Origin of the sequence: Gilliamella sp. B2969 (assembly GCF_026536195.1) — a bacterium.
Lineage (GTDB): Bacteria > Pseudomonadota > Gammaproteobacteria > Enterobacterales > Orbaceae > Gilliamella.
Genome location: NZ_JAFNOP010000013.1, coordinates 1 through 57,671 on the forward strand (window position 1 = coordinate 1; position 57,671 = coordinate 57,671).

The following is a 57,671-nucleotide window of genomic DNA, read 5'->3' on the forward strand; positions in this document are numbered from 1 at the left end:
TTAAAGTTGTTTTACCATGGTCAACGTGGCCGATTGTACCAACGTTAACGTGGGGTTTTGTACGTTCAAATTTTTCTTTAGACATTTATCGTCCCTCAAATGTAATACAAATCGGTGGTGAATCACCACATTAACCAAGTATCATATTTAATATCAATATAATACTAACTTAAAATTAGCTCTGAATGATAACAGATAAAGCCATCGAGTGACAAGCTTTAAAGCAGTCAAATTCGATATTTTTAGAAGTTTAGGAGATTAACAAGAATGGTGCTGATAGGCAGATTTGAACTGCCGACCTCACCCTTACCAAGGGTGCGCTCTACCAACTGAGCTATATCAGCAATTGGAGCGGGCAGCGGGAATCGAACCCGCATCATCAGCTTGGAAGGCTGAGGTAATAGCCATTATACGATGCCCGCATGTTCAAACTCGGCTACCTAAATGCTTCAATTAGCTATTGCTAATATTAGATATGTGGTGGTGGGGGAAGGATTCGAACCTTCGAAGTGTGACACGGCAGATTTACAGTCTGCTCCCTTTGGCCGCTCGGGAACCCCACCCCGAATCTTTATAATTTTGTTTACTTAGGAAAATGGTGCCGGCTGCCGGAATCGAACTGGCGACCTACTGATTACAAGTCAGTTGCTCTACCTACTGAGCTAAGCCGGCCTAAGTGCTGCGCATTATGGACTAGAACATTTAAGCTTGCAAGCAAAAAAATCAAATTTTATTTTGTTTGCTTAAAAAAAAATCAAAAACATAAAAAAAACCTGAAATTTAAGCTATTTCAGGTTTTTATTTAATCAAAAATAATATTTTAAATTATTTCTTCTTAGCGACTTTTTTCTTTGATTCAACTGCTACACCTTTAGCGGCAGTATGCATTGCAACATCCTCGCTGATGTCACCTTTATCTTGATATGGACGTCCATAATAAGTATCAAGTAGAATTTGTTTTAATTCAGCAATTAGAGGATAACGCGGGTTTGCTCCAGTACATTGGTCATCAAAGGCATCCACAGCAAGTTGATCAACTTGCGCTAAAAATGCTTTTTCATCTACACCAAATTCTTTAATAGAAAACGGTATATCAAGCTCTATTCTAAGTTGATCTAGCCAAGCGATCAGTTTTTCAACTTTCTTCTCATCTTTATCACTTGCGGATGTTAATCCTAAATGGTCTGCAATTTCTGCATAACGACTTACCGCTTTAGGATAACCGTATTGGCTAAACGTACCTTGTTTAGTTGGTTTATCGGTTGCATTAAATCGCACTACATTACTAATAAGCATTGCATTAGCAAAACCATGAGGAATATGGAAAGCAGCGCCAATTTTATGCGCCATTGAGTGACAAACACCTAAAAATGCTTGAGCAAAAGCGACACCCGCTAATGTTGCCGCACTATGCACTTTTTCACGCGCAACAGGGTTTTTCGCACCATCTTTATAACTTGCAGGTAAATAAGTTTTTAACAAACTTAATGCTTGTAATGCTTGACCATCAGAAAACTCACTCGCCATGATAGACACATAAGCTTCTAAAGCATGAGTTACTGCATCATAACCACCCGCAGCACAAAGTGATTTTGGCATATTCATTACTAAATTAGCATCAACAATTGCCATGTTAGGCGTAATGGCATAATCGGCTAATGGATATTTTTGACCAGTTGCATCATCTGTTACCACGGCAAATGGTGTTACTTCAGAACCCGTACCCGATGTAGTTGCTACACAAATTAATTTAGCTTTTTTACCCATGTTAGGGAAGTGACAAGTACGTTTACGAATATCCATAAAACGCAACGCTAATTCATCAAATTTTGTTTCTGGGTGTTCATAAAGTACCCACATGATTTTAGCCGCATCCATTGGCGAACCACCACCCAAAGCAATAACAGTATCGGGTTGGAAGTCTGTCATTGATTGTGTTCCTTTACGAACAATACTTAACGTTGGATCAGCTTCAACATCAAAGAAGGTTTCGCAAATTACGCCTTGTGCTTCTAATTGATCAGTAATTTGTTTTGAATAACCGTTATTAAATAAAAATTTATCAGTAACTAAAAAGACGCGTTTTGCTCCTTGCTCAATTATTTCATTTAAAGCAACAGGTAGTGAGCCACGTTTAAAATAGATAGAACTTGGTAATTTATGCCATAACATATTTTCTGCTCTCTTAGCGATGGTTTTCTTGTTAAGTAAGTGTTTCGGTCCAACATTTTCAGATACCGAGTTACCCCCCCAAGAACCACAACCCAATGTTAAAGATGGCGCTAAATCAAAGTTATATAAATCACCAATACCACCATGTGCAGCTGGTTGGTTAATTAAGATACGACACGTTTTCATTTTGCTGCCAAAATAAGCAATTCGCTCACGATTACTATCTTGATCAGTATAAAGAACAGAGGTATGACCCATACCACCCATTTCAACTAATTTTTCGGCTTTTTCGACAGCTTCATTAAAATCTTTTGCTTTGAACATAGCCAATGTTGGTGAAAGTTTTTCATGCGCAAAAGGTTCTGACAAATCAACTTTAGTCACTTCACCGACAAGGACTTTTGCACCTGCCGGGGCTTTAAAGCCAGCCATTTCAGCAATCTTGGTTGCTGGTTGACCAACAATGTTAGCATTTAAAGCACCCTTATCATTTAAAATAATGCCTTGAACGGCTTTAGTTTCTTTAGCATTTAAAACATATGCACCATATTGTGTTAATAAACGTTTAACTTCATCGTACACAGAATCAACAACAACAATCGCTTGTTCAGATGCACAGATCATGCCGTTATCAAACGTTTTAGACATAAGTACAGAGGCAACAGCACGTTTTAAATCAGCCGTTTCATCAATAATAACTGGCGTATTACCTGCCCCAACACCTAGTGCTGGTTTACCTGAGCTGTAAGCCGCTTTAACCATACCTGGACCACCGGTTGCCAAAATAGCAGCAACATCATCGTGATGCATTAATGCATTCGATAATTCAATAGAAGGTTCATCAATCCAGCCAATAATATCTTTCGGCGCACCAGCTTTAATTGCAGCATTTAAGACGATTCGAGCAGCTTCAATAGTTGATTTTTTAGCTCTAGGATGTGGAGAAAAAACAATGGCGTTACGAGTTTTTAAGCTGATTAAAGATTTGAAAATTGCGGTAGAAGTAGGGTTGGTTGTTGGAACGATACCACAAATAATACCTAAAGGTTCAGCTAAGGTTATTGTTCCGTATGGTTCATTTTCTGCAACAACACCACATGTTTTATCATGTCGGTATTTATTTAGAATGTACTCAGCAGCAAATAAATTTTTAATGACTTTATCTTCTACTATTCCCATGCCTGATTCTTCTACAGCTTGTTGAGCTAGTGGGATTCTAGCTGCTGCAGCTGCTGTCGCGGCTGCGACGAAGATTTTGTCGACTTGCTCTTGAGTATAAGTTGAATAAGTTTCCTGTGCTTTTTTAACACGGGCCATTAACTCATTTAACTCATTCATGTTGGTTACTGCCATAGATTTCTCCTTGAAATTAAAAAAATAAATCTGGATCGTTTGGCTTCTTCCTTGAATTTTAAATGCTTCAGCATAACAACTAAACGAAATTGTCGTTATCCTAAATCAGTTTTTTACTTTATACAATAATATTGCACAAAAAATAAATATAGCAGACAAAATGAAAGTGATTAACAGAATAAATAACAACAAATATCGGTTATTTTTTTGATAAAAAACCATTTTTAGACAAAAATGGTCATGAGTTAACAATTAATGTTTAATATTAATAATATAGAGGGGTGTATCGTTATATTTTAGACAATTTATTTAACACATAACTAACTGCAACAAAACCAAAGGTTGCTGTAACGGTTGTAATTGCCCCAAAACCCGATGCACAATCCATTTTTTTCGCGCCGTCGGCATCACTTTTGGTAAAGCAAATTTGACCATTTTTAGCTGGATAAGTGAGTTGTTCGGTTGAGAAAACGCAAGGAATTGAATATTTACCTTTACTGTCTTTATTCAGTTTATAATCGTTTTTTAAGCGTTCGCGTAACTTAGCCGCTAATGGATCTTGAATCGTTTTGGCTAAATCAACGATCCTAATTTGGGTAGGATCTTTTTGACCGCCAGCCCCACCAATCGTTATCACCTTTAACTTCTGGCGTTTACAATATGCCAATACCGCAGCTTTATCACGGACACTATCAATTGCATCAATGATATAATCATAACGTGGTAACTGTTTGCTGCCTAAATAGTCGCTAACATTATCAACATTAATAAAATCATCGATCTCATTAACAATGCATTCAGGATTGATCTGCAAAATTCTATCAGCCATAACCGCTGTTTTGGCTTTGCCGATAGTTGTTGTTAAGGCATGAATTTGACGATTGGTATTGGTGACACAAACATCATCCATATCAATCAATGTAATTTGACCCACACCACTACGCGCTAGTGATTCAGCTACCCAAGAACCTACCCCACCTATGCCTATCACGCAGATATGGGCACGAGCAAAAGAAGCCAATGCAGATTCACCATATAACCGCGCAATTCCGCTAAAACGTTGAAAGTAACTTTCAGAAAATGTGTTACGCATAATCACCATTGTTATATCGAAATTTTGCAATACTAGCAGTGCATAACGATTAACGCAACTAACGCTGCTATTCTTGTCATTGATGTTATCAGTATTAGACTGGTAAATTAACTATTTACGTCCTAATTTCAATATCTCTTGTACCATTTGTTTAGTATGGGTTTGCATATATTTTACTAAATGGTCATTTTTTTCATTAAGTAGAATGAGATAAAAACGATTACGAGCCAAATGGGTTGATTCATCATAAGTACTGACAATTAAATAACCTATACCATTTTTTTCATCAGTTCCTACGGCATAATAAACGTTACCTTCTTGAGTGACTTTCGGATCAGATGAACGTATTGCGATTTGCAATTTAAAGAGTTTTTGAGCATCTTGAGCATTGGCAACGATATCATCCATAATGATGAAATAATCTTCATAATAGGTTGCTGATTTAGGATCTTGCATGTACATAATTGCACGCTTATCATTAGGATTACCTGAACCACTATCACGACTTTGATTATATATATAATAGGTTTTATTGTGGAAATCTAATTTTTTGGGTAAATCATAAGTTGGTAATTTTTGATTAATTACCGTTAACATCGGACCATAATTGCCAGGTTGATAATTACTTTCTAAAGCCCCACAACCAAACAATAATATTGAGATAAAACTGATTATAACTTTTTTCATTTTTGTTTCCTTTATGAGCTAAGTAAAAACACAATAAAATAATAAAATTTTACTACGACTTTACTTACTTGCTGATTTGCTATCCTTTTTTGTTATGGTTTAGAAAATTTGATTAATTCATCTATTAGCTTGGTGGTTTGAATTGGATTTATTGTTTGGTAAAAATCACTATTTTTTGCATCAATGTGCTACATTAAAGCCTCTATTACAACAAAGCCTTTTGCTTGGTCAAATTGTTGAGTATAGATATAGCGCCCATTTATTTTGGAATCAATACTTTCAACATATTTCACATTTTTGTAAGATTTAATTTCCGGATTTTCATTACCTCGTAGTTTTAATTGCGTTAAAAAAACTGTCATCGCATCTTGTTCATTATTGACAACTTCATACATAATAAAAATCCGAGCATTATCTACATCATTACTATAAAGCACGATCTGTCTTTCATTAGATTGCTGTGTTTTTTCTGTTTTATCTGTTTTTATTTTATTAAAATTCACATTGAAAAAATTTTTTGCTCAGATACTTGAATGGATGGCAATGCTTTATCGGAGCGAAGAATAAAAGTTTTATCTGATTGAGGTGCACTTAATACTTGATTAAATGATATGTTTAATACAAAGCATGCTGTAATAATAATTAAAAATCTTTTCATACACACCATTCTATTTGTTTGTTTAACAACCATACCTTTATGCTGATTATAAACTTTTTGAGTCTGTAAACAATTGATTATTCATTATCACTAAACGAAAGCATTTAACGTAAAATTAGCCGTTTTATTAGTTAACTTTATTTTTATACTGAAATGCATGTATTTCCTAAAACTTCTTTATAAAAGTACCATCATTGTTTTTACCAATTTGAAAATTGAAATCTTTCTCCCTATGATGAGCAATTGAACGGATATTATTTGCCATTTTACACCATTCAATCGGCGCTTTAACCTGGCTAAAAAATAAAAGGTTTAATCACATATTCGATATCGGTATGTGGCATAGCCACAACATAGGTTCAGTCAGTAGTACGGTTGAATATAACGATTCTCGTTGCTTAATAGCGAGTAAAAAGGAGTCTTACCCATAGCTTTCTAGTTTTAAAATAGGAAACGTAAAATCAAAAAATTGATCGGCATTGTCGTCGCGTTCATCTAACACAATGAAATTTTCAAAAAATAGTTGGTGGTTAGATTTATCTCCCATCTTATCCTACATATTGTGAAGCAAATTGCCAAACGCAGGCTTTACTGGTTACCACCTAAATTAAATCAACTTATTTTTTATATAGTTAATTTTAGAGAAGAAAAAATAAGGCTAATTGATTTGTTACCAAATAGTATCCATGTGATTGCTCGTCATAGGGGTAACCATAAAAAAGAAGAACAAGAAAATCGCGTTTTAGATTATCAGATAGAAATAATAGACAGAATGTTATGTGATACCTTGTCTTTTTCGATATACAAGGCATCACAAAATAATCGCTTAGTTTTTGAAGGAGTGAATTGGCGCAGGAATACGGCCGCCACGATTAATAAAATCGCATGAACTATATTTATTAACCGGCATAACGGGAGCATGACCAAGTAAACCACCAAATTCGATATTATCGCCAACCTTTAACCCAACAGCAGGAATAATTCTGACAGCAGTCGTTTTATGGTTGATAACACCAATTGCAGCCTCATCAGCAATGATTGCCGAAATAGTTTCGGCAGGCGTGTCGCCTGGAATCGCAATCATATCAAGTCCTACCGAACAAACACACGTCATTGCCTCGAGTTTTTCTAAATTCAGTGCGCCATTATTAACTGCATCTATCATACCAGCATCTTCAGAAACCGGAATAAATGCACCACTTAAACCACCCACATGACCACAAGCCATAACACCGCCTTTTTTAACAGCATCATTAAGCATAGCGAGTGCTGCTGTAGTGCCATGTGTACCAACAACTTCCAATCCCATTTCTTCTAAGATATGAGCAACAGAATCACCAATAGCAGGCGTTGGTGCTAATGATAAATCAACAATCCCAAATTTTACGCCTAAACGCTCAGAAGCTTCTTTACCAACAAGTTGCCCCATGCGGGTAATTTTAAAAGCGGTTTTTTTAATCGTTTCGGCAACGACATCAAAAGATTGGCCTTTTACTTTTTCCAGTGCGCGTTTAACCACACCTGGGCCACTGACGCCAACATTAATAACACAGTCAGCCTCACCAACGCCATGAAAAGCCCCTGCCATAAATGGGTTATCTTCAACCGCATTAGCAAAAACCACTAATTTTGCACAAGCCATACTGCTATTATTTGCAGTTAAACTAGCTGCTTGTTTGATAATTTGCCCCATCTGCTTAACTGCATCCATATTGATACCAGTTTGAGTTGAGCCGACATTAACCGATGAACATACACGTTCTGTTTGAGCTAATGCTTGCGGAATGGAGTTAATTAAAATTTCATCGCCTTTATGGTAACCTTTTTGCACTAAAGCCGAAAATCCACCAATAAAGTTAACCCCAACAGCTTTAGCTGCCGCATCAAGCGTTTTTGCAAACTCAACATAATCTTTATCGTCACTTGCACCTGCAATTAACGATATAGGTGTAACAGAGATGCGTTTATTGATAATAGGAATACCAAATTCTGAAGTGATCTCATCGCCAACTTTAACTAAATTTTTGGCAAGACGAGTAATTTTTTCAAAGATCTTTTGACGCGCTTTTTCACCATCACTATCAATGCAATCTAGTAGGGAAATACCCATGGTTATTGTGCGGATGTCAAGCTTCTCTTCCTCTATCATTTTAATGGTTTCGAGGATCTGTTTTGTTTCCATTAGTATTATCCTTCAGTAATGAGTATCAAATTTAGATTATAGGCGATGCATAGCATCAAAGATTTCTTCACGTTGAATATTGACTTTAACTTTCAGTTTTTCACCCGATTGAATTAATGCCGTTTTTACCTCATCAAAGCTCACTTTGATTTTAGATAAATCTAACAACATAATCATGGTAAAGTATTCATCCATAATAGTTTGGCTTACATCTAAAATATTAATATCCAATTCATAAAGCTTTTGACTAATACCTGCAATAATCCCTGTTTGATCTTTACCTATAACCGTTAAAATGGTTTTCATAACACTCTCCAGCACAATTTTTACACAGTTAAAAAATATTTATAGCGTTGATTATAATAACATCTTCAAAAATTATCGAAATAGGAGTAGATTGTTTTTTTTAGAAATAATAAAGACGATTACAACAAATTGAAAGGGCTGCATTATGGTAAATTTTCAAAAATCAAATAAATTGGATCATGTTTGTTATGATATTAGAGGACCTATTCTCGATCATGCCAAACGCCTAGAAGAAGAAGGGCAAACGATTCTTAAACTCAATATTGGAAATCCCGCCCCATTTGGTTTTAATGCGCCTGATGAACTCCTTGTTGATGTAATTCGTAATCTACCAACTTCGCAAGGATATTGTGATTCCAAAGGTCTTTACTCAGCCCGTAAAGCAGTTATGCAACATTATCAAGCAAGAGGGGTTTCAAATATTGATGTTGAGGATATCTATATTGGTAATGGTGTATCAGAATTAATCGTACAATCGATGCAAGCCTTACTAAATAGTGGCGATGAAGTGCTAGTACCTATGCCAGATTACCCATTATGGACAGCTGCAATTAGTCTATCTGGCGGAAATGCCATTCACTATTTATGCGATGAAGAGGCCAATTGGTCACCTGATTTAGAAGATATCAAACGAAAAATCACGCCAAAAACAAAAGGGATTGTTATCATCAATCCAAATAATCCAACAGGTGCGGTTTATAGCAAAGAAGTATTACTAGAAATTGCCGAAATTGCCCGTCAAAATAATTTGATTATTTTTGCTGACGAAATTTATGACAAAATTTTATATGATGATGCAGTCCATTATTCTATTGCTGCATTAGCCCCTGATTTATTTGTTGTCACCATGAGCGGCTTATCAAAAACTTACCGTGTTGCAGGCTTTAGACAAGGTTGGATGGCACTTTGTGGCCCTAAACAACATGTAAAAGGCTATATTGAAGGCTTAAATATGCTCGCTTCAATGCGACTATGTGCTAATGTACCATTACAACACGCTATTCAAGGTGCGCTTGGCGGCTACCAAAGTATTAATGAATTTATTGTTCCGGGTGGTCGACTTTATGACCAGTGCATGTTGGCATGGCGTTTACTTAATGATATACCCGGTGTTTCGTGTACTAAACCACAAGGCGCTTTATACTTATTTCCAAAACTTGATCAACAAAAATTCAATATCCATAATGATCAAAAATTAGTGTTAGACTTTTTATTGCAAGAAAAAGTATTGTTAGTACAAGGAACTGGATTTAACTGGCATAAACCCGATCATGTTAGAATTGTGGCTTTACCTCATACTGGTCAGCTTGAAGATGCTATTGGACGATTTGCTAAATTCTTATCTAGTTATAAACAATAAACAAAAAATTATCTACTTTAGGATTCTCCCCCCCTCTTTTTGCTGCTTGAGAATTAGAGGGGTTAAACAAAAACACTACAATCATATTTAATTAACTTAAAATCGTTTATTAATAAATTTTAATCGACACAAATTATCACTAACTAAATTTATCTATTACGGTTTAAACTTATTGTCTCAAATCTCGTTACACCAGCTGTACTGATACTTGCTCAACAAGATTATTTAAGAAATGATGCCAATATTCACTGCCAATTTATGCTAACGCCAATAAATCAGCTTGCCGCGAAGACTAACATTCTAATTGTTTGAATTAGTTGCTAAAAGAACATCTAAAATAGCATGATGATATAGGGTAATCACTATCAGCAGATTTTGTTAAAAAAGACGCTAAAGTTGAGTTTTTAACTCAATGTATTATAAAAAAGCGCTATCAAAAGCGCTTTAATCGAAAAATGAATCAAATTTATTTTTTGATTCCAGCAAGTTTTGCACGAATATTTTCTGCACGATCTTTTGACGATGGGTGTGTACTTAAAATTGAAGAACTATCACCTTGAGCAGCTAATTTATCAAATGCAGTAGCAAGTCCTGCTGGATTAATCTTTCTTTTCACTAAGAAATCGAACGAGTAGTCATCTGCAGCGGTTTCTTGTTTTTGTGAAAATTGTGAATTGATAACTTTTGCAGCTAAATCACCTAATTGTGATTGAGAAATTGATGAAACTACACTGTTTCCTGATGCCGCAGCAGCATCACGAGCAATTTCAGTAGTATAAGCCACTTGCATTGCTTTTTTGCTATGACCTAAAGCAACGTGACCTAATTCATGACCGAGTACACCTTCAACTTCATTATCGTTCATCAAGTCCATCAGACCGCTATATACACGCACACAACCATTTGCCATTGCCCACGCATTAACATCTTTAGTTAAATAAACTTTATAATTAACTGGTGTACCCTCAACATTATTACCAAGCGCTTTAGCAATTTTATTGAGTCGTTTAGTATAAGTACTATTAGCCGGTGCAATTTTTGATTGAGCATCCATTTGAGCACAAGCTTCTTGACTTAATTGCTTAACATCATTATCACTTAAAGTTACCGCTTTAAGACCTTTCATCCCCAAATTAACTGCATCATTTGGGTTGATGTTACAACCGACTAAAGACATTGCTGCAACCAAAGGTAGCGTAACTAATAATGTTTTTTGATGTTTCTTCATACTCTTTTTCCTTTCCTTATATTATTAATAATCAACTTTTATCTAATTTTCAGTTAGATTCCAAAAATTTTAAACTAACTTGAGTAATAATCAATAAATAATTGCTTGTTTTATACTAGAAAAAAGAATTACTTGCTTACCTATATCAGGAAGCTTAGACTATTGGGTCATTTTTTTGAGGTATATAATTATGCAATTATCTGATTTTGACTTCACTCTTCCCAAAGAACTTATAGCCAAGCACCCGTCAGAAACAAGAAGTGCATGCCGTCTGTTATCACTTGATGGTGCAACAGGTCAGATAGAACATGGCGTCTTTTCCGATATTATCGATAAAATCAATCCTGGCGATTTACTGGTTTTTAATAATACTCGAGTAATTCCTGCTCGGGTTTATGGTAAAAAAGCCTCTGGTGGTAAAATTGAGATCTTAATTGAACGATTGTTAGATAATCATCGCGCGCTAGCCCACATAAAAGCATCAAAATCACCTAAAGAAGGCGCTGAATTAATATTAGGCGAAGATGCATCGGTTAATGTAATTATGCTCGCTCGGCACGATAGTTTATTTGAACTACAATTTCCTGATGATGTGCTGACAATCTTAAATAAAATTGGCCATATACCATTACCGCCTTATATAGATAGGCCCGATGACAGCCATGATCGTGAAGTTTATCAAACCGTTTACAGTAAAATACCGGGAGCGGTTGCCGCCCCGACTGCCGGATTGCATTTTGATCAACCTTTATTAGAAAAATTAAAACAAAAAGGTATTGAGATGGCTTTTGTAACCTTACATGTTGGTGCCGGCACATTCCAACCCGTCAGAGTAGAAAATATAGAATCACATGTGATGCACGCTGAGTATGCACAAGTCCCGCAATCAGTAGTTGACGCTGTTTTAGCATGCAAAGCAAGAGGCAATAAAGTCATAGCAGTTGGAACAACCTCGGTTAGAGCACTGGAAAGCGCGGCACAAAAAACTGGTAAGATTGCACCATTTTTTAATGACACTCAAATATTTATCTATCCTGGTTATCACTTTAATGTTATCGATAGCTTAATTACTAATTTTCACTTACCTGAATCAACATTAATTATGCTGGTTTCTGCGTTTGCTGGTTATCAAAATACAATGAATGCTTATCAAGAAGCTGTCAAACAACAATATCGTTTTTTTAGTTATGGCGATGCTATGTTCATTACTAAACAAAATCAACAATAACAGTTACGATTATTTCAATCTTTTACCTATTGCCGATTGAATATCAAAATTAGGCAGGTCTTTTTTAACTAAACAAGTTGTCAAAGTTACTTGCCACTCATCTTATCTAAAATATTATTGATACGCTTTAAAGTTGAAGGATGTGAAGCTGGATCTTTTACAGCATGAATAGGCATTTTAGATAACATACCAACTAAACCAATAGGATCAATGTTTTGGTTAACTAATAAGTCAAAAGCATAATTATCTGCCTCTATTTCATGTTGCTGAGCAACAGCTTCTTTTTGGAAGATAACAATTTCATTCACTTTGTCAGCAAGTTCGATGTAAGAAGCTTGTTGAAACGAACTAACAAAATGTTGTAAAGCAATATGAGCCTGTTCATGAGCAATAACTGCTTGTAATTCAGCATCATTTAATAGTTTTATTAAACCACTATTTATGCGAATACAACCATTGGCTGTGGACCATGCATTTGGCTCAGTATCAAGATAGACTTTATAATTTAATTTAATATGATTAATCGTTTGTGGTAATGTTAAGGCGACTCTATTTAATCGTTGGCTCATTTTATGATAACTAGCAGGAATTACTGCTTTTTCATCCATTTCCATACAAGCAAGCTGGCTCATTGCCATAATATCAGAAGGCGATAACCGACTCGCTACATCAGCAGAAATTAATTTTAAGGTACTTTTATTGTGACTTTGACAACCTACCAAACAAAATAGCAATACATAAACGAGCCAAAATAACGACAAAAAACTTTTCACAAACGTCAAAAACCTTCTAAATATTGTCTAATACGGTCAGCCACGCTAAACTAGGCGCCGAAAAATCATAATACAATGACGTATTATATCAATAATTCGCGCCAAACTGTTTATTTGGTCGCAAGAGGTTAACAAAAAAATGAAATTTGAATTAGATAATACCGACGGCTTAGCGCGTCGTGGACGAATGAAGTTCGATCGCCGTGGCGTTGAATATACAGTTGAAACACCAGCATTTATGCCGGTGGGTACTTATGGTACCGTCAAAGGTATGACTCCCGAAGAAGTCGCTGCAACCGGCGCACAAATCCTATTGGGAAATACTTTCCATTTATGGTTAAGACCGGGACAAGCAATTATGCGTAAACATGGTGATTTACATGATTTTATGCAGTGGCCAGGTCCGATTCTAACCGACTCAGGCGGATTTCAAGTATTTAGCCTTGGTGATATCCGTAAAATTAAAGAAGAAGGTGTCTATTTTCGCAATCCAATTAATGGCGATTCTATTTTTCTTTCGCCAGAAATTTCGATGGAAATCCAATATGATCTTGGTTCAGATATTGTCATGATCTTTGATGAATGTGCCCCTTTTCCAGCAGAGTGGGACTATGTCAAAAAATCGATGGAAATGTCTTTACGCTGGGCAAAACGGAGTCGTCAACGCTTTGATGAACTCGGTAATAAAAATGCCTTGTTTGGTATTGTCCAAGGTGGCATCCATCAAGAATTACGAGACATTTCAATTAAAGGATTAACCGAAATTGGTTTTGATGGGTATGCTGTTGGCGGATTAGCTGTTGGCGAGCCAAAAGCCGACATGCATCGAATTTTAGAAGGGACTTGTCCACAATTACCTGCTGATAAACCTCGCTATTTAATGGGTGTGGGTAAACCAGAAGATTTAGTTGAAGGCGTTCGCCGTGGTATTGATATGTTCGATTGCGTCATGCCAACACGTAATGCCCGTAATGGTCATCTATTTGTGACTGATGGTGTGATAAAAATCCGTAATGCTAAATATAAAGATGACACAACACCACTTGATCCACATTGTGATTGTTACACCTGTAAAAATTACACCAAATCTTATCTTCATCATTTAGATAAATGTGGTGAGATTCTAGGCGCTCGTTTAAATACTATTCACAATTTACGCTATTATCAACGCTTAATGGCAGAGATTCGAGAAGCAGTTGCTAACAAACGTTATGAAGAATTTGTTACCGAATTTTATCAACGTATTGGCAAAACACCAGCACCTTTCTCTATATAATTAAGCAAAGCGCATAATTTTTTAATGTAACTATTGACAGTTTATGGTTAGCAAAGTATTATGCGCATCCTAACGGCGAGTAGCGCAGCTTGGTAGCGCAACTGGTTTGGGACCAGTGGGTCGGAGGTTCGAATCCTCTCTCGCCGACCAATTTTAAATAAAAAAGCCTGCTCATTGAGTAGGCTTTTTGCTATCAGCATTTTAAAAATAAAAATTTCTTCTTATATTCTCTTATTTAACACAAACAACTATAAACTTACTCTTGATTAAATCACTGGTACTTATGGAGATAATTTTGGCTCAACCAACTCATTGTTCTTATTTAATTTATTTGATATCAACGTCGCTATATATTATCCAATTTTTTGTAAGGTAATGCGACAGTCGTTAATGGTGGAAAGCTTACTTCACTAAATTCATTATTATTTCCATTTTTTCTTTTTTTTATACTCTTTCGGGCTTTCTAACCAGGATATTGGAAAAGGATAAATAATTAGAAATATACATGCTGATAATAAAAGAGGACCATAATCTTGATTAGAACGAACAATACGTTCAAGTTCACATGCAATTATAATTTGAGCAACTGAAGCAACATAATTAAAAACCAACATGATACGCCTTTGCCATTTCAAACGTTTGTTATAGTGATAATCACTTATTGTATATTTTCGAAAACGATAAGTAATAATAGGCAAAATTGAGAAAAAGTAATACGCAATGTAAATCAATATAATCATCTATGTTATTTTTCTAGTCGTTAATGGTGGAAAGCTCACTTCACTAAATTCATTATTATTTCCATTTTTTTTTCTTTTTTAAATACTCTTTTGGGCTTTCTAACCAGGATATTGAAAAAAAGTTATAAATAATTAGAAATATACATGCTGATAATAAAAGAGGACCATAATCTGGATTAGAACGAACGATACGTTCAAGTTTACATGCAATTATAACTTGAATAAGCAGAGCAATATAATGGAAAACCAACATAATACGCCTTTGCCATTTCAAACGTTTGTTATAGTGATAATCACTTACTGTATATTTTCTAAAACGATAAGCAATAATAATAGGTATAATTGAAATAAAGTAATACGCAATGTAAATCAATATAATCATCTTTGTTATTCCTTTTATTCAATATGGCCATCAAAATATTGCCGATATGTAGTACCATCTAAGCGCGTGCACAGCGAGTAATTAGGTTGATCATCTGCATCAGATTCATTACCTGTAATACGTATTACTATTGCACAACTATCTACAATTTTCTCTATATTATCAATCTGTTCTGGTTTTGAAATATATAGATTTGTCTCACTACTTTCATTGTCTTTAACTAATATATTTTCAGCCTCTTCATAAATTTTATATAATGATATAACATCACTCAATATTTCAGAACCTAACAACCATTTATTCATCTGTCTATAGGCTTGTATCAAATCCTTTCTACCATAATGAAATAATTTGAATTTCGTTGAATTAACACGATTGTATTTATTGATTGCAAAACTTTTATCAATTTTAGGAACTAATTTAAGTTTACCATGTACAGATATACCTATATCAACTAAATCATAAGCCAAAGAACCTGTCTCTTTAGACATTCCTAATCCTTCCGCCGCATCTTGATACGCAGATTTTAAAAAACCATCCTCGCCGGTAACCCCTTCTTGAATACTATTAACACCATGCGCGGCAACATATGTGCCAAGTATACAACCCACACCAGTTGTGCACATTGCAATCCCTGTCATTATCAAGCCTGCACCGCCTAAAACACTTAGTCCCCGATCTAGCCAGTACAGGCTTTGATCCCATAAACTCTTTTCTTCAGATTTTATCGCTTTTGAGCCTTGTTCATAACTCATCGCTCCGCTTTCGACTTGATTTACAATGTGCGTGGCGAAATTATCAATATCATCAATAAAATCTTGTTTTATATTGTCATGGTAAAGGTGTTTTTCACAAACTTCATGCGCACAATCAAGTAAATTTTGAGCGTCAAGACGAATCTTTGTTTTATCCTCATTTGATGCTACTAATGAATTAATTTGTGTGGGAATATCAGTTTGCGCGATTGTTGAGAATGTATTATTAATAGGTTTTGAGTTATTTGTATAATTGGGGGTTGCCACATCAACAAATATCAGACTTTTGGTTGCAATAATTCGATTAACACCTATAGGCCGGCAACCACAAGCAATAATACACCCATCATAAGCAGCTGGCTTGCCATCAATGATTAGTTTATCGGTCGCCTCAATAATTTTCCCAGAACCGTTACACTTAGGACATGAAGCATAATCGCCTAAACATGCTATAGCATCGAGGCGGTTAAAACCTAGAACTGATGACGAAATAACTTTACCACCAGTTGTAGTATCATCACCGATTACAGCAACTTTTTTACTCATTACAATATCTCAACTTAACAAATTCTTAACAATTAACACTATATCATATAAATCAAAAAACAAGCTTAAAAACTTTAATTATCTGTTTTTTATAGCAATAAACTTATTTTAATTTAGCGAAAAAATAACACGATTACTTATTTTTACATAATATCGTGCCCTAGGATGAAGAAGAAATCTTAATCTCAAAAATTAAACATACCCAATTTTTAATAGTTTGATTTATGTCACATTTAGTAATTATTAACGTTAGCCTTATTATTTACTGGTTATTTATTTGAAAACTGTGAAATGAATTTAAATATGGTTATCAATCAAGAGGGAGATTGTTTAAATCTGTTTTCCAATCATTATTATCGATATAATATTCGTAATCTAAAAAATATTTTTTTATCTATTCACTAAAAATGTTATCTGTATCACAAAACAGATAAATTTTAATTAACTTTGATAGCGCTATCACATTTCTATTATTTTTTAATTTTTATTATTTCCCAATATGTTAGTTTGTAAAAAAATACTTAAGGTATCGATTTTAATGGAGGAAAAATGTTAGATAAATGGTTAACTAACCAGACAGTTAATATTGTCGATTCCGTTGATGATTGGAAAGAAGCAATACAACTTTGTGCTAAGCCATTATTAGAAAGTAATGCCATTTCACCTAGTTATATCCAAGCTATTTTTCAACTACACCAATCCATTGGACCTTACTATGTTTTAGCACCAGGTATTGCCATGCCACATGCTAGACCAGAGCAAGGGGTGAATCAATTAGGTCTATCTATGCTATTAGTTAAACAAGGCGTTAATTTTAATTCGCAAGAAAATGATCCCGTCTATTTAATTACTTTATTAGCCGCGAGTGATAGTACCAGTCATATTGAAATGTTAACCCAATTAGCCGCGCTATTTGGCGAATCAAAAGATATGCAGAGAATTTTTCAAGCACAACAACGCGATGAAATTTTGGCTGTAGTTAAACACTATTAACTTTAATAAAAAATAAAAGGATAAACAAAATGAAAATTATGGCAGTTTGCGGTTCAGGCCTTGGTAGTAGTTTTATGGTTGAAATGAATATCAAAAAAGTTCTGAAAAAATTAAATGTTGATGCTGAAGTTACCCATGCGGATCTTGCTTCAGCAACCCCAGATCAAGCAGATTTATTTGTCATGACCAAGGATTTAGCGGCAAGCTCTGGCATTCCAGCGGACAAATTAGTTATTTTAAATAATATTATCGATATCAACGATTTAGAAGCAAAACTCGTTGAACATTTCGCTAAACATTAATGATATTATGAGGACTTGCTATGATACAAGAAATAGTAAAGTTTATTGTTGATATTTTAAAAGTACCTTCAATATTAGTTGGACTTATTGCCATGGTTGGGCTTATTGCTCAGCGCAAATCCTTTGCTGACACCGTCAAAGGTACCATTAAGACCATTTTAGGTTTTTTAGTATTAAGTGGTGGGGCAACCGTACTCATTAGTGCTATTACCCCATTAGGCATGATGTTTGAACAAGCGTTTAAATTACAGGGTATTATTCCAAATAATGAAGCTATTGTTTCAATGGCACTTAACGAGTATGGTGCAGCAACAGCGTTAATTATGGCCTTTGGTATGGTTGCCAATATTATCGTTGCGCGTTTTACTCGTTTAAAATTCATCTTCTTGACCGGTCACCATACTTTTTATATGGCTTGCATGATAAGTATTATATTAACGGTAGCGGGGTTTGAGGGATGGCAATTAGTCTTCACCGGATCATTAGTACTTGGCTTAATTATGGCCTTTTTCCCTGCACTCGCACAACCGCAAATGCGTAAAATAACCGGTAATGATGATGTCGCTTTTGGTCACTTTGGTACATTAGGTTACGTTTTAGCGGGTTGGCTTGGAATGGCAGTTGGTAAAGGATCTCGTTCAACCGAAGAGATGAATCTACCTAAAAATCTAAGTTTTTTACGTGACAGTTCGATTTCAATCTCATTAACCATGATGATTATCTATTTAATTCTTGCTATCTTTGCTGGCTCTAACTACGTCGAAACGACTTTAAGTAAAGGTGATAACTATCTCGTTTATGCCATTATAGAAGCCATTACTTTTGCCGCAGGTGTATTTATCATCCTACAAGGTGTACGCTTAATTCTAGCTGAGATTGTCCCTGCATTTACTGGTTTTTCTGAAAAATTAGTGCCGAATGCTAAACCCGCTTTAGACTGCCCTGTCGTATTTCCTTATGCACCAAATGCAGTATTAATTGGCTTTCTATGTAGTTTTTTAGGTGGATTAGTCGGACTATTTGTACTTGGACAATTAAACTTAGTATTAATTTTACCGGGCGTTGTACCGCATTTCTTCTGTGGGGCAACCGCTGGAGTATTTGGTAATGCAATGGGCGGCCGACGTGGTGCCATGCTTGGTGCATTTGCCAATGGATTATTGGTAACATTCTTACCTGTGATGTTATTACCAGTTTTAGGTTCACTTGGTTTTTCAAATACTACGTTTTCTGATGTTGATTTTTGTGGTGTCGGTATCATCCTCGGTAATATGGCAAAATGGTTTAATAAAGATGTGATAATGGCAATTATTGTAGCTATCTTCGCTTTACTCGTTATTTTCAACTATACGATAAAACCTAAAAATAGCAAAAACGATAAAGCATAACCAATATGCTTTATTTTATTCAAAAGCTATACCAGACTAAACCATAGTCTGGTATTTTTTTATGGGTGCATTATAGACTTACTAATAATTTATCGCTTATAGTTAATCATTATTACCTTACATTCGGCTATGCACAAAGCACCATGATAAGCTTTTTTTACTATCGATAAGCTATATTTGCCTTGAGTGTTTGACGGTTAGAATAATGACACAGACAATATATTTATAAGAAATAAGGAACAAATAATGACTACTAGCCAAGCTGAGAGTATTTTAGTCAATCCCAATATATTACTAAAAACTGCTAATAACAGTTATGCTAAAGATCTATATAATGTCATTGATTTTAATCGAAACTATTTTAGCCAATTCATGGCATGGCCTAAATTTGTGATAAACGAGTTAGATACAGCTCAATTTTTACAAGAGTGCTGGTTAAAACATCAACAAAATCAGAGTAAAACCTATGTCATTATACAAAATGATAGGGCTGTCGGTATATTGTCTTTCAATCAAATCGATGCTAACAATAAAACAGCTTATATTGGATATTGGCTTGATAGTCGAGCTGAAGGAAAAGGTGTTATGACTCAAGCAGTCCAAGCGCTTACCAACTACTATGCATCACAAAAAATTATTAAACGGTTTGTTATTAAATGTGCTGTTAGTAATATAAAAAGCAACGCTGTAGCAAAGCGTTGTGGTTTTAGTTATGAAGGAAGATTAAAACAAGCCGAATACTTAAATGGGATTTATCATGACCAAAATATTTATGGACTGATTTCAACTTATATGTAAAACAACAATGAACATCTGTCAGTAAAACTGAAAACTCAACGATTGTCATTTTTAATAACATAACCGGCAATTGCCGGTGTTGATCAAGTAATAGCCTGTTCGTTTAATATGCACTCATGCAATAATTATTTATTGATGATATAACCACAAATTGCTAACAGCAGTACCACAAATACAGTTGCTATAGCGATGAGGTATTGTGTTTTTGTTCGATATTTTTTCATCTCGCCAAGGGAGAGCTCTCTATTTTTATTCTTGCTATGATAATAATAGTATAATGGTAACCCAAGTAGAGTAAGTACTATTGATGCTATGCCATTAAACGTTTGATAAACCAACATGCCATAAATAACATAAATTGCACCAATGATCGCCATAATCGGAACTATCGGATAAGCAATCACTTTATAAGAACGCGGTATATCTGCATATTTTTTTCGCGCTATAATAACGCCAATAAACGTCAGCAAATAAAAAACCCATATTGAAAACATGGATATCTCGGATAGACGATCTGCATCAAGCAAGATTGAATATAAAAAGGCAAACACCACTAATACCGAGATCGCATTAACTGGTGAACGACTCGCTTCATCAAGTGTACTAAGATAACGAGCGCCAATAATCGTACCTCGTTCAGCCATACTAAAAATAGTACGAGATAATGTCATAATATACCCATTAATCCCACCCAAAATTGATACCATTATACCTACTGCCACTAAATTCCCACCTAAATGACCAAACATTCGTTGTGAGGCAACAGCCGAAGCATCATGGCCAAGGGTGACCATTTCTTGAACTGGAAATATTTTAAACAGTGCTATATTTATACAAGCATAAACAATAACTAAAAATATGATGCCTAAAATAATTGCTTTAGGTAAAACTTTTGCCGGATTATGAATTTCACCAGCAACCGAAGCAACTTGTGCCCATCCATCATAAGCAAACAAGGTCGCCAAAATCGCTACAGCGAAAGGTGCAAAAGTTTCAATACCCTGCCCACTAGCCCCAAATAAGGCAACTTGACCATTGCCCTTCCATAATCCAAATACAGCTAAGAGTAATATTGGGATTAATTTACAAACTGTAGCTAGCGTTTGTAAATACCCAGCCTGTTTAACACCAATTGCATTAATAAATGCAATAAAGCCTAATACGCCAGCGCTCACCGCCATACGATAACTATCATCTATATTAAATAACAAACAAAAAACTGAACTAAAATAACCAACTAACGCACCAACTAAAGAAGGCGCAAATAACACAGTTATCATCCAGCCATAAAGATGAGCAATTTTAGGGCCATAGATTTTTTCTAAATAAACGAGCATGCCACCTGTTTTTGGAAACATAACACCCAATTCACACAGCGTTAATCCCCCACAAATAGAAAAAATACCACCAATTATCCAAGCTAGCAGCGCATAATTATAATCACCAGCTACGGCTAATACGGCTGGTGGTTTCATAAAAGCGCCCGCCCCTAATACCATTCCTACAACTAACGACAATGCAGAAACTAAACCAAGATCTTTTCTTAATTTACTTTCTAGATTATGTTCTGACATAACTGTTCCCTTGAATATAAAAATACATCTACAAAATGGGCTTATATTAGGGATTTATTTATAAAACACAAGAAAGATTAATTTTAAAAAATTGGAAAGGCATAAAAATCAAGGTTATAAAAAAGTTAGCTAAACACTAACTTTTTTATTAATTGGTAAAATGAATATTAGTTTTTCTTTTTCATTTTCATATCAACCACCATACGACCGCGAATTTTACCTGCTTTCATTTCTTCGATCATTTCATTGATATCTTCGAGCGGCCTTTTCTCAACAATAGGCACCACTTTACCTTCAGCACTAAAACGAAATGCTTCCGCCAGATCTTCGCGCGTACCAACAAGCGAACCTAATACTTGTATACCATCTAATACTGTTTTGGGAATGCTTAAGTCCATGGTTTCGGAAGGTAAACCTAACGCAACAACTCGTCCTAATGGACGCACAGAATTAATTGCTTGATTAAAGCCTGTTTTAGTTACTGAAGTCACCACCGCACCATGAACCCCGCCATCAGTATGTTCTTTAATATAAGCGCCCACATCGTCAACCTTTTTCGGATTAACCACTAAATCAGCTCCTAATGTTTTACATAACGCTAACTGACTGTCACTATTGCTAATTGCGACAACTTTGTTATTAAAAACCTTTTTTCCATACTCAATAGCAAGTGTGCCTAACCCACCAATGCCAAACACGGCTAACCATTGACCGGGCTTTGTGTCTGCAACTTTAATACCTTTATAAGTGGTAACGCCGGCACAGGTGACACTGGTGGCTTGAGCAGGATCAAGCCCATCGGGGACTTTAACGGCATAATCAGCTTTAACAATGCATTGTTCTGCCATTCCACCATCGACACTATAACCCGAGTTAAGCGCATGGCGACAAAATGTTTCATTACCCGAAATACAGTATTCACATGTACCACAACCGGCATGAAACCATGCAATACTGACGCGATCGCCTATCTTTAAACTTTTTACATCAGGTGCAATTTTAGTCACAATCCCCACACCCTCATGCCCAATAACCCGCCCCGGTTTTTTACCAAAATCACCCGATGCAACATGAATATCGGTATGACAAAGTCCACAATATTCAACATCGACTAAAGCTTCACCTGCTTCTAAAGGGCGAAGAGAAATATCTTTGATGTCAACTTGCCCATCACACTCTTGTCTAATAACAGCAGCTTTCATTATATTCTCCTTGAAAAGTTTTAAGTTTAAAATGTAATGATTTTCATTTTAAACTAAATTTTTTCTAAAAATTTGATTAATTTCACAAATTTGCAAAAGAATAGGATTATTAAATAATCTTTATAAAAAAATGCCATCAAGCCAAATTAGATTAAAAAATGATAAAATAAAGCCGTTAACGTGAGTAGATGAATAAATGGATAAGTTGATAAAAAAGAGGAACAAAACTGTGTTTATTGTTCCTCTAATTTTAAATTGAGAAAAGTGAATATTAAGCAATATCTTTAGCGATATATTTTTGGCTATTATTTTTCATGGATAAATACAAACCAATTAACGCACCTAAGCCAAACAGCCCTACCACATAAATCGCAGGCGCCATTTTGCTAACAAAATCGCTAAAGAACGATATAAATAAAGGTGTTAATCCTCCGGCAATTGCATAGGCCATATTAAACGAAAATGAAACACCACTATAACGAATTTCAGCAGGAAACACTTTAACCATAAAATAAGCAAACGAGCCAACAATACCAACACCAAAACCAGCTAAAGGATAAGTGATTAATAAAAGATGCGGGTTATCTAATGAAAAATAGAAAATTGAAATTATAGCAACAGCAATAAGACAGCCAATAAATAACACTTTACCCATAGCAAATCTATCCATCATCATGCCATAAAAAGTGCAACTCATGATTAGTCCAATAATAGCGAGTATATTACCTTGCAATGCATCAATAGCAGAAAATCCAAACTGCTTTTGCAATAAAATTGGGGTCATTAACATAATAACCATAATACCTGCCGATAATACCCAAGTAAGTAGCATAGATAAAATAGTTTGAGGTAAATACTGAGTTAATACTGTTATAACTGGAATTTTTTTTGCTAATTCTTGTTGCTTTCGTTTTTGTATTTCTAGAAAAATTGGCGTTTCTTTCAACCAACGACGTAAATACATGGCGATTAAACCAAATATCCCGCCAATAATAAATGGAATCCGCCAACCCCAATCACTCATTTGTTCGGGTGAAATGCTTTTATTCATTACAGTTGAAACCAGTGAACCAAGCAAAATGCCCAAACTTAAACCACTTGTTAATATTCCACAAGCTAAGCCAATTTTATTATTGGGAACATGCTCGGCAACAAACGTCCAAGCACCAGGCACCTCCCCGCCCACAGCAAGACCTTGGCACAGTCGCATAATTAATAACAAAATAGGCGCTAAAATGCCAATATTAGTATAAGTCGGTAAACAACCAATGAATAGTGTAGGTAATGCCATTAAAAGAATGCTTAACGTAAACATCCGTTTGCGACCAAATAAATCGCCAAAATGTGCCATAACAATGCCACCAAATGGACGAATTAAATAGCCTGCCGCAAAAATCCCAAATGTTTGCACTTGACTTAACCATGCTGGCATATCATCCGGAAAAAAAAGATGGCTAATAATAATGGAAAAAAAGACAAATATAATAAAATCATAAAACTCTAATGCACCACCTAGTGCTGATAAAGCCAAAGTTTTATAGTCTTGATTGTTTAAGGTTCGAGTTGGCGTCGCGTTTTGTGCGTATGACATGATTATCCTTGTAAAGTATATTTTACACATAGTCTATTATTGTGTACTAATATACCTCAACACAATTTTTTTGGAAGAAAAATATCAAATAATACGCCAATTTACATTGTATAACGCTTAAAACTAACTTGTGCATATTGCTCTTTTATTGTCCTGATAAAATGATGATAATAAACTGCAATTTATTAAATTATGTATATAATCTAAACTAGCACTAAATGATTAATAAATCGTCGCGAAAAGAAACTACAATCATAAAATCTTTTTAAATGGAGAGTTATAAAATGGGTATAAAACGTATTTCTCGTGGAAAATTCACTCGCATGCAACAGTTATCAAACCAAGATGGCGTTATTGCGGCACTAGCAATCGACCAACGTGGTTCAATGGTAAAAATGATGGAAGCGGCTGTTGGTAAAGATCGTTATAATGTTGAAATGGTCTATGAATTTAAAGAACTTGTTTCACAAGAATTAACAAAATATGTGAGTGCAATTTTGTTAGATGAAGAATATGGCTTTAAAGGTATGGCTAAAAAAAATAAGGATGCGGGATTAATCATTTCTTATGAGAAAACCGGTTATGATGCAAACACGCCTGGCCGTTTACCTGATGTTTTACCTGAAGACTCTCTACAACGATTATTGAAAAAAGGGGCTGATGCAGCAAAAGTATTAGTTTATTATAATCCCGATGATCCTAAAGATATTTTAGAGAAAAAACATGCCTTTCTAGAACGTGTTGGTACAGAAGCCAGAGCTGCCGATATTCCATTATTTGTCGAACCAATTGTCTATGATAATGTCGTGACCGATGATAAAAGCCCTGAGTTTGCCAAAATAAAACCACAAAAAGTGATTAACACCATTAAAGAATTCACTAAAAACCAATATTACATTGATGTACTTAAAGTTGAAGTACCCGTGTTGTTTAAAAATGTAGAAGGATTTAATGATAACAACGTAGTTGTCTATACTCAAAAACAAGCTGCCGATTATTTTAAACAAGCTAGCGATGCGGCAACTCGTCCATTTATCTATTTAAGTGCGGGCGTACCAACAAAAACGTTCCATCAAGAATTAATTTTTGCTGGTGAGAATGGCGCTAAATATAGTGGTATTTTAGGTGGTCGTGCAACATGGTTTGAAGGCGTTGCGGCTTATGCTAAAGACGGTAAAGAGGGTTTAAAACGCTGGTTAGATCAAACTGGTCGTGAAAATGTTGAGCACCTTAACAAAATTTTAAAACAATACGCTACACCTTGGTATGATATCTATGGTGGTAAAGACAGTATTGAAGTAATTGATCTAAAATTAGGTGACTAATGTAAATCAATAAATTAACACTCATCACCTAAACGTGATGAGTGAATTAATGAAAGAACAAAATTGATAGTGATATTCTTCAACCTCTCGTTAAATATCTTCCCTGTTACCAAACTCAGTCAAAATGCCTCATGCTATCGTACTCACTTAGTGATTGATTAAATTGCGCGATCAAAAAATAGATCAACCTGACTCAATTTAGCCATTGCCGTTACATAAGCCAACGTTTTTGGTGGAAAAGATAGATCTTTTACACAGGTTAAATTACGTAATACTGGAAATAGACAAATATCATCTAAAGACAATTGACCATTACACGCTTGTGGTGAAACAATCAAAGGATCTAGTTGTTCAAGCAACTGAGAAACAGCTAAAACCAGTGAACTTGTTTGCGCTAAACATTCATCGAATGATCCCATCTTTTTAGCTTTACTTGCGACAAAACTCTCAATGGCACTTTGTGTAGCAAACTCAGCTAAACCCAGTTTAATATAACGCGGACACTCTAATTTATAATCATACTGCTGTATGTTTTTTATTATCTCGGCAATTTTCGCTGATTTAGGGCCAATCAATATAGGGCTATCACCATAATTATTATCAACATAATCAACAATATCTAAACTTTCAGGCATATAACTACCATCATCTTTTTGTAAAATTGGCACCATTTTTTCACCAATCATACTTTCAGGTGATTTGTTATCATCACTCAAAAATACTTCTAATTTAACTGGTATGTGTTTTAAACCAAAAATCATTCTTGCTCTGGCGCAAAAAGGACAATGTTCATAAATATACAGCTTCATGTTTTTCTCCTCAAACAATCAACTACCCATAAAAATAAGGCTGAACCTAAAAACAATAAAAAAACCATACCGACAGCAAACAACGCTTTCGGATAGCCTATTTTCACAACATTAATAAAAGGATAAGGATATAAATTAGTATAGTATCCTCTGACAAAAATATATATGCCATAAGCTAACATACAGACTAATGAACCCATTATCACTCGAAAATTAATGCGTCGAAATGGTCCCCAAATTAACCAACTCAAAACACCGAGTAACGGTATAACAACATGTAAACTTTCATTGGTGAATTTTAATAAATCATTTGGCGGTTTATGAATAGCGCGTAACATTAAGTTATAAACGATAGAAGTGATTATCACGCCTACTAGCCCATTTAACCGAATAATTTTAAAGCTAAAACGATGGCAACTAGGATTAAAAAATAGCCACAAACAACTCACCGCCAACATCAAATTCGATAACACAGTAAAAAAACTATAATAAAAAATGATTCGACCAACTGGCGTCGCTGGTTGCCAAGGTTGAAGTTGAGCATGCCAATAAAGATAAGTTTCTATACCAATAACAAAAAAAGCATATAGCCCAATAAAAAGAGGTACAGCGCGTTTTAACATACACATCATCACAAAATAAAATATTAATGCAAATATATATCAGATATTATTAAAAATACAAAAGAGAATCATGTGTTAATTGACTTGCTATAATTAAGTTTGCATAAATCGACCTAAAAAACCATTACCCAATAAATATAACAAGGTACTTTCATTTACATGCCATTACTTGGTCTAAACTGCAACGGTCAGCAAGTTGGTATATAATGACGTAAATAAATTGAATATAGAGATGACCATGAATGTCAAATAAAAGTATTGCGACACAAAGTAAAGTGTTAATTGAACAGTTTTTAGATTCATTATGGCTAGAGCGTAATCTAGCAGAAAACACGATAGAATCTTACAAACTCGATTTGTTTGCACTTAGCCACTCATTACAGCAACAAAATGTCACAATGCTAAGCGCGCAGACCATTAATTTACAAAATTTTTTAATGCAGCGCGTGCAAGATGGTTATAAAGCCAGTAGCTCGGCACGTTTATTAAGTGCAACTAAACGTTTTTTTCAATATTTGTATCAAGAAAATTATCGCACCGATGATCCCTCTGCCGTTTTGTCATCGCCCAAATTACCCAAAAAATTACCTAAAGATTTAACCGAATCACAAGTCGATGCGTTGCTTGAATCGCCCAGTACTGATGACCCTATCGAACTACGCGACAAAGCTATGCTAGAAGTGCTTTATGCAACTGGATTACGGGTTAGTGAATTAGTCAATTTAGAAATCAGTGATGTCAGTTTGCGGCAAGGGGTGATAAGGGTAATTGGTAAAGGTAATAAAGAGCGCTTAGTGCCACTGGGGGAAGAAGCCATTTATTGGTTAGAATACTATTTCAAATATGCCCGTAATGATCTTTTAAAATCTGGGCCGATTGACGTGCTGTTCCCTAGCCGATTAGGTAAAAAAATGACTCGACAGACATTCTGGCATCGAATCAAATATTATGCCATACTAACCGGCATTAATATTGAAGCACTCTCACCCCACGTACTGCGACATGCGTTTGCAACACATTTGCTTAACCATGGTGCAGATTTGCGGGTAGTGCAAATGTTGCTGGGTCATAGTAGCTTATCGACAACGCAAATCTATACCCATGTGGCAACAGAAAGATTAAAACAGTTACACAGTAAGCATCATCCTCGAGCATAATGCTTAAAAAATAAGGATAATTGAATGAAAAAATTAGTTTTAGGTTTAGCATTAATTTCAACATCAGTACTGGCAAGTAATGCTGATATTGCCAAAACACTCGGCAAATTAGGTTATACTGAAAAAGACTTAAAAATTGCCGACAGCCCTGTAAAAGGACTAAAAAGTGTTAATACACCTGATGGTATTTTTTATGTTTCTGATGATGGTAAATATTTAACGCAAGGTCCTTTCTATAACTTAGAAGGTAACGAACCGGTTAACATCGCTAATAGTAACAATGTTAAATTAATCAAATCTATTGAGAAAGATGCAATTGTTTATAAAGCACCAAACGAAAAATATGTTATTTCGGTGTTTACTGACTATACTTGTCATTATTGTAAATTACTGCATGAAAATATTGATAAATATTTAGATGCAGGCATTTCAATCCACTATTTTGCGTTCCCACGTGCGGGAGCGGATAGTGAAGTAGGCAAAAACATGCAATCAATCTGGAGTGTTGCCGATCGTAAAGCTGCTTTTGATAATGCCTATAAAGGTAATACGATTTCACCCGCTAGCAGTATGGTACCTTATGTCACTCAACAATTTAATGTTGGTAAGCAACTCGGTATTAGTGGAACCCCAGCTATTGTTTTAGCTGATGGCCAACTGGTGTCAGGTTATGTCCCGGCTGATAAATTGCTTGATATTTTGAATAAAAAATCTGTTAAATAATTAGTCGTTTATCACAACAATCAATATTCGAACTAACCACTATAACAACTTGTGTTAGCGCTTTAGCGCTAACATTTTAAATATGAATAAAAATAGAATAATACATCGACAATTACCACAAACGCTTCCTGAATTCTCGCAAGATATTCCGCCATTATTGCAACGAGTCTATGCCATGCGAGATATCAAATCAATGCAAGAGCTAGACTATTCTACGCGTAATTTGTGCAATTATGATAAGTTAGATGGAACAACCACTGCTGTTGAAATTCTTTATTCTGCAATAAAAAATAATCAACGTATCATCGTTGTTGGCGATTTTGATACCGATGGAGCCACAAGTACCGCATTAACGGTTACTGCACTAAGAAAGATGGGCTGCCAATTTGTTGATTATATCATCCCAGATCGTTTTGAAGATGGCTACGGCTTAAGTGTAGGTGTTGTTGAAAAAGCAATGTCAAGACACGCAGATCTCATTATCACTGTTGATAACGGTATTGCCGCATTAGAAGCCGTAAAATTTGCCAAGCAAGCTAACTTAACAGTGATTATTACCGATCACCATTTATGCCCTGAACAGTTACCTATTGCAGATGCAATAATTAATCCCAATTTACCTAATTGCACTTTTCCATCTAAACATCTTGCTGGCGTCGGTGTTGCATTCTATTTTATGCTGGCATTAAGAGCTAAATTACGCAAAGAAAATTGGTTCCTTAAGAATAATCTAACCGAGTACAATATCGCCAATCTATTAGATTTAGTCGCTTTAGGTACCATTGCTGACGTTGTCAAACTTGACCATAATAATCGAATATTAGTGCACCAAGGCATGAATAGAATACGATCTGGCTATTGTTGTAATGGTATTAAAGCGCTGTTACATATCGCGAAAAAAGAAGCAATTTCCTTCACAGCGATTGATTTAGCCTACTATGTTGCACCAAGACTCAATGCAGCAGGCAGAATGGATAATATGGCACTAGGTGTTGAACTACTACTCTGTGATGATTTTGACTTAGCAGTTCAGCAAGCAACAGATCTTGATATACTCAATACTGATCGCAAGCTAATTGAACAAACAATGCAGAAAGAAGCATTAGCATATATTCAACAGCTTGAAAAACAAGATACATCCATCCCAAATGCTATTGTCGTTTACCACCCACAGTGGCATCAAGGTATTATCGGTATTTTATCGGCACGATTAAAAGATAAATATTATCGCCCGGTTATCTCCTTTGCTTCAACCCAAGATGGGCATTTAAAAGGTTCAGGCAGATCAATTCCAGGTGTTCACTTACGTGATGTACTTGATGAACTGGATCAAAAACACCCGAACTTAATCGTGAGTTTTGGTGGTCATGCAATGGCGGTTGGTTTAACGATTCGTGAACAAGACATCGAGCTATTTAGAGACAGTTTTGAAACGCTATTAAATGACAAATTAAGTGATGAGGTATTACAACCAACAATAGAAACTGATGGTGAGATCGATGGACAAGATTTTAATTATGCAATAGCTTTGCAATTGAAAGAGGGAGGACCTTGGGGTGAGGGGTTTGATGAACCTATTTTTGATGGGGAATTTATTATCCATCAGCAACGCCTATTTGCAGAAAAACACCTTAGATTAGTGTTAGAACCCCAAAATGGTGGTAGTCTGATAGAAGGCATATTATTTAATGCTAATTTGCAACAATGGCCGGATCAATCAATAAAAAAAGTCAAAATTGTTTACCATTTAGTTGTAGATGATTTTCGAGGTAATCAGGCGGCAAAGTTAATGATTCGATATATATGGCCTATCGCATAACGATTTAAAATCGTCTATAATAAACTTTACCTATCGGTGTTGAATCTCATTACCATTCAAAACGACTATAGTGATAAACAATTATTATCATCGATATATTTTATAAAAGTTAAGGATTAAAAATGCGTATTCATATTCTAGGGATTTGTGGCACATTTATGGCAGGAATTGCTTTGATAGCCCGATCACTAGGCCATAAAGTTACTGGTTCAGACAAAAATGTTTACCCACCCATGAGTACTCTCTTACAAAAAGAAAATATAGAGATTATTGAAGGGTACGACCCAGTACAACTCACACCTACACCAGATTTAGTTATTATTGGTAACGCTTTATCAAGGGGTAATCCTTGTATTGAATATATTCTTGATAACAATATCCCTTATATTTCTGCACCACAGTGGCTGCACGATAACGTTTTATGCAACCGTTGGGTCATAGCCGTTGCCGGTACTCATGGTAAAACAACAACAGCAGGTATGGTTAACTGGATTTTAGAAAAGCAAGGTTATAATCAAGGCTTTGTTATTGGTGGTGTACCGGGTAATTTTGATGTATCAGCAAGACTGGGGGAAGGCAACTTTTTTGTTATTGAAGCCGATGAATATGATTGTTCTTTTTTTGATAAACGTTCTAAATTCATGCATTATTGTCCTAAAACCTTGATAATGAATAATTTAGAATTTGATCATGCCGATATCTTTGATGATCTTAGTGCAATTCAAAGACAATTTCATCATTTAGTGCGCTTAGTACCCAGTAAAGGGCTTATCATTTCACCACAAGACGATGTCAACTTAAAACAAGTACTCGCTAAAGGCTGTTGGAGTGAACAAACATTTACTGAATCTGAAAATGGCTGGCTTGCACAACGCATTAATAATGATGCAAGTCATTTTGCGGTTTATTTTAATAATCAAAAAGTCGGTGAAGTGCAATATTCACTTGTTGGCGAACATAATATGCATAATGCATTAATGGCGATTGCAGCTGCGCATAATGTCGGAATTGCACCTGCTGATGCATGCGAGGCATTAAGCACTTTTGTTAACGCTAAAAGACGCTTAGAGCTGTATGGAGAAGTCAATAATATCGAAATATATGATGATTTTGCCCATCATCCAACAGCAATATTGGCTACATTAGAAGCATTACGTAGCAAAATTGGGGCTAATCGTCGAATATTAGCCGTACTTGAGCCGCGATCAAATACCATGAAATTGGGTGTATCAAAAGATGAATTAGCACCTTCACTAGGACGAGCTGACGAAATTTTCATCTTTCAACCTGAACATTTACCTTGGTTAGTTGCAGATGTGGTTGATGCCTGCATCCAGCCTGCACATTGGTCTGGGGATATCGATCTATTAGTTGAGATGATCAGCAAATCAGCTAAACCGACTGATGCAATTTTGATTATGAGCAATGGTGGTTTTAGTGGCATCCATAAAAAAATTCTAGAAAGTTTAGAAAGGCAGCAACTCAAAGATCAGCAAGAAGAACAATTATTGATCTAAAACAGAAATTAGATTAACTCACCATAATAATTTAGCCACATAATGTGGCTATTTTTTAAAGGCAAGACGGAGGCAGTATGCAATACTTGGTCACCTCATCTGAAATGAAACAATTCGATACTTATACAACTTCGGATGTGGGCTTACCCCCATTGGTACTTATGGAACGCGCTGCCCTTGCTGTTATCAAACAACTTAAATCTGGTGAATTTGATTTAAACAAAGTTGCGCTCCTATGTGGTTATGGTAATAATGGCGGAGACGGTATTGCCGTTGCTCGGCTACTCAAATTACAACAAATTGATGTTGTTATCTATTTAGTCGGTAATGCTGATAATGCTTCGACCGAAACATTACAACAAATCAAAATAGCTCAGCACTATCAAATCCCTATCATGATATCGTTACCTGATTCACTTTCATCTTATACAACAGTTGTGGATGCCATTTTTGGTATTGGCCTTAATCGAGATGTTAGTGGTGATTTTTTGCGAGCGATTGAGCTGATTAATCAAAGTCATGGCGATATACTCGCTATTGATATCCCTTCCGGCGTGTGTGCTAACACCGGTAAAATATTAGGTGCTGCGGTAAACGCGAAACAGACAGTAACGTTTGCCTATGCTAAGCTCGGATTATCTTTTTATCCTGGCATTGAACTAGCCGGCAAAATAACCATTGCCGATATTGGCATTTATGCTGACAAACCAGCAGCGCATTATACCTTTGAGCAAGATGATCTGGATAACTTGTTACCTGTGCGAGCAAATGATTCCCATAAAGGCTCTTATGGTAGAGTATTGACCATAGCCGGTTCGCAAAACATGTCCGGTGCCGCTTACTTTTCGGCTAAAGCCGCCTATCGAGCTGGTGCTGGGTTAGTACGTATTTACACACCAAGTTGTAATAGCGGTATTTTATTATCTCAACTCCCCGAAGCATTATTATCGCCTTTTACGCCGAATCAAGTTAATTTTACTGAACTTGAAACAGGGATAAATTGGGCATCAGTAATTGTTATCGGTCCCGGTATGGGGATATCTGATGATACTTATAAGATTTTATCTTATGTTGTTCACCATGCAACCGTACCAATAATTATTGATGCTGACGGGCTTAATGTTTTATCGCAAGATTTGTCATTACTTGAACAGGCAAAATCAACCCTTATTCTTACGCCACATTTAGGTGAAATGGCGAACTTAACAAAGCTACCTATCGATAAGATTAAAAATAATTTAATCGCAACAGCAAAAGCATTTTCGCAACAACACAATGTCATTTGTGTGCTTAAAGATGCTAAGACCGTCGTTGCCCACCCTAACAAACCAACCTATATTAATCAATCAGGCAATAATGGTATGGCAACTGCTGGATCAGGTGATGTGTTAACTGGTATTATAGCAGGACTCATTGCCGGTCACTTACCCGTAGCTCAAGCAGCCCCAGTAAGTGTTTACTTGCATGGTTTGGCTGGTAATAAGGCAGCTGAAAAATTAAATAAATACAGTTTATTAGCTTCTGATATCATCGAAGGTTTAACACATATACTACCCAATTAACCCCGATACAATAGGCTCAAAACTCAATGCATTATGTTTATATTGAGGATCACGCATGAATCAAACAACTGAAATTGTTGCAATGTTATGTCGCAGAATTAAATTGGCAAGAATTGAAAAAAATTTATCTCAACAAGAACTTGCTCAAAAATCTGAACTTGGCATAGCAACAATTAAACGTATAGAAAATGGTGAATCCATTACTTTACATACACTAATAAACGTTCTACGAGGATTAGACGAACTTGATCAACTCAATAATTTACTCGCCTACAATGAACTAATGCATAGCACATCAACCAATCAAGCCAAACGAAAAAGAAAGTTACGTTCAATAAAAAGTGAAAAAGTCGATATGCTGGTTAATAATGACTTTTTACGTTCCAAGGCGAATACCATGCGCTGGAAATATTAACTTTGATCGCTTCAATTCACCAAATGACTAGTCGGCAAATTGAAGGATTAATCTATCTCAGTTAACGGCGAATTAATTACAGTAAACGGTAATTGCCAGCCCGCCTCGTGATGTTTCACGATATTTAGCATTCATGTCTTTACCGGTTTCATACATTGTTTCAATCACCTTATCAAGCGACACTTTGGCAACTGTTGTGCGCCTTAACGCCATTCGAGTCGCATTAATTGCTTTAACAGAGGCAATTGCATTACGCTCAATACACGGCACTTGTACCTGCCCAGCAACCGGATCGCAAGTCAAACCTAAATTATGTTCCATGGCAATCTCAGCGGCCATACAAACTTGCTGTGGATTTCCACCTAAAAGCTCGGCAAGACCAGCAGCAGCCATTGAACAAGCAACACCCACTTCACCTTGGCAACCGACTTCTGCTCCCGATATTGAGGCATTTTTTTGGTAAAGTTGCCCTATTGCTCCGCAAGTTAAAAAGAAACGCATTGAGATTTCAGGCGTAACAGGATTAATAAACTTATCATAATAGGCAAGAACAGCAGGAATAATCCCACATGCACCATTAGTTGGCGCTGTTACCACCCGTCCACCAGCAGCATTCTCTTCACTCACCGCTAAGGCAAACATATTGACCCAATCAATAATCACCATAGGATCGCTAATAATATTATCTTTAGTGGTCGATAATTGACGGTATAGCGAAAACGCACGACGTGGCACTTTAAGTGGACCTGGTAATAGCCCCTCGGTATTCATTCCCCGTTTTATACAATCTAAAATGGTTTGCCCGACATGATGAAAATAGTTTTCAATCTCTTCATAAGAGTGCAGTTCCAGCTCGTTTTTCATCATAATACTGGAAATGGATAACGAATTATCTTCACACGATTTTAATAGCTGCGCAGCAGTCGAGAATGGGTAAGGCAATAAAACTGGATTTTGATCTTGTTGACCAAATTGTGCTTCTTCAACAATTTTGCCACCACCAACAGAGTAATAAGTTTTTTGCAACAGCAAATCATCACCATGATAAGCGCTGAGTGTCATACCATTTTCATGCAATGGTAAAAACTTAGAGTGAAAAATCATACACTCAGCTAGCGGAAAATCAATTTCATAACGATTGTTATAAATCGGTAATCGATTAGTCTGGCTAATTTTTTCAATAAATATCGGGATGTTATCAATATTTACGGTATCGGGTTTTTCACCTGCCAGTCCCATAATAATGGCAATATCGGTTTGATGTCCCTTACCTGTTAATGATAATGAACCATAAACGTCCGCTACAATTCTTGTCACAGACGGCATCAACCCTTTACTTATCAGCTCATCGACAAATGCTTTTCCGGCTCGCATTGGTCCGACTGTATGTGAACTTGACGGCCCAATACCGATTTTAAATATTTCAAATACCGAACTCATATTTTTCCCTTTTCAAAACTCAATGTAACTAAACCACATTGATAGATACTTTATAGATTACTCAATCAAATTAGATAATAAATATCTGTGTTAAACGTTTAACAACCAGCAATTAGGGCAACGCGCCTAATCCTTAAAATGAAAATCAAGATTGATTAAAAACACAACTGATATCAACTCGAAAAATATTGATCCGCCTATTAACCTAAGCGGATTTTTTCTTTAGATGGTCATCATAACGGATAAATTCAAGCTTAAAGCAAATTATAAATAGCTGCTGAAATAGCAATCAATCCCATAATGACAATAAACACATTGCTTAATTTGCCACGATACTTAGCTAATGCCGGTAATTTGTGAATTGCATACATTGGCATTAAAAACAGAAGTATTGCTAAAATTGGTCCTCCCAATGATTCAATTAAACCTAAAATACTTGGATTGAGTGTTGCTATTCCCCAAGCAGTGATAAACATAAAACCAATGGCAATTTTATCTAATTTTGCTGGTGAAATTGTTTTATCACAGCTACGTAGTAATTTATTCACCACCCCATTAAAGCCCTCTTTACCCCCTAAATAGTGCCCTAAAAATGATTTAGCCATTGCAATAAACGCAATTGGAGGACCAATATACTCAATCACAGGTGAATTAAATCGGTTTGCCAAATAAGATAATGTCGAAATATTTTGTGCTTTTGCATCCAATAACTCAGCAGGGGTCAAACATAGTGCACAACTAAACACAAAAAACATGACAGTAACGACCATCATTATATTACTTGCTGCAATAATTCTAGAGCATTTTTGTTCAGCATAAACATCGCCATACTCTTTGCGTTTAGCAACAGCTAAAGAAGAGATAATTGGAGAGTGATTAAATGCAAACACCATAACCGGAATAACCAACCACAGCGTCATTAAAATACTTTGACTTCCTTCACTGCCAGCACTGGTGAGTGAAACGTTGGAAAAAATCTCACCATTCCATTCCGGAATTAGAAATAACGCTAAAATCATCAGTACAGCAATAAACGGAAACACCAAAATCGACATCACTTTGACAATCAGCTCTTCACCAAAGTGAACAATCGACATTAAAAAAGCGACCAATATAAAGGATAATAACGCCCTAGGTATCGATGCCATGCCTAATTGATGTACCATAAAGCTATCAACGGTATTGGTGATCCCAACACTATAAACCAATAAAATGGGGTAGATAGCAAAAAAATAGAGCACCGTGATAAAGTTTCCAGCAGTTCGTCCAAATGCCTCTTCAACAACAACGGTGATATCGCCTTCAGGTTTTTTACCCGATAAAACAAATCGACATAATGCTTGATGGGCAAAAAATGTCATCGGAAAGGCAAGCACTAACATTACTAATAATGGAATTAACCCCCCAACACCTGCATTTATCGGTAAAAACAGTACGCCTGCACCGATTGCTGTTCCATACAGACTCAGCATCCATAACGTATCACTTTTACGCCACTTGGGTAATTTTGCCTCACTTTTTACCTCACTAGCTTTTTTATTGGCTATGGCACTATCCATATTACTATTCTCCTATACCTAAAAATTTGTGCGTATGATATCAATTTAAAAACGTTACTAAAGTGATCTACATCACACAAATTAACAAAAAATCAAATATAATCAATAAGATAAAGATATCTCTTTTGATACCTAACCAACCGCAAAATCAATAAAGTATCAATTTTGATACAAAATGCACAAAAAGCATTATTGCTAGTGAATAAATTTGTGAGTCTGTTTGCTCAATCTCTTTAGGTTCATTACGCCGATGCTAAAAAAATAACAATAAAATTACTTTAGTGTTACGCGCTGTACTGCTAAACTAGCTAACATTTTTATTATATTTATAGATAAATTATTTTTCAGGATAAATGTATGCGAACCAGTAAATATCTTCTTTCTACATTAAAAGAGACTCCAGCAGATGCTGAAGTGATTAGCCATCAATTAATGTTACGTGCCGGCATGATCCGTAAAGTTGCCGCTGGATTATATACTTGGTTACCCACTGGCTATCGTGTACTAAAAAAAGTTGAAAACATTGTTCGCGAAGAGATGAATAAAGCCGGTGCGATCGAAGTATTAATGCCGGTTGTTCAACCTGCCGATATTTGGCAAGAGAGTGGGCGTTGGGAACAATATGGTCCTGAATTATTACGGATAAAAGACCGTGGTAATCGTGATTTTGTTTTAGGTCCAACTCATGAAGAAGTCATCACTGATTTGTTACGTAATGAAGTCAGCTCATACAAACAATTACCACTTAATCTTTACCAAATTCAAACCAAATTTCGTGATGAAGTGCGACCTCGCTTTGGTGTAATGCGCTCGCGTGAATTTATTATGAAAGATGCCTACTCGTTTCATACATCACAAGAATCATTACAAGAAACGTATGATGATATGTATAAAGCCTATAGTGCAGTATTTACTCGTGCCGGATTAAACTTTAGAGCGGTGCGTGCCGATACAGGCTCAATTGGCGGTAACTGGTCTCACGAATTCCAAGTATTAGCCGATAGTGGCGAAGATGATATTGTCTTTTCAACTGAATCTGATTACGCCGCTAATATCGAGATGGCACAAGCATTAGCACCAACGCAAAGCCGCTTAGCACCAACTAAGGTGATGGAACGCATTGATACACCAAATGCAAAAACGATTGATGAATTAGTTGCACAATTCAATTTACCAATTGAAAAAACAGTTAAAACACTCATGGTTAAGGCGACAAAAGAGAGTGGGCACCAACTTGTTGCTTTATTAGTTCGTGGTGATCACACGTTGAACGAAATCAAAGCAGAAAAAATTGATATTGTGGCATCACCACTTGAATTTGCAACTGAAGAGGAAATTCGAGCAATTGTCAATGCTGGGCCAGGTTCATTAGGCCCTGTGAATCTTAATATGCCAATCATTATTGACCGCGATGTGGCTGTGATGAGTGACTTTAGTGCCGGTGCGAATATCGACCATAAACATTACGTTAATATCAATTGGGAGCGTGATGTTGCGTTACCAAGAGTTGAAGATATCCGTAATGTGGTGGAAGGCGATATTAGCCCTGATGGTAAAGGGACATTACAGATTAAACGTGGTATCGAAGTTGGGCATATTTTCCAACTTGGTACGAAGTATTCAGAAGCAATGAAAGCAACGGTCCAAGGCGAAGATGGACAAAACCACGTAATGATTATGGGCTGTTATGGTATTGGGGTTAGCCGAATTGTTGCAGCTGCAATCGAACAATGCCATGATGATCGAGGTATTGTATGGCCAGAAGCTATAGCCCCATTTAGTGTGGTCATCATCCCAATGAACATGCATAAATCAGAAAAAGTGCAAGCAACTGCTGAAAAACTGTATGCTGATTTACAAGCTTCTGGCATTGAAGTTTTATTTGACGATCGTAAAGAGCGACCAGGTGTGATGTTTGCCGATGCAGAGTTAATTGGTATTCCACATACTATTGTTATTGGTGAACGTAATCTAGAAAATGGTGAAGTGGAATATAAACATCGCTGTGGTGGTGATAAGCAAATGATAAAAATTAACGATATTGTAGAATTTATCAAAAATCGTCAAAGTAAAGCATAAAACCATTACTGATTTAATCTTAATAATGTTAAAGAAAGCACAACACTTAATCACTCTTAATGTTTGAGTTTTAAAAAAATAGGGAGATATTATTGTTGTGTTTTCTAGCATTATTCATAATTGACTATCAATATAAAGTGAAACCTCATTCACAATAACCCAATAATTTTTATCAAATTGGAATAATATTTGTCGAACAAAACAGCCGACTATAAAGTAGATACAATATCTGAATAAGCTAGGTTTTAAAACCATAATCAACTTGCATGTATTGCATAGTGATCGGGATAGCTTGAAAAATACCGATCTTACCGAAGTTTGGATTAAGATACGGACTAGTCAGATTACCGACGAAAAATCATTGTAATACTTAAATCTTTTAAACAATCACCAAACCAATATTAGTTCATTGTTGACATGGCAGTGAACGAACTAGCATGACCGGTGCTATATACCGTTTAGTTTTTCAATTGGGTAAAGCTAAAGTTGTTAATCAATTAATGCAGCCTGAATTCGATCATCACTATAATGTGTACCCGAATATTATTAAGTATATAAAACAGTTAATATTGAAAAATTTGCCACGCAGTATTTCAATAATTTTTTTAATAAATTAGTTTAAAATAACTTTCCCTAAGTAAGTAATTACACGCGTAAGTTAATCTCTTTTTAATATTCGTATTGAATTAAAATTGACAGTGATATTGCGTTTTTTTTCAGCTAAAATAAGGCAATCTAATTGTTAATTTAAGTGGTCTAAATAATGTTAAAAAAAGCAATCGCATTGGCACTCACTACCTCATTATTGTTGCAAAACTCACCGTTAGTTTTTGCTGATAACATTAACCTACCTGATATGGGAACCGCTGCTGCATCAACCTTAAGCATCGGTCAAGAGATGGAAATGGGGGATTATTATATGCGTTTGCTACGAGCCGATGCCCCTATCATCAATGATCCCGTACTCAATCAATATATTAATGATTTAGGTAAAAAACTCGTGTCAAAAGCGGAATCAGTCCAAACACCTTTTCATTTTTATATTATGCGCAGTGATGTCTTAAATGCGTTTGCCTTTTTTGGCGGTAATGTGGTGATTCATTCTAAACTGATTTTAGACACTGATAATGAAAGTCAATTAGCTTCAGTTATGGCGCACGAAATCGGCCATGTGACTCAACGTCACTTAGCCAGAGCAATGGAAAACCAAAACCGTAATAGTCCTTATGTTTGGGGCGCAGCATTAGGCTCATTACTACTTACGCTGGCGAATCCTGATGCTGGAATGGCCGCGATGACAAGTACGATGGCAGGTTCTGCACAAAACACAATTAGTTTTACACAAGCTAATGAACAAGAAGCCGATCGCGTGGGGCTTAGAACATTGGCTAAGGCAGGATTTGATCCTTATGCTTCATCCGAATTTTTACAAAAATTAGCTGATCAAACGCGGTTTAGCAGTAAACCACCTGAGATTTTACTCACTCACCCACTACCAAATAGCCGTTTATCTGATATCCGTAGCCGTTCTATGCAATATAGTAAAAAAGAGCTTCCCCCCTCTCTAAACTACTATTTAGCAAAAGCGCGTTTGGCTATTTTAATAACTAATAATCAAAATACCGGTAAATTATTAATTGAAGATTATAAAAAGTTGAATAATGAACAAAGTAAGATTGCTTTAGTCTATGCTAATGCTCTGTTTGATTATCGTAATAACAATTACCAAAAAGCCAAACAGCAACTTCAACCATTACTAGATAATGATCCAAATAATCTGTGGTACATCGATTTAATGACAGATATTGATCTGGACATGAATAATAATGCAGCAGCGATTAATCGGTTACAAACTGCTTTAAAAAAATCCCCAGATAGTTCAGCATTACAATTAAACTTGGCTAACGCATACGTTAAAAATCGTAATTATCAACAAGCGGTGAGCTTATTACACCGTTATACCTTTGATCATAGTGATGATACAAATGGTTGGGATCTGCTAATTACAGCTTATGGTGGATTAAACTCAAGGGCAAAAGAAATGAGTGCAAGAGCTGAACTTGTTGCATTAGAGGGGCAATTTCAACAATCTATTCAATTACTGCAAAATGCCAAAAAACAAACTAATGGCGATCAAACAATGATATCGAAGATTGATGCCAGAATAAATCAGTTACAACAACTTCAAAAACGTTACGCCCCTTATAGTAAAAATAGATAAGTTTACTAATTAGGCTCAATATTTCTCGACTAACGTTATAAAAGGCATTAGTCGAGAAATAAAAATGGGGTAAATTGCTGGTTATTTATCAGCTAAATGATCAACATTATTATAATAGTTAACCGTAAATTTACCTTCAGATTGACCATCTTGTTGCTGATAATTTACTACACTGACACTGGTATTTAACATTCGTGGAAAATAGTCTTCATCCCGATGTAAACGCCAATCACCACCATTTAATACACAAAGTAATAAACGTAACACGGTGCCATGCGAAACAACTAAAATATTACCTTTATCTTCACTGGCATTTTGAGTAATGGTATGCAGTGCACGTTTCATTCGTACCAGTGTATCAAGATAATTTTCACCGTGATTAACAGAAGCATCAAAGTTAGCTGGATCGGTTAAATAAGTATTAAATTCAGGCACTTCTTTTTTCAAATAAGGGACAGATTTTCCTTCCCAAAGACCAAAATCCATCTCACATAAATCGGCTAATTCAAAGGTTGGAATTTTATTATCATTTTCGTGAACGATATAATCACGTGTTTCTTTAGCGCGTAGCTGTGGGCTTGAATAAGCTTGCATAAAAGGAATATGCTTTAAATATTGGCCTGTAATCTTCGCGCCCAAAATACCTTGTTCAGTTAACGGTGAATTTTGCGATCCTTGCATCTGATCTTTAATATTCCACTCGGTTTGGCCATGTCTAATTAAGTATAAATTAAGATCTTTCATTCGTCCTCACTACTTTTTTTCAATTTAAGATTCGGTTTGATGATGCTTTTCTGTTCTAAGATAACTTAAGCATGCTTGTAATTTATCATCCATTGTTGCGCTTAACTGCATATCTTGTAACGTTTTAGGATGAATAAAGGTCACATTGGCTGCATGCAAAAATAATCGATTAAGTTTAGTATTGGCTAATAACCTATCAAATTGGCTATCACCATAACGATCATCAAATGCAATAGGATGATTGGCATATTGAGTATGTACACGAATCTGATGTGTACGGCCTGTAACAGGACTGGCTTTAATCAACGTTGCAAACTTAAATCTCTCTTCAACTTTAAAACGTGTCTCTGAAGGTTTACCTTCTTTATCGACTTTAACCACTCGTTCGCCACTTTTCAAAACATTTTTAAGTAACGGTGCCTGTATAACTTTGCATTCAGAAGGCCAATCACCTTTTACTAATGCTAAATAGTTCTTTTTCATCTGTTTTAAACGCAGTTGTTCATGCAGTGCTTTTAATGCTGAACGTTTTTTAGCAATGAGTAACACACCTGATGTTTCGCGATCGATTCGATGAACCAATTCCAGGAATTTTGCTTCAGGCCTTAATGCTCGAAGTCCTTCAATGACCCCAAAACTTAAACCACTACCGCCATGAACAGCAATACCCGAGGGTTTATTAATGGCCAATATCACGTCATCTTCATAAATAATGGCTTTTTCTAAATCGGCAACTTTATTTAATTTAGTTGAGATTTCAGGTGAGGTTTTTTCTGCTACGCGAATAGGCGGTATACGAATTTCATCCCCAATATTGAGCTTATACTCGGGTTTAATGCGTTTTTTATTAACGCGTACTTCACCTTTCCTCAGTATGCGATAAATCATACTTTTTGGCACACCTTTCAAGTGTGTGATAAGAAAGTTATCAATTCGCTGCGTCGCATTTTCTTCAGTGATGATAACAAATGAGACCTGTAATTTTGTTTGTGGAACGTTTGAATCCATAAGAAATGATTAATCCGCCATCAATAAATAAAAGTCGTTTACATTATTCGAAAATAAACTACACTACCACTAATTAAAAATAAAGACAGATTATTTTCGATATAATTAAAGATAGCTAATTATAGCCGAATATGGAGGAATAAAACAGTATGTTATCGTTACTTAATCAATACTCTCGCGCAAGATTTGCTTGGTTTTTACTCTTCCTCTCAACCCTTATTTTCGAGTTAACTGCACTTTATTTTCAACACAGCTTAGGACTAGCGCCTTGCACACTGTGTATTTATCAACGTTGCGCCATTTTTGGCATCATGTTAGCCAGTATTATTGGCTTAATTGCACCGAGTAATTTTATTTTTAGAATAATGGGGATCGCCATTTGGTTAATTAGTGCATATAAAGGCTTTAACTTAGCAACATTTCACGCCCATTTACAATTCGAACCAAACTTTAGTGACACTTGCGCTATTAATGTTCAGTTTCCATCATGGCTACCTTTAAACGAGTGGATACCGGGCCTGTTTAATGCTTACGGCTCGTGTGCAGATAAAATTTGGTCTTTTTTAACCATTGAAATGTCACAATGGATGATCATTATTTTTGCTTGCTATTTTATAGTTGGATTATTCGTGTTTATTGCCCAATTTTTTGCAGTAAACAAAAATACCTTATGGAAAAATTAGGTGTGCTATAAAACTGGCACTTTTTGTTGAGTTTGTTAGAATGTGTGGCAATTTTATCTTATAAATTGTCATACATAAATGCTTTTGGAATATCATCCCCCTATTGATCCTTGGCTCTCTATCTTATACCAAGATGATCATATTGTTGTTGTCAATAAACAACCCGGTATTTTATCGGTGTCGGGCAACAAACCTCAATTTATCGATAGTATTATTCATCGTTTACAGCAAAAATTTAGCTACGTCGAGTCCGTTCATCGATTAGATATGGCAACCAGTGGCATTATGGTTGCCGCTTTATCTAAACTCGCCGATCGAGAAATAAAAAAGCAATTTCGAGAACGAATCCCCAAAAAAAATTATATTGCCGTAGTTTATGGGCATATTAAAGAGGATAGCGGTCAAGTTGAATTACCGTTGATTTGTGATTGGCCAAACCGTCCACGACAAATGGTCGATTTAGAAAATGGCAAGCCTGCACTGACGTTATATCAAGTCATTTCAAGAAACCCTGATAACACAACTCGGGTTAGCTTATCGCCTTTTACGGGTCGATCACACCAATTACGCGTGCATATGCAAGCACTGGGACATCCTATTTTAGGCGATAAATTTTATGCACATCCTGAAGCCTTTTCTCGGTCTAAAAGATTGTTACTCCATGCGCAATCGTTAACAATTCTCCACCCCAAGACAGGTGAAAGTATGACCTTTAACTGCGATCCCGATTTTTAACGAAACTTATAAATCGAACAACGGTTAACGATAGTTATCAACATAATTTTATGGTAAGGAATTAAAGATGCAAAAAATTGTTTTAGCAACTAATAATCAAGGCAAAGTCAACGAATTGCAAACGCTTTTAGCCGATGCTGGCTTTAATATTGTGGCACAAAAAGAATTTAATGTTCCCGATGTCGATGAAACAGGTTTAACTTTTATCGAAAATGCCATTTTAAAAGCAAGGCATACCGCAAAATTAACAGGACTACCTGCTATTGCTGATGATTCAGGTTTAGTGGTTGATGCCCTTAATGGTGCGCCAGGCATTTATTCCGCGCGTTATGCGGGTTACCATGGTAACGATAAATTAAATAATCAAAAATTACTTTCACAACTACACAATGTCCCAACAGAAAAGCGCACTGCCTATTTTTATTGTGCCTTGGTTTTTATGCGCCATGATAACGATCCAACACCGATTATTTGTTTAGGCAAATGGCATGGATTAATCCTAAATCAAGAGCAAGGAGAAGGCGGCTTTGGCTATGATCCACTGTTTTATATACCAGAATTAGATTGCACAGCTGCCCAACTTAGCAAAGAACATAAAAGTCAGATTTCACACCGTGGTCAAGCGTTAAAACAGTTAATTACTAAAATAAAATCCGAATATTAATAGCAATATCATCGATATATGAAATTGCATCTTGTTGAGTAAACGGTATATACTTAAGTTAATTAGCATATTGGAGTTAACATTGTGATTCTGATGATCGTTAGTGGCCGTTCAGGTTCTGGAAAATCGATTGCACTACGTGCACTAGAAGATATGGGTTTTTATTGTGTGGATAACATCCCTGTTGTGCTATTGCCACAATTAGCCGACTCATTAAAAAACAATAATACCCCCGTTGCTGTTAGCATCGATATTCGCAATTTACCGCCAAATTTTGATTTTAACCGCGACATTTTGCAACAACTGCCAAACTCTGTCACACCCGAGATTATCTTCTTTGACTGTAGCCGCAATACCCTAATTCGTCGTTATAGCGAAACCAGACGAATCCATCCCTTGACCAATCAAAAATACTCGCTTGAAGAAGCAATCGATCTTGAAGAAAAATATTTAGAATCATTAAAATCCAATGCAAGTTTAGTCATTAATACTGATAATCTTTCAGTACATCAACTATCAGACATTTTACGAACACGTATTTTAGGTAAAAAAGAACGTGAATTAACCATGATCTTTGAATCCTTTGGTTTTAAACATGGTTTGCCAGTCGATGCCGATTTTGTTTTTGATGTCCGTTTTTTACCTAATCCCCATTGGGATATTGCACTACGTCCCCTAACTGGATTAGATGAGCCAGTAAAAAAATATCTATTTCAGCATGATGAAGTGACCAATTTTATCTATCAAACAGCCAGTTATTTACAGCAATGGTTACCGATGTTAGAAAAAAACAATCGTAGTTATTTAACCATTGCTATTGGTTGTACCGGAGGCCAACATCGCTCCGTTTTTATTGCTGAACAGCTGGCTGAATTTTTCAAAGCACAAAATAAGCAAGTACAAATCCGTCACCGAACCTTAGAAAAAAAATAATTATTTGTTTTCGGTATGATAAAAATGCCAAACTTGATCGCAGCGCTGTTTATATCTGTCCATAATCTCTTTTAACGTTGCTTTTGGCTTTATTGGTTCAGGTTGTGGTGTAACAAGCTCACTGACTTTGATTAATGTTATATCTGAAGGCAATTGCGCTAATTTATTTTTTAACACATTGAGTGTCTGTGGATGAGGATGACCAATGGCAATGGCAACCCCTTTTTTACGAGCAACTTGAATAGCTAATTCAAATTGCTGGTTAATAGCATGTTCATTTTGCTGATCATCTAAAAATACATCACGCACAACTACAGGTATATTATAGGCGCTCGCTGCTGTTTTAACAGCTGTTTTGCCAATCGTTTTACTATCTAAAAAAAACATAGAGTGTGGGCTAAGTGCTTTCATAACATATTGCATACCATTAAGATTGGATGTCATTAAACTACCCATATGATTATTAACACCAATAGCATGAGGTACACGCTCAATAGCATTATTCACAATGCGATTAATCTCAGTTTCGCTCATAGTGGGGAACAATGTATCTTTTTCTAGTGGCTGCTTACCCATTGGTGCCATGGGTAAGTGTATAATCACATCATTCCCCTGTTCATGAGCCATATTAGCGATACGTTTTGCATTAGGTGAATGGGGTAAAACCGCAACTGTTATATCGGTTGATAATTTTATAATTTGCTCTTCATTATGTTGCCGATAACCAAAATCATCAATAACCAGAGCTAATTGTGCCGCAAAAACTAGACTTGGATTAAAAAATAACAGACTAATAAGTATGTGAATGATTAAACGATACATTATTTTAACCAACCTTTAGGATCTAACGCCTTACCATCTCGGCGAATCTCAAAATAGAGTCCAGAACTATTTTGCCCTCCACTTGAACCAACTAAAGCAATGGCCTGTCCAGTGGAGATTTTATCGCCTACATCGACTAAAACACGTTGGTTATAACCATATAAACTCATATCGCCTTTACCATGCTCAAGTGCAACCACAAAACCATAACCTTGCAACCAACTGGCCAGTATCACTCGACCATCAGCGATTGCCTTAACTTGGGTACCATCCTTCGCATTAATTACCATACCTTTCCAATACAGTTCACCTTGCAATGACTCACCAAATCGATGTACGACTGGCCCTGTGACCGGCCAATTAAATTGGTGTTGTGGTTTGCCTATACCACTGACACGTGCCATTAATGCCCGTTCATCAGAATTTAAAGTGTAGTTGGTGTTTTTTTGTTTCTGCTCAATATGTTTTGCCTGTCTTGCTTCTTCTTCGGCTAATCGTCGACTCTCTTTTTCGGCTTGAGCAATTTTTGCTTGTAACTTGGTTTCATTTTCACGCAGTTCAGCCAATCTTTGTTGATTGACCTGCATGGATGATTCGAGCGAAGTAATGGTTTTTTGTCGATCTTGACGGTTTTTTTCAAGACCAACTTGTTCTTGTTTCTGTTTGGTTTGTAATGCTTGCTGTGAAATTTGTTTATTTTGTAACGTTAATTTTTTTTCATTTAACTGTAATTGCGTTTCACGAAGTGCATTAATCAGTTGTTGTCTAGCTTGATTAATATAACCATAATAATTAATCAGCCGTTCATTACGCTCACTTTGTTCACTGGCAAAAATCAGCGATAAACCTGTTGTTTTTCCTAATTTAAATGCGCTTTCAAGTTGTTTAGATAATGCATCTCGCTGTTGTTGTTGCTTAATATTTAATTGTTCAATTTGTTTAATTAACCGATTAATTTCACTATCGATTTTTTTTAAAGTTAAATCGTTTTTCTCAATTGAAGTCAATAATTTTGCAATTTCTGTTTCTTGCTGTTTAAGATCATTAACTAATTGGTTTCGCTCTTTTTTTTGCTCAGCTAAACGATTTTCTTGTTCTTGAATTGAACGACGCAAAGTCTGTAACTGCTGATTATCATCAGCAGCATACAAAACATTAACTTGTGTAAGTCCAATAAAAATAAACGTTAGAAAATATCGATAAATAGCCATGGCATTATGATAAGTATTGATAACCAAGCAAAAGGGATAAAACACTATACCTAGAAATGCATAAAGATGCAAAACCAAAACTATTTAGATAAGCATTGAGAGTAATTGCAACAGATAGTAATTAGGCATTTCACAAGCTCCAATAAAAAGTATAAAATACAACACTATTTAAATTATCGAACAATCAATTCAACCATAAAGATAACATCATGCAAAAGTTTAATGTCAAAACCTTTCAAGGGTTAATACTAACGTTACAAGATTACTGGGCTAATCAAGGTTGTACGGTGATTCAGCCATTGGATATGGAAGTTGGGGCCGGTACTTCACACCCGATGACGTGTTTACGCGCTCTTGGACCTGAACCCATTAATGCTGCTTACGTTCAACCCTCTCGCCGTCCAACTGATGGGCGCTATGGTGAAAACCCTAATAGGTTACAACACTACTATCAATTTCAAGTTATCTTAAAACCCTCTCCAGACAACATTCAAGAGCTCTATCTGGGTTCATTAAAAGAGTTAGGGCTCGATCCAACCGTTAATGATATTCGTTTTGTAGAAGACAACTGGGAAAACCCTACATTAGGTGCTTGGGGGCTTGGCTGGGAAGTATGGTTAAATGGGATGGAAGTGACTCAATTTACCTATTTCCAACAAGTGGGTGGTCTTGAGTGTAAACCCGTCACTGGTGAGATCACTTATGGTTTAGAACGCCTTGCGATGTATATTCAAGGTGTCGATAGTGTGTATGATTTGGTTTGGAGTGATGGCGCATTTGGTAAAACCACTTATGGTGATGTGTTCCATCAAAATGAAGTTGAGCAATCAACGTATAATTTTGAATATGCCAATATTGATTTTCTATTTTATTGCTTTGAACAACATGAAAAAGAAGCAAAAATGTTACTTGAATTAGAAAAACCGCTGCCACTACCTGCTTACGAACGTATTTTAAAAGCTGCACACTGTTTTAATTTACTTGATGCGCGTAAAGCTATTTCAGTAACTGAACGCCAACGTTATATATTGCGCATTCGAACATTAACCAAAATGGTTGCTGAAGCATATTATGCATCACGTGAAGCGCTTGGTTTTCCAATGTGCCAACATTCACCGTCAAATCAAAGTGCATCAAAGTAGGATTTTAATATTATGCAAAAAACATTTTTAGTGGAAATTGGTACCGAAGAGCTACCACCTAAATCACTCCGCACTTTAGCTGAAAGTTTTGCGGCAAATTTTATTGAGCAACTGGACAATGCCAAGTTAGAACATGGCGAAGTACTTTGGTATGCTTCACCGCGACGCTTAGCATTAAAAGTTCTAAATTTAAATGATACTCAACCCGATAGCCAAATTGTTAAACGAGGACCGGCTGTTAGTGCAGCATTTGATGCTAATGGTAAACCAACTAAAGCAGCTGAAGGCTGGGCTCGTGGTTGTGGTATTACTGTTGACCAAGCAGAGCGTATTCAAACAGATAAAGGTGAATGGTTATCTTATACCCAAAACCAAAAAGGCCAACCTGTTGTTAACCTATTGTGTGATATGGTTAAAGGTGCGTTAAGCAAATTACCTATTCCAAAACCAATGCGCTGGGCAGCTCGACAAGTTGAATTTATTCGTCCGAGTCATACGGTAACGATGTTATATGGTGATGAATTAGTACCGGGCACAATTTTAGACATTGAGTCAAACCGCATCATTCGTGGGCATCGTTTTATGGGTGAACAGGAATTCACCATTGATAATGCCGACCAATATCCAGAAATGTTGGAGCAACGTGGTAAAGTTATTGCCGATTATGACAAACGAAAATCAATTATTAAACAGCAAGCAGAGCAAGCCGCAGCAAAATTAAATGGTAAAGCTGATTTAACCGAAAGCTTGTTAGAGGAAGTCTCGTCATTGGTTGAATGGCCTGTTGTTTTAACGGCTAAATTTGAAGAAAGATTTTTAGATGTACCAGCCGAATCACTGGTTTATACGATGAAAGGCGATCAAAAATATTTTCCTGTTTATGATAAACAAGGAAAATTATTACCGAATTTTATTTTTGTTGCCAATATCGAATCAAAAGATCCGCAAGTGGTCATTTCAGGTAATGAAAAAGTAGTACGCCCACGCTTAGCCGATGCTGAATTTTTTTACAAAACAGATTTAAAACAGCGCTTGGAAGATCGTCTACCTCGTTTAGAAACGGTGTTATTCCAACAACAGCTTGGAACAGTCAAAGACAAATCATTACGAATTGAGTCACTAGCTGGTTTTATAGCCGACAAAATTGGGGCTAATGTCGAACAAGCTAAACGTGCAGGTAAACTTACTAAATGCGATTTAGTCACCAATACTGTTTTTGAATTTCCCGAAACACAAGGAATAATGGGACGTTATTTAGCGCTAAAAGATGGTGAAAGCATTGAAGTTGCCACCGCGATTGAAGAGCAATACAAACCACGTTTTGCTGGGGATGAGTTGCCAAGCACAAATGTATCAAGTGCGGTATCAATTGCCGAAAAAATGGATACGTTAGCCGGTATTTTTGGTATAGGGCAACACCCTAAAGGTGATAAAGACCCTTTTGCTTTACGCCGCGCTGCAATTGGTATTTTGCGTATTATTGTTGAGAATAACTTACCGCTCGATCTTGTCGAATTATCAAATTTTGCTGTTTCATTATATGGTGACAAACTCAACAATAAACAGGTTGTGGAAGATATTGTCAGCTTTATGCAAGGTCGATTCCGAGCCTGGTATCAAGAGCAAGGTTTTACCATTGATACCATACAAGCAGTACTTGCACTTAATCCAACCAAGCCTGCTGATTTTGATGCGCGCATTAAAGCCGTGACACATTTTAGAACACTGCCAGAAGCCTCTTCGCTTGCTGAAGCTAACAAGCGGGTATCAAATATCCTCTCTAAAACAGAATTGGTGATACCTGATGCGGTGAATGCCTCACTACTTGAAGCAGGCGCAGAAGGTGAACTTGCTATGCAAGTTGCAGTATTAACCGATAAATTAGCCCCTTATTTTACTCAAGGTCGTTATCAACAAGCTTTAGTAGAATTGTCTGCGCTTAAAGCACCTGTTGATGCATTTTTTGCCTCAACCATGGTCATGGCAGATGATGAAAAAATTAAACTTAATCGGTTAGCGTTGCTGAAAAAATTGCAAAATTTATTTTTAAAAGTTGCGGATATTTCATTACTACAATCGTAATTTGTAATTTATTTATCACTATAGTGGTAACCAATTAGGTTACCACCTTATTAGTAGGAACGAGACATGCAAATCGAAGTATCTTTTTCTCAAGTATTTAATCAAACAACTAATTTTGTCAAAAACCGTTTTTTACAACTCGTTATTATCAGTTTTATCGTCAGTTTAATTACAACATGTATCAGTAGTTATTTAATTGATCCACAAATGTTTAAACAATTATCGAGCACGACTATGACAGTCGATCAATTATTAATGTATGTATTAAAACCTGCGTTAATTAGTTTGGTCATCACTTTCATCATGCAAGCGATACTACTTGCTGTTGTTTATAACTATTCAATCCAAGATAAATTCGATTTTAATCTTATCTTATCTCGAATGTTACCAAATGCGCTCAATATCATAAGTTTTTACCTAACTTATTTATTTATCATTCTGTTTGCTATGATATTTTTAACATTGATATTTATGATGTTGCAATTTATTTTACCCGCTAAAATGGTAACGTTTTTGTTTGGTGTATTAATCATTGCCGCAATATTGCTGATAGTAACAATTTCTTATTATTTTCAAGGTTCAATTATTGCACCTTCAACAAAAACGTTTATTCAACATTTTGTAGAAAGTCATAAATATGCCATTTCTTATTGGCGTTTAACCGTTCCAATGGTTTTAATTTATTGCACGGTATCAATTCTCTTTTCTATTGTCGATAGTGCACTTAATAACCTTGTAATAAATATCATCAGCTCAACTTTGCAAATACTCACAAGTATTTTTTGTATTTGTTTCTTCTATCGTCTAACTATTCTGTCAAAGAATGAGCAACTATCACATAACACACCTGAGCAAAATAATAATTTAACTATCTAACATTATTTACGCTTATTCTTAATCACTCTATTAACAAATGTGAATAGAGTGATTAAAATTAGACAATCATTTCTATTATCTAATTCTTTTGGAAAACACGATGACGCCCGCAATTGACCAACTAAAAAAATTGAGAATCCCATTCAAAATTCATCAATATGATCATGATCCTAATCAGACCCATTATGGTCAAGAAGCAGCAAATAAACTCGATCCAAGTTTACACATTACATCCAACCAAATATTTAAAACTTTAGTCGTAACTTTAAATGGCAATGATAAAACATTAGCAGTTTGTGTTGTACCTGTTGATTACCATTTGGATCTAAAAAAAGCGGCAAAAGCATTAAATTGTAAAAAAATAGAGTTGACCGATGCCCATTTAGCGCAAAAAATCACGGGGTATTTAGTAGGAGGAATCAGTCCATTGGGACAAAAAAAACAGCTCACCACACTTATTGATCTTAGTGCTAATGATCTTAGCTCGATGTTGATATCTGGCGGTAAAAGAGGTCTCGAAATCGAAATTAAACCACAAGATCTTGTTAACGCATTACCTGCACAATTGGTTGATATTAAAGCCTAATTTGCTGATCGTATCATGTTGGGTTAGTTTAATATTTATATGGTGATTTAAAACTTAAAATAGAATGATGGGAAAATACAAAGACCTTAAGGGATTACCTTAAGGCCTAAAATACCCTGTCAAAAGTAAATATCGACAGAAAAAAATTATTTAATTGCTTCTTTCAAGCTTTTACCTGATACGAACGCTGGTACTTTGCCTGCAGCAATTTTGATTTCTTTACCTGTTTTAGGGTTACGGCCGATACGAGCATTTCGATGATTAACTTTGAATGTACCAAAACCAACTAATTGCACTGGATCTCCAGCTTTTAATGATTCAGTAATAGCTGCTAAAGTTGCTTCTAATGCAGTTTTAGCTGCAACCTTAGTAATATCCGCTTTGCTAGCAATTGCATCTACAAGTTCTGTTTTATTCATGGAGATATCCTTACATAATTATTTTATTGTTAAAGTTAACATTATAAGCAATGTCAATAACCGACTTTGCCCCTGTAAACAATGTTTAGATTACATTGATGTTAAATGTAGTCTATATTCATCCAATGTTAAAGAAAAATTTAGTAAAAAATAAAAAAATAGGGCATTCAGCGGCTTAATTGCTCAAAAAAACACCAATATTGCTTATTTGAGCCGCCCTAATATCGTCTTTTAAACCCTTTATTAGATCAATCTTGTCATGAGATTCTTCGCGCAATAATCGAAATATTTCCCATTGCAAATCAAATTCTTCAATCACACCCGGTAAATTTAACTGTTCATCTTTGGAAAGATAAGTATCTAATTTTGTCATTTCGAATTCAGCTACCGTGGTTGCCGATATACTACTAACTTTTGCTGTATGTTCGGCAATATCATCCGTTAGATGAGCATGTATAAGCTCACTTAAGGCCTGACAAGCATCAATCGCAGGATAGATCATATAAGCGCTATATTCATTCACAGTGGGAATAATCGCCTCTAATTTTTCTAATTGTAAATCAAAATTAATTTTAACTTTCTCAACTAATAATGACTCCCACATTAAATCAAGAATGTTTTTATAGCTTTTAGCATCATCCTCATTATGCTGTTGCTTAGTATAATAGACATAATTTGGGTACATTCGTTCACATAAGCAAACCATAAATAAATATTGTTGCCATGGTGCTAATTTTTCAACTCTTAACTGAACTGGATTTTTAATCATAATGAAACCTTTTAGACCGCTCGTGTACAGCCTCAATTAAATATTGTACATGTTCTACGGGAATATCTTGGTGAATACCATGCCCTAAATTAAAAATATGACCATTATGGAATCCAAATTCATTAAGCACAGCTTCAACATTTGATTCTATTGTTAACTTTCCGGCATACAACACAGATGGATCTAAATTGCCTTGTACCGCAATGCGTCCTTTTTGGGCAATATGGCTCAAATTCACAGTCCAATCAACACCAATTGCATCACATCCTGTATTCACAATACTATCTAACCATAACCCACCACCTTTGGTGAAAAGTGTGACTGGCACATAGGACGAAATAGCTTGAGTTTTATGACCTCGTTTTAATTTTGATAAAATTAACTGCATATAATGCAGTGAAAACGTTTGATAACATTGATGGCTTAAAACGCCACCCCAAGTATCAAATATCATGAGCGATTGAGCGCCCGCTTCGATTTGGGCATTTAAATATAACGCGATGCTTTCGGCAAGCTTTTCAAGAAGTAAATGTAAAACTTTCGGTTTGCTATACAGCATTTTTTTTATTTTAGTAAACGTTTTACTACTTCCCCCTTCAATCATATAAGTTGCTAATGTCCATGGGCTACCCGAAAATCCAATCAACGGAACTTTACCATTAAGTTCTTTTTTGGTTAGGCTTATTGCATCCATCACATATCTTAATGAATCATTTGGATCGGGAATAGGTAACTGCTCAATATCAGACAAGCTCGATATTGTTTGACGAAATTTTGGTCCTTCACCCGGCTCGAAATACAGACCTAATCCCATTGCATCAGGTATGGTCAATATATCAGAAAAAATAATAGCCGCATCAAGATCAAAACGCGTTAAGGGTTGTAAAGTCGCTTCACATGCCAGTTCTGGTGTTTGGCACATAGTCATAAAATTACCCGCCTTTGCGCGCAACTGTCTATACTCAGGTAAATAACGCCCAGCCTGACGCATCATCCAAACAGGGGTATAATCAACAGGTAGACATTGTAATGCGCGTAAATAACGATCATTTTTTAATTGGCTCATGATATCCGCTCTTTAAGTAACTATTATATTATGTCAAGCAATGCAACGTTAACATCACGTATCAGTAAAAAATCATAGCGTTTATTTGTGTTCTTGAGGTTGTGATAATGTGAGCTTAGCATAACGAATTAAAGTTTCAGAAATATTTTGCATTACACTACTTTCTGGCGCAAAACGATGCCAATAGAGCATACGTCTTTGATACAAGCCTTCGGTTAAGTTAACTAATTCACCATTTTTTAACTCTTGTTCAACTTGTAACATAGGAATCATACAACAGGCTGAACCTTGTTTAGCAAGTTGTACAAACGCTTCTGATGAACTGGTAATATGACAAATTACACTACCCGGTGTTAAGTTAAAATTTTCCTGTAGAAAAGCTTGATGCATATCATCTAAATGGTCAAAAGCAACAGCTGGTGCTTTGAGTAAAGATGATCGTGTCACACCATTTGGAAAGTATTTTTTGGCAAAATCAGGCGAAGCGACAAAAATGTAGTCGAGAGCACCCAGTAAATCAGATAAACAACCAGGTAAAGGATTAGCTTGAATACTAATTGCAGCAACGACCGTACCTAAACGCAACAGCTCTAAAGTATGCTCTTCATCTTTAATTTGTATATCAAATCGAAGAATATTTTTATCTAAAACTGGTTTTAAAGCCGGTAACACCCATGTAGCCAAAGAATCTGCATTAATCGCAATAGACAATGACAAAGGCGTGGTATTTTGTTCATTATCGCCTAACCATTGTTGTTCTAATAATTCGACCTGATGCAATAATCCTAACAGATGCTCCCCTTGTTTAGTTGCCTTTGGGGGGATTGTTCTCACTAATAGTTGTTGACCAAAAAAGCTTTCTAACTGTTTAATACGTTGTGACACCGCAGGTTGTGTGATACACAATTTATCTGCTGCTCTCTCAAATCCTCGCTCTTTTATTACTGCATCTAAGGCTTGTAATGCTCTATAATCTGGACGCTTCATAATCTCTTTATTAATAATTTGCTCATTGCTTGAATAATCGAGCTATTTTAATTGGCAAAGTTTTAAATAGATCTAAAACTTGAAATATTTTCTAAAAAATACTAATGATTTTTGCTTTCCAATTGGTTACTATGCCATATCTTCAATCATTTTGCTTTTAAAATTTTATTTTTTCGAGAAAATTATATTCTAAATACGGTGATACCATGACACAGGATGAATTAAAAAAAGCCGTCGGCTTTGCAGCGTTAAAATTTGTCAAACCCGATTCATTAGTTGGTGTAGGCACAGGGTCAACTGCATCATATTTTATTGATGCCTTAGCAACAATAAAGGATCAGATTAGAGGAACGGTTTCTAGTTCCGAAGCATCAACCCAAAAATTAAAAGATTATGGGATTCCCGTATTGGATTGTAATGAAGTTGATAGTTTAGATGTATATGTAGATGGTGCCGACGAAATTAATCATCTGTTGCAGATGATAAAAGGTGGAGGAGCAGCGTTAACGCGTGAAAAAATTGTCTCAGCATTATCCAAACAATTTGTGTGTATTGTTGATGAATCAAAAGTTGTCGATGTGCTTGGCAAATTTCCATTACCGGTAGAAGTGATCCCTATGGCGCGTTCTTATGTTGCACGTGAACTATTTAAACTCGGCGGTAAACCAATTTATCGTCAAGGTGTAATCACTGATAATGGCAATGTTATCTTAGATGTTCATGATCTTATCATTGCAAAACCAATGGAATTAGAAAATCGAATTAATAATATTGCTGGCGTTGTAACAGTGGGTCTATTTGCCAACAAAGGGGCTAATGTAGCACTGGTTGGAACCCGTTCAGGTGTAAAAGAAATTAAACCGAGCTATTAGTTATCGCTTAGCTAATACGTTAATTTAAAAAATAAAAATATAACAATAAGCAGCAATAGATATGCTTAAATAAAGAGAGGAAAAAAATGGTTGTTCAGGCGTTAAGCAAAGATGATAATAAATTTTTATTACTCGAAGGTGTCCATCAAAGTGCAATTGATACATTAAAATCTGCAGGCTTTACCAACATTGAATATCATAAAGGTGCCCTATCGCCATCGGAGCTTCAACAAGCA

The 57,671-nt window shown here is 35.8% G+C and carries 54 protein-coding genes and 5 tRNA genes (1 of these 59 running past the window's edge); 27 read left to right on the top strand and 32 right to left on the bottom strand.

Annotated elements, in window-relative coordinates; translation table 11 throughout:
- From J3U66_RS11305 to J3U66_RS11360, 12 genes are all read right to left on the bottom strand, one after another.
- Window positions 1-85: GTP-binding protein (locus tag J3U66_RS11305; RefSeq protein WP_010312103.1), on the bottom strand; the 85-nt coding region annotated here is incomplete at its 3' end.
- Between the two features lie 183 nt (window positions 86-268).
- Window positions 269-344: transfer RNA gene (locus J3U66_RS11310), tRNA-Thr, on the bottom strand.
- Window positions 345-347: 3 nt separating this feature from the next.
- A tRNA-Gly gene (locus tag J3U66_RS11315) sits at window positions 348-422 on the bottom strand.
- A 56-nt stretch (window positions 423-478) separates the two neighbouring features.
- A tRNA-Tyr gene (locus J3U66_RS11320) sits at window positions 479-563 on the bottom strand.
- Between the two features lie 33 nt (window positions 564-596).
- A tRNA-Thr gene (locus J3U66_RS11325) sits at window positions 597-672 on the bottom strand.
- 153 nt (window positions 673-825) lie between these two features.
- The gene (adhE, locus tag J3U66_RS11330) at window positions 826-3,525 is read right to left on the bottom strand and encodes a bifunctional acetaldehyde-CoA/alcohol dehydrogenase (RefSeq protein ID WP_267349047.1); all 2,700 of its coding nucleotides are present in this window, start codon (window positions 3,523-3,525) and stop codon (window positions 826-828) included.
- Window positions 3,526-3,814: 289 nt separating this feature from the next.
- Entirely contained in the window at window positions 3,815-4,618 is an 804-nt protein-coding gene (gene tcdA, locus J3U66_RS11335) for a tRNA cyclic N6-threonylcarbamoyladenosine(37) synthase TcdA (RefSeq protein WP_267344655.1), read from the bottom strand.
- Window positions 4,619-4,729: 111 nt separating this feature from the next.
- A complete protein-coding gene (locus J3U66_RS11340) occupies window positions 4,730-5,305 on the bottom strand; it encodes a hypothetical protein (RefSeq protein WP_267349048.1) in 576 nt (191 codons plus the stop codon).
- Window positions 5,306-5,493: 188 nt separating this feature from the next.
- Window positions 5,494-5,808 carry a hypothetical protein gene (locus tag J3U66_RS11345; RefSeq protein WP_267349049.1) on the bottom strand — a complete coding sequence of 105 codons (315 nt, stop codon included), beginning with the start codon at window positions 5,806-5,808 and terminating at the stop codon, window positions 5,494-5,496.
- Between the two features lie 576 nt (window positions 5,809-6,384).
- Window positions 6,385-6,510, bottom strand: a complete 126-nt coding sequence (locus J3U66_RS11350; RefSeq protein ID WP_267349051.1) for a hypothetical protein — start codon at window positions 6,508-6,510, stop codon at window positions 6,385-6,387.
- 279 nt (window positions 6,511-6,789) lie between these two features.
- Window positions 6,790-8,145, bottom strand: a complete 1,356-nt coding sequence (locus J3U66_RS11355; protein WP_065634041.1) for a PFL family protein — start codon at window positions 8,143-8,145, stop codon at window positions 6,790-6,792.
- A 36-nt stretch (window positions 8,146-8,181) separates the two neighbouring features.
- The gene (locus tag J3U66_RS11360) at window positions 8,182-8,451 is read right to left on the bottom strand and encodes an ACT domain-containing protein (RefSeq protein WP_065634040.1); all 270 of its coding nucleotides are present in this window, start codon (window positions 8,449-8,451) and stop codon (window positions 8,182-8,184) included.
- A 145-nt stretch (window positions 8,452-8,596) separates the two neighbouring features.
- On the opposite strand from J3U66_RS11360, the gene J3U66_RS11365 reads away from it, so the two are divergent.
- Window positions 8,597-9,811 (top strand): pyridoxal phosphate-dependent aminotransferase, encoded by a 1,215-nt coding sequence (locus J3U66_RS11365; RefSeq protein WP_267334322.1) that lies wholly within the window; start codon window positions 8,597-8,599, stop codon window positions 9,809-9,811.
- A 466-nt stretch (window positions 9,812-10,277) separates the two neighbouring features.
- On the opposite strand, the gene J3U66_RS11370 is transcribed toward J3U66_RS11365, so the two are convergent.
- The gene (locus tag J3U66_RS11370; protein WP_267334321.1) at window positions 10,278-11,039 is read right to left on the bottom strand and encodes a M48 family metallopeptidase; all 762 of its coding nucleotides are present in this window, start codon (window positions 11,037-11,039) and stop codon (window positions 10,278-10,280) included.
- Window positions 11,040-11,229: 190 nt separating this feature from the next.
- Here J3U66_RS11370 and queA point away from each other — a divergent pair, with 190 nt between their 5' ends.
- Entirely contained in the window at window positions 11,230-12,267 is a 1,038-nt protein-coding gene (gene queA / locus J3U66_RS11375) for a tRNA preQ1(34) S-adenosylmethionine ribosyltransferase-isomerase QueA (protein ID WP_267344661.1), read from the top strand.
- Window positions 12,268-12,353: 86 nt separating this feature from the next.
- Here the strand turns inward: queA and J3U66_RS11380 are convergent, their stop codons facing one another.
- Complete coding sequence (locus J3U66_RS11380; RefSeq protein WP_267344662.1) at window positions 12,354-13,040, bottom strand: M48 family metalloprotease; 687 nt, start codon at window positions 13,038-13,040, stop codon at window positions 12,354-12,356.
- A gap of 139 nt (window positions 13,041-13,179) precedes the next feature.
- On the opposite strand from J3U66_RS11380, the gene tgt reads away from it, so the two are divergent.
- Window positions 13,180-14,316 (top strand): tRNA guanosine(34) transglycosylase Tgt, encoded by a 1,137-nt coding sequence (gene tgt, locus J3U66_RS11385; RefSeq protein WP_267334318.1) that lies wholly within the window; start codon window positions 13,180-13,182, stop codon window positions 14,314-14,316.
- 73 nt (window positions 14,317-14,389) lie between these two features.
- Window positions 14,390-14,466, top strand: a tRNA-Pro gene (locus J3U66_RS11390).
- 272 nt (window positions 14,467-14,738) lie between these two features.
- On the opposite strand, the gene J3U66_RS11395 is transcribed toward J3U66_RS11390, so the two are convergent.
- The 3 genes from J3U66_RS11395 to J3U66_RS11405 all read right to left on the bottom strand — a co-directional run bounded on the left by J3U66_RS11395 (window position 14,739) and on the right by J3U66_RS11405 (window position 16,739).
- Window positions 14,739-14,930 (bottom strand): hypothetical protein, encoded by a 192-nt coding sequence (locus J3U66_RS11395; protein WP_267349053.1) that lies wholly within the window; start codon window positions 14,928-14,930, stop codon window positions 14,739-14,741.
- Between the two features lie 181 nt (window positions 14,931-15,111).
- Window positions 15,112-15,429 (bottom strand): hypothetical protein, encoded by a 318-nt coding sequence (locus J3U66_RS11400; protein ID WP_267349055.1) that lies wholly within the window; start codon window positions 15,427-15,429, stop codon window positions 15,112-15,114.
- A 23-nt stretch (window positions 15,430-15,452) separates the two neighbouring features.
- The gene (locus J3U66_RS11405) at window positions 15,453-16,739 is read right to left on the bottom strand and encodes a PAAR domain-containing protein (protein ID WP_267349056.1); all 1,287 of its coding nucleotides are present in this window, start codon (window positions 16,737-16,739) and stop codon (window positions 15,453-15,455) included.
- A 549-nt stretch (window positions 16,740-17,288) separates the two neighbouring features.
- Here J3U66_RS11405 and J3U66_RS11410 point away from each other — a divergent pair.
- From J3U66_RS11410 to rimL, 4 genes are all read left to right on the top strand, one after another.
- Window positions 17,289-17,732, top strand: a complete 444-nt coding sequence (locus J3U66_RS11410) for a PTS sugar transporter subunit IIA (protein ID WP_267334316.1) — start codon at window positions 17,289-17,291, stop codon at window positions 17,730-17,732.
- Between the two features lie 29 nt (window positions 17,733-17,761).
- Window positions 17,762-18,034, top strand: coding sequence for a PTS sugar transporter subunit IIB (locus tag J3U66_RS11415; protein ID WP_065634032.1), 273 nt, complete (start codon window positions 17,762-17,764; stop codon window positions 18,032-18,034).
- Between the two features lie 20 nt (window positions 18,035-18,054).
- Window positions 18,055-19,422, top strand: a complete 1,368-nt coding sequence (locus J3U66_RS11420) for a PTS ascorbate transporter subunit IIC (protein ID WP_267344668.1) — start codon at window positions 18,055-18,057, stop codon at window positions 19,420-19,422.
- A gap of 246 nt (window positions 19,423-19,668) precedes the next feature.
- Entirely contained in the window at window positions 19,669-20,220 is a 552-nt protein-coding gene (gene rimL, locus J3U66_RS11425) for a 50S ribosomal protein L7/L12-serine acetyltransferase (RefSeq protein ID WP_267334314.1), read from the top strand.
- Window positions 20,221-20,345: 125 nt separating this feature from the next.
- Here rimL and J3U66_RS11430 read toward each other — a convergent pair whose 3' ends face one another.
- The 3 genes from J3U66_RS11430 to J3U66_RS11440 form a co-directional block, all read right to left on the bottom strand.
- Window positions 20,346-21,794 (bottom strand): APC family permease, encoded by a 1,449-nt coding sequence (locus J3U66_RS11430; RefSeq protein ID WP_267334313.1) that lies wholly within the window; start codon window positions 21,792-21,794, stop codon window positions 20,346-20,348.
- 167 nt (window positions 21,795-21,961) lie between these two features.
- Complete coding sequence (gene adhP / locus J3U66_RS11435; RefSeq protein ID WP_267334312.1) at window positions 21,962-22,996, bottom strand: alcohol dehydrogenase AdhP; 1,035 nt, start codon at window positions 22,994-22,996, stop codon at window positions 21,962-21,964.
- A gap of 271 nt (window positions 22,997-23,267) precedes the next feature.
- Window positions 23,268-24,587 carry an MFS transporter gene (locus J3U66_RS11440; protein ID WP_267349057.1) on the bottom strand — a complete coding sequence of 440 codons (1,320 nt, stop codon included), beginning with the start codon at window positions 24,585-24,587 and terminating at the stop codon, window positions 23,268-23,270.
- 290 nt (window positions 24,588-24,877) lie between these two features.
- Between J3U66_RS11440 and J3U66_RS11445 the strand changes: the two genes are divergently transcribed.
- Complete coding sequence (locus J3U66_RS11445; RefSeq protein WP_416379612.1) at window positions 24,878-25,912, top strand: tagatose 1,6-diphosphate aldolase; 1,035 nt, start codon at window positions 24,878-24,880, stop codon at window positions 25,910-25,912.
- A gap of 158 nt (window positions 25,913-26,070) precedes the next feature.
- Here J3U66_RS11445 and grxB read toward each other — a convergent pair whose 3' ends face one another.
- Complete coding sequence (grxB, locus tag J3U66_RS11450; protein WP_267349059.1) at window positions 26,071-26,721, bottom strand: glutaredoxin 2; 651 nt, start codon at window positions 26,719-26,721, stop codon at window positions 26,071-26,073.
- Complete coding sequence (locus J3U66_RS11455) at window positions 26,718-27,344, bottom strand: Pr6Pr family membrane protein (protein WP_267334308.1); 627 nt, start codon at window positions 27,342-27,344, stop codon at window positions 26,718-26,720. The genes grxB and J3U66_RS11455 overlap by 4 nt, the downstream gene beginning before the upstream one ends.
- 242 nt (window positions 27,345-27,586) lie before the next feature.
- Here J3U66_RS11455 and xerD point away from each other — a divergent pair, with 242 nt between their 5' ends.
- The 6 genes from xerD to J3U66_RS11485 all read left to right on the top strand — a co-directional run bounded on the left by xerD (window position 27,587) and on the right by J3U66_RS11485 (window position 34,537).
- Complete coding sequence (gene xerD / locus J3U66_RS11460) at window positions 27,587-28,501, top strand: site-specific tyrosine recombinase XerD (protein ID WP_267349061.1); 915 nt, start codon at window positions 27,587-27,589, stop codon at window positions 28,499-28,501.
- 24 nt (window positions 28,502-28,525) lie between these two features.
- Entirely contained in the window at window positions 28,526-29,224 is a 699-nt protein-coding gene (gene dsbC / locus J3U66_RS11465; RefSeq protein ID WP_267334306.1) for a bifunctional protein-disulfide isomerase/oxidoreductase DsbC, read from the top strand.
- 82 nt (window positions 29,225-29,306) lie between these two features.
- Entirely contained in the window at window positions 29,307-31,043 is a 1,737-nt protein-coding gene (recJ, locus tag J3U66_RS11470; protein ID WP_267344676.1) for a single-stranded-DNA-specific exonuclease RecJ, read from the top strand.
- A gap of 122 nt (window positions 31,044-31,165) precedes the next feature.
- Window positions 31,166-32,560 carry a UDP-N-acetylmuramate:L-alanyl-gamma-D-glutamyl-meso-diaminopimelate ligase gene (mpl, locus tag J3U66_RS11475; protein WP_267334304.1) on the top strand — a complete coding sequence of 465 codons (1,395 nt, stop codon included), beginning with the start codon at window positions 31,166-31,168 and terminating at the stop codon, window positions 32,558-32,560.
- A 77-nt stretch (window positions 32,561-32,637) separates the two neighbouring features.
- Window positions 32,638-34,122, top strand: coding sequence for an NAD(P)H-hydrate dehydratase (locus tag J3U66_RS11480; RefSeq protein WP_267349063.1), 1,485 nt, complete (start codon window positions 32,638-32,640; stop codon window positions 34,120-34,122).
- A gap of 55 nt (window positions 34,123-34,177) precedes the next feature.
- Entirely contained in the window at window positions 34,178-34,537 is a 360-nt protein-coding gene (locus tag J3U66_RS11485; RefSeq protein WP_267334302.1) for a helix-turn-helix domain-containing protein, read from the top strand.
- A 72-nt stretch (window positions 34,538-34,609) separates the two neighbouring features.
- Here the strand turns inward: J3U66_RS11485 and J3U66_RS11490 are convergent, their stop codons facing one another.
- Both J3U66_RS11490 and J3U66_RS11495 read right to left on the bottom strand, forming a co-directional pair.
- On the bottom strand, window positions 34,610-35,977 hold the full coding sequence (locus J3U66_RS11490) for an L-serine ammonia-lyase (protein ID WP_267334301.1): 1,368 nt from the start codon (window positions 35,975-35,977) through the stop codon (window positions 34,610-34,612).
- Between the two features lie 254 nt (window positions 35,978-36,231).
- Window positions 36,232-37,536 carry a serine/threonine transporter gene (locus tag J3U66_RS11495; RefSeq protein WP_267334300.1) on the bottom strand — a complete coding sequence of 435 codons (1,305 nt, stop codon included), beginning with the start codon at window positions 37,534-37,536 and terminating at the stop codon, window positions 36,232-36,234.
- Window positions 37,537-37,893: 357 nt separating this feature from the next.
- On the opposite strand from J3U66_RS11495, the gene proS reads away from it, so the two are divergent.
- Together proS and J3U66_RS11505 are read left to right on the top strand one after the other, a co-directional pair.
- The gene (proS, locus tag J3U66_RS11500; RefSeq protein WP_267349065.1) at window positions 37,894-39,615 is read left to right on the top strand and encodes a proline--tRNA ligase; all 1,722 of its coding nucleotides are present in this window, start codon (window positions 37,894-37,896) and stop codon (window positions 39,613-39,615) included.
- A 763-nt stretch (window positions 39,616-40,378) separates the two neighbouring features.
- Window positions 40,379-41,836, top strand: a complete 1,458-nt coding sequence (locus J3U66_RS11505) for a M48 family metalloprotease (RefSeq protein WP_065798965.1) — start codon at window positions 40,379-40,381, stop codon at window positions 41,834-41,836.
- Between the two features lie 81 nt (window positions 41,837-41,917).
- Here J3U66_RS11505 and J3U66_RS11510 read toward each other — a convergent pair whose 3' ends face one another.
- On the bottom strand, window positions 41,918-42,580 hold the full coding sequence (locus J3U66_RS11510; RefSeq protein WP_267334298.1) for a histidine phosphatase family protein: 663 nt from the start codon (window positions 42,578-42,580) through the stop codon (window positions 41,918-41,920).
- Window positions 42,581-42,604: 24 nt separating this feature from the next.
- Window positions 42,605-43,588 carry a 23S rRNA pseudouridine(955/2504/2580) synthase RluC gene (gene rluC / locus J3U66_RS11515; protein ID WP_267349066.1) on the bottom strand — a complete coding sequence of 328 codons (984 nt, stop codon included), beginning with the start codon at window positions 43,586-43,588 and terminating at the stop codon, window positions 42,605-42,607.
- A gap of 149 nt (window positions 43,589-43,737) precedes the next feature.
- Between rluC and dsbB the strand changes: the two genes are divergently transcribed.
- The 4 genes from dsbB to rapZ all read left to right on the top strand — a co-directional run bounded on the left by dsbB (window position 43,738) and on the right by rapZ (window position 46,603).
- Entirely contained in the window at window positions 43,738-44,271 is a 534-nt protein-coding gene (dsbB, locus tag J3U66_RS11520; RefSeq protein WP_267349067.1) for a disulfide bond formation protein DsbB, read from the top strand.
- A gap of 78 nt (window positions 44,272-44,349) precedes the next feature.
- Window positions 44,350-45,006 (top strand): bifunctional tRNA pseudouridine(32) synthase/23S rRNA pseudouridine(746) synthase RluA, encoded by a 657-nt coding sequence (gene rluA / locus J3U66_RS11525; RefSeq protein WP_267334295.1) that lies wholly within the window; start codon window positions 44,350-44,352, stop codon window positions 45,004-45,006.
- A gap of 67 nt (window positions 45,007-45,073) precedes the next feature.
- The gene (locus J3U66_RS11530) at window positions 45,074-45,670 is read left to right on the top strand and encodes an XTP/dITP diphosphatase (protein ID WP_267334294.1); all 597 of its coding nucleotides are present in this window, start codon (window positions 45,074-45,076) and stop codon (window positions 45,668-45,670) included.
- A gap of 84 nt (window positions 45,671-45,754) precedes the next feature.
- Complete coding sequence (gene rapZ, locus J3U66_RS11535; RefSeq protein ID WP_065634009.1) at window positions 45,755-46,603, top strand: RNase adapter RapZ; 849 nt, start codon at window positions 45,755-45,757, stop codon at window positions 46,601-46,603.
- Here the strand turns inward: rapZ and J3U66_RS11540 are convergent, their stop codons facing one another.
- Window positions 46,604-47,425: a divergent polysaccharide deacetylase family protein gene (locus J3U66_RS11540; protein ID WP_267334293.1), complete on the bottom strand. Its 822-nt coding sequence runs from the start codon at window positions 47,423-47,425 to the stop codon at window positions 46,604-46,606.
- Window positions 47,425-48,636, bottom strand: coding sequence for a murein hydrolase activator EnvC (gene envC / locus J3U66_RS11545; protein ID WP_267334292.1), 1,212 nt, complete (start codon window positions 48,634-48,636; stop codon window positions 47,425-47,427). The genes J3U66_RS11540 and envC overlap by 1 nt, the downstream gene beginning before the upstream one ends.
- 209 nt (window positions 48,637-48,845) lie before the next feature.
- Between envC and glyQ the strand changes: the two genes are divergently transcribed.
- The 4 genes from glyQ to ybaK all read left to right on the top strand — a co-directional run bounded on the left by glyQ (window position 48,846) and on the right by ybaK (window position 53,322).
- On the top strand, window positions 48,846-49,778 hold the full coding sequence (gene glyQ / locus J3U66_RS11550) for a glycine--tRNA ligase subunit alpha (RefSeq protein WP_267334291.1): 933 nt from the start codon (window positions 48,846-48,848) through the stop codon (window positions 49,776-49,778).
- 9 nt (window positions 49,779-49,787) lie between these two features.
- A complete protein-coding gene (gene glyS, locus J3U66_RS11555; protein ID WP_416379611.1) occupies window positions 49,788-51,860 on the top strand; it encodes a glycine--tRNA ligase subunit beta in 2,073 nt (690 codons plus the stop codon).
- 66 nt (window positions 51,861-51,926) lie between these two features.
- Entirely contained in the window at window positions 51,927-52,736 is an 810-nt protein-coding gene (locus J3U66_RS11560; protein ID WP_267349069.1) for a hypothetical protein, read from the top strand.
- 100 nt (window positions 52,737-52,836) lie between these two features.
- Window positions 52,837-53,322 carry a Cys-tRNA(Pro) deacylase gene (gene ybaK / locus J3U66_RS11565; protein WP_267349071.1) on the top strand — a complete coding sequence of 162 codons (486 nt, stop codon included), beginning with the start codon at window positions 52,837-52,839 and terminating at the stop codon, window positions 53,320-53,322.
- A gap of 146 nt (window positions 53,323-53,468) precedes the next feature.
- On the opposite strand, the gene J3U66_RS11570 is transcribed toward ybaK, so the two are convergent.
- From J3U66_RS11570 to J3U66_RS11585, 4 genes are all read right to left on the bottom strand, one after another.
- Complete coding sequence (locus J3U66_RS11570; RefSeq protein WP_065634002.1) at window positions 53,469-53,741, bottom strand: HU family DNA-binding protein; 273 nt, start codon at window positions 53,739-53,741, stop codon at window positions 53,469-53,471.
- A gap of 175 nt (window positions 53,742-53,916) precedes the next feature.
- Complete coding sequence (locus J3U66_RS11575) at window positions 53,917-54,510, bottom strand: YjaG family protein (protein ID WP_267349073.1); 594 nt, start codon at window positions 54,508-54,510, stop codon at window positions 53,917-53,919.
- A complete protein-coding gene (gene hemE, locus J3U66_RS11580; RefSeq protein WP_267344687.1) occupies window positions 54,503-55,576 on the bottom strand; it encodes a uroporphyrinogen decarboxylase in 1,074 nt (357 codons plus the stop codon). The genes J3U66_RS11575 and hemE overlap by 8 nt, the downstream gene beginning before the upstream one ends.
- 81 nt (window positions 55,577-55,657) lie before the next feature.
- Window positions 55,658-56,563 (bottom strand): LysR family transcriptional regulator ArgP, encoded by a 906-nt coding sequence (locus J3U66_RS11585; protein WP_267334285.1) that lies wholly within the window; start codon window positions 56,561-56,563, stop codon window positions 55,658-55,660.
- A gap of 206 nt (window positions 56,564-56,769) precedes the next feature.
- On the opposite strand from J3U66_RS11585, the gene rpiA reads away from it, so the two are divergent.
- Complete coding sequence (rpiA, locus tag J3U66_RS11590) at window positions 56,770-57,435, top strand: ribose-5-phosphate isomerase RpiA (protein WP_267349074.1); 666 nt, start codon at window positions 56,770-56,772, stop codon at window positions 57,433-57,435.
- 86 nt (window positions 57,436-57,521) lie between these two features.
- On the top strand, window positions 57,522-57,671 hold the 5' portion of the coding sequence (gene serA / locus J3U66_RS11595; protein WP_267349075.1) for a phosphoglycerate dehydrogenase. 1,092 nt of this gene lie beyond the right edge of the window; only the first 150 of its 1,242 coding nucleotides appear in the window; the start codon lies at window positions 57,522-57,524; the stop codon falls past the right edge of the window.

Bases quoted from the DNA above. Each gene is read 5' to 3' on its own strand.
- J3U66_RS11410 (WP_267334316.1), top strand. From the start codon at position 17,289: ATGTTAGATAAATGGTTAACTAACCAGACAGTTAATATTGTCGATTCC.
- J3U66_RS11360 (WP_065634040.1), bottom strand. From the start codon at position 8,451: ATGAAAACCATTTTAACGGTTATAGGTAAAGATCAAACAGGGATTATT.
- adhP (WP_267334312.1), bottom strand. From the start codon at position 22,996: ATGAAAGCTGCTGTTATTAGACAAGAGTGTGATGGGCAAGTTGACATC.
- J3U66_RS11405 (WP_267349056.1), bottom strand. From the start codon at position 16,739: ATGAGTAAAAAAGTTGCTGTAATCGGTGATGATACTACAACTGGTGGT.
- J3U66_RS11540 (WP_267334293.1), bottom strand. From the start codon at position 47,425: ATGTATCGTTTAATCATTCACATACTTATTAGTCTGTTATTTTTTAAT.
- J3U66_RS11490 (WP_267334301.1), bottom strand. From the start codon at position 35,977: ATGAGTTCGGTATTTGAAATATTTAAAATCGGTATTGGGCCGTCAAGT.
- J3U66_RS11355 (WP_065634041.1), bottom strand. From the start codon at position 8,145: ATGGAAACAAAACAGATCCTCGAAACCATTAAAATGATAGAGGAAGAG.
- tgt (WP_267334318.1), top strand. From the start codon at position 13,180: ATGAAATTTGAATTAGATAATACCGACGGCTTAGCGCGTCGTGGACGA.
- J3U66_RS11530 (WP_267334294.1), top strand. From the start codon at position 45,074: ATGCAAAAAATTGTTTTAGCAACTAATAATCAAGGCAAAGTCAACGAA.
- J3U66_RS11575 (WP_267349073.1), bottom strand. From the start codon at position 54,510: ATGATTAAAAATCCAGTTCAGTTAAGAGTTGAAAAATTAGCACCATGG.
- rluC (WP_267349066.1), bottom strand. From the start codon at position 43,588: ATGGATTCAAACGTTCCACAAACAAAATTACAGGTCTCATTTGTTATC.
- ybaK (WP_267349071.1), top strand. From the start codon at position 52,837: ATGACGCCCGCAATTGACCAACTAAAAAAATTGAGAATCCCATTCAAA.
- J3U66_RS11420 (WP_267344668.1), top strand. From the start codon at position 18,055: ATGATACAAGAAATAGTAAAGTTTATTGTTGATATTTTAAAAGTACCT.
- rpiA (WP_267349074.1), top strand. From the start codon at position 56,770: ATGACACAGGATGAATTAAAAAAAGCCGTCGGCTTTGCAGCGTTAAAA.
- J3U66_RS11370 (WP_267334321.1), bottom strand. From the start codon at position 11,039: ATGAAGAAACATCAAAAAACATTATTAGTTACGCTACCTTTGGTTGCA.
- rimL (WP_267334314.1), top strand. From the start codon at position 19,669: ATGACTACTAGCCAAGCTGAGAGTATTTTAGTCAATCCCAATATATTA.
- glyQ (WP_267334291.1), top strand. From the start codon at position 48,846: ATGCAAAAGTTTAATGTCAAAACCTTTCAAGGGTTAATACTAACGTTA.
- J3U66_RS11485 (WP_267334302.1), top strand. From the start codon at position 34,178: ATGAATCAAACAACTGAAATTGTTGCAATGTTATGTCGCAGAATTAAA.
- hemE (WP_267344687.1), bottom strand. From the start codon at position 55,576: ATGAGCCAATTAAAAAATGATCGTTATTTACGCGCATTACAATGTCTA.
- J3U66_RS11455 (WP_267334308.1), bottom strand. From the start codon at position 27,344: ATGTTAAAACGCGCTGTACCTCTTTTTATTGGGCTATATGCTTTTTTT.
- J3U66_RS11505 (WP_065798965.1), top strand. From the start codon at position 40,379: ATGTTAAAAAAAGCAATCGCATTGGCACTCACTACCTCATTATTGTTG.
- J3U66_RS11560 (WP_267349069.1), top strand. From the start codon at position 51,927: ATGCAAATCGAAGTATCTTTTTCTCAAGTATTTAATCAAACAACTAAT.
- J3U66_RS11570 (WP_065634002.1), bottom strand. From the start codon at position 53,741: ATGAATAAAACAGAACTTGTAGATGCAATTGCTAGCAAAGCGGATATT.
- mpl (WP_267334304.1), top strand. From the start codon at position 31,166: ATGCGTATTCATATTCTAGGGATTTGTGGCACATTTATGGCAGGAATT.
- recJ (WP_267344676.1), top strand. From the start codon at position 29,307: ATGAATAAAAATAGAATAATACATCGACAATTACCACAAACGCTTCCT.
- grxB (WP_267349059.1), bottom strand. From the start codon at position 26,721: ATGAAGCTGTATATTTATGAACATTGTCCTTTTTGCGCCAGAGCAAGA.
- proS (WP_267349065.1), top strand. From the start codon at position 37,894: ATGCGAACCAGTAAATATCTTCTTTCTACATTAAAAGAGACTCCAGCA.
- J3U66_RS11340 (WP_267349048.1), bottom strand. From the start codon at position 5,305: ATGAAAAAAGTTATAATCAGTTTTATCTCAATATTATTGTTTGGTTGT.
- J3U66_RS11415 (WP_065634032.1), top strand. From the start codon at position 17,762: ATGAAAATTATGGCAGTTTGCGGTTCAGGCCTTGGTAGTAGTTTTATG.
- J3U66_RS11430 (WP_267334313.1), bottom strand. From the start codon at position 21,794: ATGTCAGAACATAATCTAGAAAGTAAATTAAGAAAAGATCTTGGTTTA.
- J3U66_RS11365 (WP_267334322.1), top strand. From the start codon at position 8,597: ATGGTAAATTTTCAAAAATCAAATAAATTGGATCATGTTTGTTATGAT.
- queA (WP_267344661.1), top strand. From the start codon at position 11,230: ATGCAATTATCTGATTTTGACTTCACTCTTCCCAAAGAACTTATAGCC.
- J3U66_RS11395 (WP_267349053.1), bottom strand. From the start codon at position 14,930: ATGTTGGTTTTTAATTATGTTGCTTCAGTTGCTCAAATTATAATTGCA.
- J3U66_RS11510 (WP_267334298.1), bottom strand. From the start codon at position 42,580: ATGAAAGATCTTAATTTATACTTAATTAGACATGGCCAAACCGAGTGG.
- tcdA (WP_267344655.1), bottom strand. From the start codon at position 4,618: ATGCGTAACACATTTTCTGAAAGTTACTTTCAACGTTTTAGCGGAATT.
- envC (WP_267334292.1), bottom strand. From the start codon at position 48,636: ATGGCTATTTATCGATATTTTCTAACGTTTATTTTTATTGGACTTACA.
- adhE (WP_267349047.1), bottom strand. From the start codon at position 3,525: ATGGCAGTAACCAACATGAATGAGTTAAATGAGTTAATGGCCCGTGTT.
- J3U66_RS11350 (WP_267349051.1), bottom strand. From the start codon at position 6,510: ATGGGAGATAAATCTAACCACCAACTATTTTTTGAAAATTTCATTGTG.
- J3U66_RS11585 (WP_267334285.1), bottom strand. From the start codon at position 56,563: ATGAAGCGTCCAGATTATAGAGCATTACAAGCCTTAGATGCAGTAATA.
- dsbC (WP_267334306.1), top strand. From the start codon at position 28,526: ATGAAAAAATTAGTTTTAGGTTTAGCATTAATTTCAACATCAGTACTG.
- J3U66_RS11495 (WP_267334300.1), bottom strand. From the start codon at position 37,536: ATGGATAGTGCCATAGCCAATAAAAAAGCTAGTGAGGTAAAAAGTGAG.
- dsbB (WP_267349067.1), top strand. From the start codon at position 43,738: ATGTTATCGTTACTTAATCAATACTCTCGCGCAAGATTTGCTTGGTTT.
- rluA (WP_267334295.1), top strand. From the start codon at position 44,350: ATGCTTTTGGAATATCATCCCCCTATTGATCCTTGGCTCTCTATCTTA.
- J3U66_RS11480 (WP_267349063.1), top strand. From the start codon at position 32,638: ATGCAATACTTGGTCACCTCATCTGAAATGAAACAATTCGATACTTAT.
- xerD (WP_267349061.1), top strand. From the start codon at position 27,587: ATGTCAAATAAAAGTATTGCGACACAAAGTAAAGTGTTAATTGAACAG.
- J3U66_RS11440 (WP_267349057.1), bottom strand. From the start codon at position 24,587: ATGTCATACGCACAAAACGCGACGCCAACTCGAACCTTAAACAATCAA.